The organism is Halorussus salinus (genome assembly GCF_004765815.2).
GTDB classification, from domain to species: Archaea; Halobacteriota; Halobacteria; order Halobacteriales; family Haladaptataceae; genus Halorussus; species Halorussus salinus.
In genome coordinates, this window is the sequence record NZ_ML974127.1 from 203,259 (window position 1) to 258,471 (window position 55,213).

Sequence of the window (55,213 nt, forward strand, 5' to 3'; positions counted from 1 at the left end):
CTGTTGTCCTGCGCCTTTGGCGGCGTGGTGCTTTTTTGCGCGACCCCCCCCTTAAACTCGACCGCGGAGGAGCGCGGAGACGGAGGTGGCGGAGGCGGCGGAGGCGGTGACGCCGCCCTCGGTCCCGACACCGACGCGGGCGGCGACTGGACCCCGGCGACCGACCCGCTCCGGTTCCTGCTGGACGCCCGCGAGTACGTCGGCATCGACCCGACGACCGCGGCCCACCTCGTCCGGGAGTACCGCAACACGCTGGTCGCCGACGCCCACATCCGGGCGCGGAAGGCCGAGCGGAGCGACGACGAGTCGATTCTCGACCTGCCCTACGCCGCAGTCGAGGGCGAGATGGAGGGCCACCCGTGGTTCACCTACAACAAGGGCCGGGTCGGGTTCGGCTACGACGACTACCTGCGACACGCCCCCGAGTCCAAGGAGCGCCGGTCGCTGTCGTGGGTCGCCGCGCGCCGGGACCGCGCGACGTTCTCGGCAATCGAGGGGCTGGACCGCGACGGACTCCTCGAATCGGAGTTGGGCGCGACGTTCGACGCCTTCCGGGCGACGCTGGCCGACGAGGGACTCGACCCCGCGAACTACCACTTCCTGCCGGTCCACGACTGGCAGTGGAACGACAGCGTCGTCCAGTTGTTCGCGGGCGACATCGCCGAGGACGCCATCGTCCCGCTCGGCGAGGGACCCGACGAGTACCTCCCACAGCAGTCGATTCGGACGTTCTCGAACGTCTCGGACCCGACGAAGCGCCACGTCAAGCTCCCGATTCGGGTGCTGAACACGAACGTCTATCGGGGCATCTTGGGCGAACAGGCCGAGGCCGCCCCGCGCGTGACCGAGTTCGTGAAGGGCGTGCGCGACGGCGACGCCTTCCTCCGGGACGACTGCGGCCTGCTCCTGCCGGGCGAGGTCGCCAGCGTCAACTACGAGCATCGCCACTTCTCGCGGTTCGACGACGCGCCCTACCAGTTCCACGAACTGCTCGGATGCGTCTGGCGCGAGAGCGTCGCCTCGATGGTCGGCGACGACGAGCGCCCGCTGACGCTCGCGGCGCTCGTCCACGAGGACTACGACGGCACGCCGTTGGTCTCGAAACTGGTCGAACGCTCGGGGATGGAGCTAGAGGAGTGGCTGGACGAACTCCTCGGGACCCTGCTGGACCCCCTGCTTCACTACCTCTACAAGTACGGCACGGTGTTCATGCCCCACGGGACGAACGTCGTGGTGATTCTCGACGGGGGCGTGCCGACCCGCGTCGCGGTCAAGGACTTCGTGGACGAGGTGGCTATCACCGACCGCGAGTTGCCGGAACTGGACGCCGCGCTCGCCGACGACCTGCGCGACGACGAGCGATACGACCACCACATTCTCCACCAGTTGCCGCCGGAACCGCTCTGCCAGCACGTCTTCGGCACGCTGTTCGTCGGCGTCTTCCGGTACGTCGCCGACCTGCTGGTCCGCCACCACGGCTACCCCGAGGAGGCCTTCTGGCGGCGGGTCCGGGCCGCCGTCGAGGCGTACCAGTCGCGGTTCCCGGAGTTCGGCGACCGCTTCGAGACGTTCGACCTGTTCGCTCCTCGGTTCACGAAGCACTGTCTCAATCGCAACCGCATCGTGGACTACGGCTACGAGGACTTCAGCACGCGGCCGAAGGTCCGCGGGCACGGCACGGTGGCCAACCCGCTGTACGAGGTGGCCAGCGACCGGTAGGCTGTTGGCCGATTGTCGGCGGACTCCTCGCCTCGCCACCAGCCGACCGACTTCCCGCGGCGCGCGCTCGCTGGTGAGCGCGCGCCGCCGGGTCAATGAAGAAGAATATTTCTAAAACAACGATAGGGATTGCCCGACCGACTGCGCGTCGCCGCGAAGTTCGGCGAATTTATGCGTACGCGCCAACAAAATCGAGCCGAGAGGTTTTTCGGCCAACCTAAATCGAAGCGGTTAATTACTTTTAGGTCGGCCTAAATCATATGCTCGACGGCTCCAGTAACGACGCGACGCGGCGGCGATTCCTGAAAGGCAGTACTGCGGTCGGCGTGACTGCGTTGGCGGGGTGTACCGGCGGCGAGTCCGGCGACGCCACGACGACCGAGGAGACGACGACCGAGGAGACCACCACGGAAGCGACGGAGACGACCACGACCGAAGCGACCGAGACCACCGAGGAGACGACCACCCAGTCGTCGTACTCGGTGACCATCGAACCGGTCGGCGAGGTCACCTTCGACGCGGTTCCCCGAGCGTGGGTCGCGGAGAACCCGAGTTGGGCCGACATGGGCGTCGCGCTCGGCTTGGAACCGCCGCTGGCGGTCGTCCTCACCAGCGAGTACCGCACCCACCACTACGACGACGTTCCGGGCCTGTCGGTCGATACCGACGAGATGACCTCGCTCTGGCAGGACGGCATCTCGAAGGAGTTGTTCTACAGCCTCGACGCCGACGTTCACTTCATCGACCCCAACTACATGACGAACCTCATCCCCAACTGGAAACAGAAGGACGTGGACGAGATCGTCTCGAACGTCGGGCCGTTCTGCGGCAACACCAGTTTCTCGACGTACCCGTGGCACGAGGAGTACCAGTACTACGACCTCTACGAGGCCTTCGAGAAGGTCGCGCAGGTGTTCCAGCGCACCGACCGCTACGAGGCGTTCTCGTCGCTCCACGACGAGTTCGTCGGCAACGTCACCGACCGACTGCCCGACGAGCGTCCGGCCATCGCGCTCCTCTCGCCCGCCTCGACCGAGCCGGAGAAGTTCTATCCGTACCGACTCGGCGACCGGACGGCGTACAAACACTGGCACGACCTCGGCGTGAACGACGCGCTCGACGGGTCGGACATCTCGACGTTCACCTCCGACCGCGGGACCATCGACTACGAACCGCTACTGGAGATAGACCCCGAGGTCATGCTGTTTTACACCGACCAGCACCGACCGCCCGAGGAGTTCCGCTCGACGTACCTCGACTTCCTGAAGAACCACGAGACCGCGAGTACGCTGACCGCGGTCCAGAACGGGGACGTGTACCCCGCGGGGAGCATGTATCAGGGTCCCATCATGAACCTCTCGAAGACCGAGCGCGCGGCCAAACAGCTGTTCCCCGACGAGTTCGACCGCGACGAGAAGCTCTACGACCGCCAACGCGTCGCCGACATCCGGAACGGGAGTGTCTGAGGTATGGAGTACACGACGCTGGGCGACACCGGACTCTCGGTCAGCCGCATCTGTCTGGGCTGTCTCGGATTCGGGAACGGCAAGGAGTGGATGCTCGACGCCGACGAGAGCCGCGAGATAATCGACCGCGCCATCGAGTTGGGCATCAACTTCTTCGACACCGCGAACGTCTACTCCGACGGCGGGAGCGAGGAGATACTCGGCGACGCCCTCGCCGACTACGACCGCGACCGGTTCGTCGTCGGGACGAAGGTGTTCGGCGACATGGACGAGTCGAACCCGAACGCCCGCGGACTCTCGCGAAAGGCCATCGAGCAGGAACTCGACAACTCGCTGGACCGCCTCGGGATGGACACCATCGACCTCTACCAGATTCACCGTTGGGACGACGAGGCTCCCATCGAGGAGACCCTTCGGACCCTCGACGACGCGGTGCGCCGGGGCGACGTTCGGTACGTCGGCGCGAGTACGACGCTGGCCTACCAACTCGCGGAGGCCCGACTCCTGAGCGAGTCGCGGGGCCTCCAGCCGTTCGTCTCGATGCAGAACCACTACAACCTCCTCTACCGCGAGGAGGAACGCGAGATGCTCCCCTACTGCCGGGAGAACGGCGTCGGCGTCCTGCCGTGGAGTCCGCTGGCGAAGGGGTACCTCGCGCGCCCCCACGCAGAACTCGACGCCACCGCGCGCGGCCGGACCAACGACTACACCGACCTCTACCCCTACCTCGACGGCGGCGGCCCCGAGATAAACGAGCGCGTCGAGGAACTCGCCGCAGAGAAGGGCGTCACGATGGCTCAGATAGCGTTAGCGTGGGTTCTCGACAAGGACGTGGTGGACGCGCCGGTCCTCGGGACGACCAGCATCGACCACCTCGAACAAGCCGTCGAAGCCCTCGAAATCGACCTGTCGGACTCCGACGTGGAGTACCTCGAAGAGCCGTACGAAGCGGTCAGACACACGCTCTGAGAGTCGCGCGGCGGACGCGGGCAATCAACCCGAGGTCTTCGACTCTGTACGCTTTCTATCGGGAATAAGTGGACGATTCCCGATATTTATCGATATCTCAAAACTATCCCGCCACTTATCGGAACACTTTTCAGTTTTTAGGTTAGCCTAAATCGTATGTCCCGAGAGACGGACGGCGAACACGTATCGACGCGGAGACGGTACCTGACGTACGGTGCTATCGTCGGGAGCGGGATGCTCGCTGGCTGTAGCGGCGCGATGGATTCGGACGGCGAGTCCACGACGACCGAGGAGACCGAGACGACCGCGGCGACGACCGAAGCGGAGGCGCGGACGACCGACGAGAAGACGACGACCGCAGAGTCCGGTTACACCGTGTCGATGGAGCCGATGGGGTCGGTGACGTTCGAGTCGGTTCCCGAGACGTGGGTTCCCTACGGCGGTGACTACGCCGACATGGGCGTTGCACTAGGGCAGGCAGACGGAATGACCGGCATCGGACAGTCCGGCGAGTATTACACCGACGTGTACGACGAGCTACCCGGTGTGAGCGTCGATAAAGAGCGGGTCGCGGCCAACGATTTGGTCGAGGCCGACATGTCCAAGGAACTGTTCTACGAGATGGACTGTGACGTTCACGTCATCGACACCGGGATGCTGAGAAACTGGTTCGACTGGAGCGAGTCGGACATCGAAGAAATCCGCGAGAACGTCGCGCCGTTCCTCGGGAACATGATATTCCGGCGGTCCGACGGCTGGCACGACTACCGGTTCTACACGCTCTATCAGGCGTTCGAGAAGATGGCGGCGCTGTTCGGCGAGCGGGAACGCTACGAGGCGTTCGAGCGACTCCACGACGAGTTCGTCGGGAAGATTCAGTCGGAGATGCCCCCGGCCGACGAGCGCCCGAGCGTCTTTCTCACCTACGAGGGAACCGACGAACCCGAGACGTTCTCGCCCTACCGACTCACCGACAAGGGGACGAGCAAGAAGCAGTGGCGCGACCTCGGCGTCGCCGACGCGCTCTCGGGCACCGGAATCGAGAATCTCAGCACGCAGAACCGGAGCGAACTCGACTACGAGAACTTGCTGGAAATCGACCCGGACGTGCTGTTGATTCGCGGGCACGAGGAGAAGTCCGCGGCGGAGTTCCGCGACACCGTCCTCGGGTACATGAAGGACCACCCCGTCGCCAGCGAGTTGACCGCGGTCCGGAACGGTCGGGTCTACCGCGGCGGATACCTCCGTCAGGGACCGATTCACAACCTCTTCCTGACCGAGCGCGCGGCCAAGCAACTGTACCCGGACGAGTTCGGCGAGGTGACGAGCGACGCCCGACTGTTCGACCGCCAGCGCGTCGCCGACATCGTCAACGGCGACTTTTGACCGAGGAGTCCAGCGTCGGTTTCGACCGGTCGGTACCTCGAACGGAACCCCCAACGCGATTTTGGCTGGTCTGAACCGAAGCCGTTAACCGTTTTTAGGCTGGCCTAAAAAATGTGCGAGAGAAATTCGACGACGAGAAGACGCGACGACGATTCCTCAAGGGCGGTACCGCGGTGGGTGCGACCCTCCTCGCGGGGTGTACCGGCGGCGAGTCGGGAGACGCGACCACCACGGCATCCGGGACGACGACCACGGAAGCGACGGAGACGACCACGACCGACGAGACCGAGACCACCGAGGAGACCGACGAGACGACGACCCCATCCTCGTACTCGATGACTATGGCCCCCGTCGGCGAGGTCACGTTCGAGCGGACGCCCGAGACGTTCGTCACCTACGAACCCGGTTACGCCGACATGGGCGTCGCCTTGGGGCGGGCCGACGGACTCGCGGCGGTCGGTTTCAAATCACGCTACCATACCCGGTACTACGGCGAACTCGACGGCGTCTCCGTGAGCAAGGAGGACCTGACACAGCTCTACCAGAGCGGCGTCGACGAGGAGCTGTTCTACAGCCTCGACGCCGACGTTCACCTCATCGACCCCAACTGGCTGACCCAGAACAGCGCGTTCGGACTGGACCAGAGCGACGTGGAGCGGGTGTCGGAGAACGTCGCGCCGTTCGTCGGCAACACCGTCTTCCGGCGGACCGACGGCTGGCACGACTACCGCTACTACTCGATGTACGAGGCCTTCGAGAAGGTCGCGGAGGTGTTCCGAGAGACCGAACGCTACGAGGCGTTCGAGCAGTTCCACGACTCCGTCATCGCGGACGTGCAGTCGAAGCTCCCGGCCTCGAAGGAGCGGCCCAGCGCGGCGCTGGTCTGGGCGGGCAAGAACGAACCCGAGGAGTTCACCCCCTACTACCTCAGCGGCAAGGGCACCAACAAGAAGCAGTTCCGCGACCTCGGCGTCCACGACACGCTGGCCAACACCGACATCGCGGCGCACTCCTCGTCGGACACGGGCAAGATCGACTACGAGTCCCTGCTCGAAATCGACCCCGAAGTCCTCCTGATTCGCGGCCACGAGAGCCAGTCGGCCGAGGAGTTCCGGAACACGGTCGTCCAGTACATGAAAGACCACGAAGTCGCGAGCGAACTCGCCGCGGTGAAAAACGACGAGGTGTTCCGCGGCGGTCCCATCTACGAGGGACCCATCCAGAACCTGTTCCTGACCGAGCGGTTCGCCCACGACCTCTACCCCGACATCTACTCGGGCGAACTGTTCGACCGCCGGGAGTTGGCGGCCATCGTCACCGGCGACTACTAGCGCGTCGAACGACCGGGCGGGTCGCCGACGCCGAGCTTTCCGTGGATTTATGCCTCCCTCGCCGGAAGAAGCGGTAGTTGCATTTTGGAAGCCCTAAACCGAAGCGATTAACTATTTTTAGGGCGGCCTAAATCATATGAGCGAGAAATTCGGCGACGACGAGACGCGACGACGATTCCTCAAGGGCGGTACCGCGGTGGGTGCGACCCTCCTCGCGGGGTGTACCGGCGGCGAGTCGGGAGACGCGACCACCACCACGACCGAGACGACGACCACGGAAGCGACCGAGACGACCGCGACGGAGACGGAGACGACGACCGAGGAGACCGACGAGACGACCGCCCAGTCGTCGTACTCGGTGTCCATCGAACCGGTCGGCGAGGTCACGTTCGACGGCGTGCCCGAGACGTGGGTCGCCAACAACGGCAGTTGGGCCGACATGGGCATCGCGCTCGGTCTCGACGCGCCGGAGGGCGTCTGGCTCCCGAGTCGCTACCACACGCAGTACTACGACGAGATTCCCGGCGTGAGCGTGGACGGCAGTTCCGTCCGGAAGCTGTGGGGCGACAGCGGCGTCGGCAAAGAGCAGTTCTACGAACTCGACGCGGACGTTCACGTCGCGGACCCCAACTTCCTGATGAACCGCGGCAAGTGGGAGGAGTCCGACGTAGAGGAAATTAGCACGCAGGTCGCGCCGTTCTTCGGCAACAGCATCTTCTCGCGGGGCTACCCGTGGCACGAGGACTACCGGTACTACAGCCTCTACGAGGGCTTCGAGAAGCTCTCGAAGGTGTTCCAGCGCGAGGCGCGCTTCGAGGAGTTCTCGTCGCTCCACGACGAGTTCCAGTCGAAGCTCTCGTCGGTCGTCCCCGCCGAGGGCGAGCGCCCCGCGGCCGCGACCGTCTGGGCCAGCGGCGACGAACCCGAGAAGTTCTATCCCTACATCGTCGGCGAGGGGACGAGTTTCAAGCACCTCCGGGACCTGAAGGTGACGGACGCGCTCGCGAACACCGACGTGAAGAACTTCTACGAGAGTCGGGGAGCTATCGACTTCGAGACCCTGCTGGAAGTGGACCCCGAGACGCTGATGATTCGCGGACAGGAGGGCAAGTCCGCCGAGGAGTTCCGGAACACGGTCGTCCAGTACATGGAAGACCACACCGTCGCCAGCGAACTGACCGCCGTGAAGAACGGCGACGTGTATCGCGCTGGCCCGCTGTATCAGGGTCCCATCACGAACCTCGTCGTCACCGACCGCCTCGCGCGGACGCTCTACGACGCCGACGAGCGCCTGTTCGACCCCCAGCGCGTCGCCGACATCGTGAACGGTGACTTCTGACGATGCCGGACAGTGGAACGGACGACCGGGTCGGTCCGCGAGACGACCGGACCGGTGAGACCGACGATTCGACCGGTGAGACTCCCGACTCGACCGGTGAACTGGTCACCCCGGCCGACGGCTCGACGGTCGAGGCCGACGACCGGACCGGCGGCACGACCGCCCCGACGGGGGAGAGTCGGTAACGATGGCGGGCCGAGCAACGAACGAGTCGTCCGCGGGGTCCCAGCGCGAGCGACTGACCGGCTGGGTGGACTCGTCGCTGGTCGTGCTGTGCGTCGCGAGCGTCGCGGTGACGGTCCTCGCCGGTCTCGTACAGGTAAGCTTCGGCGCGTTCTCGATGAGTCTCGTCGAGGCGTGGCAGGCCGTGTTCAATCCGCAGGTCGTCCTGAACCCCCAGACGTGGGAGGCGTTCCTGCTGGGCGGCGAGGTGCCCGAGATGAACAAGCGGAGCCTCATCGTCTGGAACATCCGGATGCCGCGGGTGTTCGTCGCCGTCGCGGCGGGGATGTGTCTCGCGGTGTCGGGTGCCATCTTCCAAGCGGTGACGCGCAACGAACTCGCCAGCCCGTTCGTCCTCGGCGTGAGTTCGGGTGCCGGGTTCACCGTCCTGCTGACGCTGGTCGTGTTCAGCAGTCTCACACCGTTCCTCCCGCTACTGGCGGCGCTCGGCGGCACCTTCGCGTTCCTGTTGGTGTACTTCATCGCGTGGAAGGACGGGACGAGTCCGGTCCGGCTGGTGCTGGCTGGCGTCATCGTCAACATGGTGTTCAGCTCGCTCCAGCGCGCGCTGTTCTTCTTCGCCGACGACTTGGGCACCGTCCAGTCGGCGATGGCGTGGATTACCGGCTCGCTGACGGGCGTCGGCTGGGAGCAGTTCCGCATCGCGGCGCTCCCGACGCTGTTCGCCGTCCTCTTCGCGCTGGCCGGGGCGCGACAGCTGAACCTCCTGTTGCTCGGCGAGCAGACCGCGAGCGCGCTCGGGATGCGCGTCGAGCGCGTCCGATTCCTGCTCTCGGGCGTCGCCATCTTGGCGGCCAGCGCCGCCATCTCGGTCGCGGGCATCATCGGGTTCTTCGGGCTCGTCGTCCCGCACATCGTCCGGCTGACGGTCGGGAGCGACTACCGGCGGTTGCTCGTCGGCTGTGTGTTCCTCGGTCCGGCGCTGATGGTCCTCGCGGATGTCGGCGCGCGCCTCGCGCTGAACCCCGTCCAGATACCCGTCGGCGTCGTCACCGGCGTCATCGGCGGGCCGTACTTCCTCTACCTGATGCGCAGGCAGGAACAGATGGGTGAGATATAATGAGCGAACAACGCCACCGAGGAGACGACGCGGCGACCGCCGATTCGAGCGCGAGCGAACTCGTCGGCGAGGAGCTAGCCATCGGCTACCCGACCACCGAGGAACCGGTCGTGGAGTGTCAGAACGTCGTCGTCCCGGCCGGAGAGGTGACGGCGCTCGTCGGCCCGAACGGGAGCGGCAAGAGTACGCTCCTGAAGTCGATGGCCGACCAACTCGCGCCCGAGCGGGGGCAGGTCCTACTGGACGGCGAGGAGGTCCAGTCGTTCGACGCGAAGGAACTCGCCACCCGGTTGGGCCTGCTCTCCCAAGAGAACGAGTCGCCGGGGTCGATTACGGTCGAGGACTTGGTGTACCACGGCCGGTACCCCCATCGAGGGTTCTTCGATTCGGTCACCGACGAGGACCGCGCCGCGGTCGAGCGAGCCATCGAGTTGGCTGGCGTCGAACACCTCCGGGACGACGAGGTGGGCAACCTCAGCGGCGGCCAGAAGCAACTGGCGTGGATAGCGATGGTCCTCGCGCAGGACACCGACGTACTCCTGCTGGACGAACCGACGACGTACCTCGACCTGCACCACCAACTCCGGGTCATGGAGGTCGTCCAGACGCTCAACCGCGAGGAGAACGTCACCGTCGGCGTCGTCCTGCACGACATCGGGCAGGCCGCGCGCTTCGCGGACAACCTCATCGCGATGAAGGACGGCGAACCGTACGACTGGGGGCCGCCCAAGGAGGTCGTGACCGAGGAACTCCTCGCGGACGTGTTCCGCGTCGATGCCGACGTGGACGGCGAGAGCGACACCGGCCCGCACATCTCGCCCCACCGCGCGCTCGACGAGTGAGGAGCCTCGTCCGAACGAGTCGGCGACTCCGCCGCGACGACCGGGCTTCGACGCCGCCGGGCGAGTCGTCCGTCGGCGCGACTCCGGGCAGGATGACTGTCTTCTGAAAAAATGGGTCTTGCGGTGACATTCAGGCGCTCTAACCCTATTTGAGGATAGAATTCGAAGCAACTATGTGTTTTTAGGTCGGCCTAAAACGTATGTCGGAAGACACTGACGACGGTACCGGACCGACGAGACGGAACTACCTGCGGTCCGGGAGCGCCGCCCTCGTCGGCGGACTCCTCGCGGGCTGTACCGGTCGGAGCGGACCCGAAGCGACGACGGGGACCGAGACTGAAGCGGCAACCCAGACGGAAACGGCAACCGAGACGGAAGCGGCAACCGAAACCGCGACGGCGACCGACGCCGCGCGCGAGGCGTGTCTGTTCCCGGTCGGCTGTCGGGAGTTCGAGACCGCCCCCGAGTCGGTCACGACGTACAACATGGGTTGGGCCGACATGGTCGTCGCCCTCGGGCAGGCCGAGAAGCTTCAGACGAACCGCTACAGCGCACCGTCGCTGTTCTACGACCGCTTCGACATCGAATACGACGCCGACCGGCCGCCGCTGTGGCAGGACGGCGGGTGGTCGAAAGAGGTGATGTACGAACTCGACCCGGACCTGTTCCTCATCGACCCGAACCTGCTGGGCGCGTGGGACAGCAACTGGTCCGACGAGGACACCCGAGAGGTAACCGAGAACGTCGCGCCCTTTTTCGGCTGTTACAACCGCCGAATCCGAGGAGAGTGGCAACAGAAACTCGACTACCCGAACGAAGCGCCCTCGATGCTGGAGGCGTTCGACGCGGTGGCAACTGCCCTCGGCGAACGCGAGCGGGCCGACGCGTGGCTCGAACTCCACGACGAGATGCAGTCGGAACTCCGGTCGCGGACCCCGTCCGCCGACCCGCCCTCCATCGCGCTCATCAACGGCGGCTCGGCCCCCGGAAAAGGGGAGTTCTACGTCCTGTACTTGGAGGACGACGGCTACGAGATGAAGCCCTACCGGGACCTGAATCTGGTCGAGGCCGACGCCTTCGCTGGCGTCGAGACCGGCCAGTACGGACTGACCGACTACGAGACGCTACTGGAGGTGGACCCCGATGTCATCCTCGTCCACTGGGGAATTACGACCGGGTCGGTGACGTTCGGCGGCGACGGCGCGTTCGACGCCGAGCAGTTCCGCGCGGACTTCGTCGAACCGATGGAGAACCACGATGTCGGGAGCAAACTCGCGGCCGTCCGCGAGGGGCGCGTCTACCCCGGACCCACGGCCGAGCAGGGACCGCTCGTCAACTTGTTCCAGACGGAGTTGACCGCGCGTCTGTTCTACCCTGACGAGTTCGGCGCGTTCGACCCGGCCGCGCCCTTCGAGGTGTCCGAAGCGAAACAGCTGTTCGACCGCCAGCGAGTTCGGGACATTCTCGCCGGAAACCTGTAGACGACGCGACTCCTCGCCAGCGACACCGACCGACTCGGGCGCTCCCCGCGTCCGGACATGTCGGTTCTCTACTAGCAATTTTAGGAGTATCGAGACCTCCATAGATATTATTCCAGTACTGAGTAAACCTCATGTAGGTGGGCGTCGTCTCCAACCCATGCTCGAACGGGTGGAGAACGAAATCGCCATACTGGAGCGTCACTGCCGCGTATTGGAGGCCGTCGCCGAACGCGAACCGGTCGGTCCCGTCACGCTGACGAATCGGCTGTCGTATCCACGCCACGAGATTCGGCGCTCGCTCCGCGTCCTCGAATCGCAAGCCCTCGCCGACTCGACCGCGAGCGGGTACGCCACGACCGACCGCGTGCCGGAGTTCCGCGACCGTCTCGACTGGCGACTCGACGAGTTCGCGCGCCGACTGGACTGTCACCACGTCGATGCGGGACTCCTCTCGGCGACGGCCGCCGACTCCGACTCCGTGGTCGCCGACTGACCGGACGCTCTTCCGTCGTCGCCCGGCGAGTCCAATCGGCGACTCGGCGTTTTTGTCTCCGGTTCGCCTTCCGACTTCTCGCTCGGTCGCGCTCGGAGACACCGCAGGAATCTACCCGTTCTCGGGATTATACGGTCGCTCCGCACCCACGATACCGTATGGCGTACGACACGTCACCCACCGAGACGCGCACAGACACGACGGTCGCTCCGCGCTACCGCCGATACCTCGCCGGGTATCTCGCGCTGACGGTCGTCGGCACCGGCGTCCTCCTCGTCCTCGCGAAACACTCCTCGAACCTGCTGGCGGCCGTCGAACTCGTCGGCGGCGGCAGTCTGCTGGTCGTCGCCAGCGTCGCGACGATACCCGCCTTCTACAAGGACGCGACCGGTCTCGACGCCGACCCGAGGAGTCCCGACTGGAAGCCCTACGTCGCGTTCGTCGTCGGGTCGCCGCTGGTCGTCTACCTCGCGGTCGCCTACGTCACGATGGCGAACGTCGCGGTCGTCGTCGCGGGCGTCGCGGTCGTCGTCGCCGCGTTCGAGGCCACCGCGGTCTACCTCTTCCGCCGCCGCAAGTACGTCGGGAGTGCGGCCGCGGAGTCGTAACGCGACAGCACAGCCCAGAAAAACCGAATTCGGAAGTCGAATCCAGAAATCGAACTCGGAAGTCAACCGAAACCCGAATCGGGACGCGAGTCTCGAAAACCGAGTCACGAAATCGGGTCGCGTGTATCGAAATCCCAACGTCGTCTAAAAGGCGGCTTACCGCTCCACGACGACGCCGCTCTCGCCGACCGCGACGGCGGCGTCGCCGACCGCGACGCCCCACAGGTCCTCCTCGACCGGCGTCGGCACGTCCCGCCACCCGGTCGTCGGCGTCCGGCGGTGGATTCGACCGCTCTCGCCGACCGCGACGACTTCGCCGCCCTCCTCGGCCAGCGCGTGGAGCGCCGACTCGCCGACCCGCGTCGGCGTCCAGTTCCCGCAGGCCCGGTCGTAGCGGTAGACCAGCCCGTCGTCGCCGGCGACCCGGACGGTCTCGTCGGTCGCGGTCACGTCGAAGAAATCGACCGCGGCGTTCCGCGCGCTGATGTCGATTCGGGCCGCCTCGGGACTGGAGGTCGTTTCGTCGGTTTCGGCCGTCTCGGGGCGACTGGCTGGCTCGTCGCCTTCGAGTGTTTCGGAACGACCGGCTATCCCGTCAGTCTCGGCTAACTGGGTTCGCCCGTCCTCCTCGAAGGTGCCGCCGTCGGTGTCCACGACGTAGAACCGGTCGCCGTCGGCGGCCAGCGCGGCGATCGACGACCCGCTCCCCGGTTCGCGGGGGTCGTCCCACGCCGGACAGCCGCGGTCGTCGGTCTCGACGCGGACGACCTCGCCGGAGCCGTTCGCCACGCGCACGCGCTCGTCGCCGCGGTCGCCAGCGACCGCGATGGCCTCCCACGTACTCGTCTTCTCCATCGGTGCGGAGTAGTCGTACTTCGTGTCCGTCTTTACGTCGTACGCCCCGAGCGCGCCCGAGGAGCCCGCGAACCAGACGCGCTCGCCGTCGGCGGTCACCCCCGCGTCGTTGAGGGCGTTGTGGTGTGCGCCCGGCCCGTCGGCCACGATGACTCGCCACTCGGTGTCGTCGGTCTCGGCGCGGGCGTCGTTTTCATCGCCGTCGTCGTTCTCGGCGTCGCCGTCCCCCCGACCGTCTCGCGCGAGAACGATACCGTCCTCGCCGACGGCGTACGGTCCGGCGACCGTCCCGACGACGGCGTACAGCGCCGCGTCGGTCGGCGTCTCCGCGACCGACCACGCCGGTTCGTCGGCGGGGTCGGCGAGGTCGGCGGTGGAACGGTCGCTGGAAGGGGGTCGGTCGTTCGCGGATTCGTCCGTACCGGTCATCGGTGGTCGGTCACGGGCCGAACTCCTCTTTGTGTTCCTTGTAGAGGATGCCGGTGAAGACGGCGAACGGGACGAGACCCGCCACGGTCGCGGCGAGCGCGACGTTCACGAGCGTCGGCACCGCGAAGTGGGTGTAGAAGTAGCCGAGGACCGCGATGCCCGAGCAGATGAAAAACACCACGCTCGAAATCGCCAGTCCGAAGCTCAACCGGCGGTACTGCCACCCCAAGTTCTCCGAGCGACGGAGCATCTTGATGAGAACTGCCACGGGTGGAATTGCCAATGCGACCAACTGCAACACTGCCAGTGCGATGTCTTGTGCGATTGCCATGTTCGGAGTAATCGTGTTCGGCTCGAGTCGGGTCGAAAGCGATGCTTTCGGGCGATTCGACTGAAACGGGACGACGCCTCGGGTCGGTTACGACAGCGCCTCGTGAGCGCCAGCGACCCGCGAGACCGCGACCGCGTAGGCGGCCTCGCGCCAGCGACTCCCCGCGGGAGACCGGTGGTCTGCCGTAGAGTCCCCGAGGTCGCGCTCGGCCACGTGGTCGCGGACCTCGTGCCACGCCGAGACGACCCGCGAGTCGAGGCGCTCGGCGAGTTGCTCGGCCGACCAGCGTCGGGTGGTCACGTCGCTCAGCCACTCGAAGTAGGAGGCGACGACGCCGCCCGAGTTGGCCAGCAGGTCGGGCACGACCGGAATCCCGCGCTCGGCCAGACGGGCGTCGGCCGCGGGCGTCGTCGGGCCGTTCGCGCCCTCGACCACCAGCGAGGCGTCCACCGCGTCGGCGTTGGCTTCGGTCAGGACCTCCTCGACCGCCGCGGGGACCAACAGGTCCACGTCCATCGCCAGCAGTTCCGCGTTCGAGACGAACGTCGCGTCGTGGTCTGTCACCGCGCCGGGGCGCTCGAACGCCGCGGGGACCGCGTGGGTGTCGAGTCCGTCGGGGTCGTAGACGCCGCCGTGGGCGTCGCTGACCGCGACGACGCTCGCGCCCCAGTCGTCCAGCAGGCGGGCCGCGTTCGCGCCGACGCTCCCGTAGCCCTGCACCGCGACCGTGGCGTCCTCGACAGAAGCGCCGTAGTGGCGCAGGGTCTCGCGGGCGACCAGCGCGACGCTCCTGCCCGGTGCCGCGCGGCGCTCTGCCAACCCGCCGACAGCGGTCGGTTTGCCCGTCACGACGCCGCGCTCGGCGCTCCGGTCGGCGTACTCGTCGGCGAACCACGCCATCTCTCGGGGACCGGTGCCGAGGTCGGGCGCGGGCACGTCCCTGCGCGGGCCGACGAACTCCCCGAGCGCGTCGGCGTAGTTGCGCGTCAGTCGCTCGCGCTCGTCGCGGCTCAGTTCTCGGGGGTCGACTCGCAGGCCGCCCTTCCCACCGCCGTAGGGCAAATCGACGAGCGCGCACTTCCACGTCATCGCGGCCGCGAGGGACGCGCACTCCTCGCGCGAGACCGACGAGCGGTAGCGCAGGCCGCCCTTGTACGGGCCGCGAACGCCGTCGTGCTGGACCCGAAAGCCGGTCACGGTCTCGACGGTGCCGTCGTCGCGCTCGAAGGGGACCGCGACGCGGTGGGTCCGGTCGGGGTGGGCCAGACGCTCGCGTATCGCCGGGTCGAGGCCGAGGCGGTCGGCGGTGCGCTCGAACTGCCGGTGGGTCGTTGCGAGCGCCGCGGCGTCGTCGTCGGCATCGCGTTCAGCGCCGTCGCCGTCCGCACCGCGTCCGGCGTCGCCGTCGCTACTCGTCATCGGCCAGACACTCCCGCTGCCAGTCGAGGTGCGCGGCTAGCTCCTCGCGGGTCCGGTCGGTGAGGCGGTAGACCTTGGTCCGACCGTCGAGCGGGAGCGTGTGAACGCGGTCGGCGTCCACCAGACCCCGGAGGTTCTGGTAGAGTCGCCCCTGATTTATCTCTTCGCCGTAGTGGGCCTCTAGCTCCTCGCGGACGGCGACGCCGTGGGGGTTCGACCCCTCCAGTCTGGCGACGGTGAACAGGAGGTCCCGCTCGAACCCGATGAGGCCCGCGAGCGGTTCGGGGTCGGGTCGGCTCCGGTCCTCCTCGATTCGGCTTCCGTCTCCACTTCGATTCCGACTGTCCGCGGCCTGCTCGTCGTCGCCGTGTCGATTCCGGTCGTCTTCGGCTCGATTCTCGTCGTGCCGTGCGCTGTCGCTCGGCTTGTTCTTCGTTGCCATAGATTCTCACGGCGGCCAATGGCCGCCACGCCGCACGCGGGTCTCGAACCCGCCGTCAGCCTGTCTGAGTGCGGTGATTCGATTCGCAAAATCCGGACAGGGTGGCCGGGTTACCGTCGCTTCGAACAGCAACAGCAGTGGCCCGACCGGGGGCCGGTGCCGCCGCCCCTCCTCGCCTCGGCCCACGTCCGGTAGGCCGGTTGGCCGAACGTCCAGACGGCCGACCCGCCCGAGACGGTGAGATACGCCAGTCGCATCTCGACGGGGACCGCCGCGAGGTCCAACAGTCCCATCCCGGCCCCGACGAAGACGCCGACGAACGAGGAGACCAGCAGGAACGCCAGCACGTCGTTTGTCAGCCAGAAGCGCGCCTCCGCGGAGTTGGTGTCGCCGTCACTCCCCTCGACGGGGTCGTCGGCTTCCCTCGGCGCGTCGCCTGCGCGCTGGCCCCTGCTCGCGTCGCGGGCGTCTCCTCGCGCGCCGCGGGTGGTTCGGTCGTCGGTCCGTGGTTCGTCGCTCGATGCGTTGCCGGTCGGTCGGTCGTCATTCGATGCGTCGTCGGTCGGTCGGTCGTCGTTCGATGCGTCGTCGGTCGGTCGGTCCCCGCTCGATGCGTCGCCGCTCGCCGTCGCTCGCTGTGTGGTGTCGTCGGTCATGAAGCGTCCTCCTGAAGTCGGTTATCTGCGCTTCTCGCTCGCCGGTCCGGCGGTCACGACCCGGCGAACGAACGCCGCGAAGTCGGCCAGTCGCCCTTCGTGGCGGACCAGTAGGGTCCCGAGGAGACTCGTCGCCAGTACGTAACCGACGCCGAACTCGGGAACGAGTTCGGCGGGTCCGCCCGCGAGGAGGCCGCCCGCGAGCGCGGCCAGCACCAAGGAGAACTCTCCTCGGGCGACCATGCCGACCCCGACCCGGAGCGACCGGCGCTCGTCGAGGCCGTAGAGTCGGCCGCCGACGAGGCCGCTGGCGAGTTTGCTCGCGGTCGTGGCGACGACCGCCACGGCCAGCAGACCCGCGAGGTCGAACAGCGCGAGAAGGTCCGTCGAGAGTCCGATGGCGAAGAAGAAGATGGCCGAGAAGAGGTCCCGGACCGGCGCGAGGACGCGCTCGACGCGGGCCTCCGCGTTGGTCCGGCCGACCGCCGCGCCGACGACGAAGGCGGTGACGCCGACGCTCAGACTCGTCGCGGTCGCGGCGCTGGCGACCAGCGTCGTCACCCCGAGGACCCGGAGCGCGAACAGTTCGTCCGAATCGACGCGCAGGAGTCGTTCGAGGAGGGCGGTGCCGTACCACCCCGCGAGCGCGACGACGCCGAGGAGGCCGAGGCTGGTGGCGACCCGGACCGCGGCGTCGGCGACGCCGCCGCCCGGCCCGAGCGCCGAGACGACCGCGAGGTACGCCGCGATGGCGAGGTCCTCGAAGACGAGGACGCCAAGAATCGGCTCGCTCTCGGCCCCGGCTATCCACCCGCGCTCGACCAGCGCCTTCGTCACGATGGCCGACGACGAGATGTAGACGATGCCCGCGACCAGCAGGGTCGCCACCGGGCCGAACCCGAACGCGAGACCGAGCGCGACGCCGACCGCGAAGTTGAGCGCGAAGTCCGCCAGTCCGGCCCCGACGAGTCGCCGGTAGTTGGCGACCAGTCGCTCGAAGCTGACGTGGACCCCGAGGAAGAAGAGGAGCGCCACGAGACCGAGGTCGGCGAAGACGTGGACGAACTCCGGGTCGCCGACCAGCGCCACCGGGACGCCCCAGAGGGCGGTCGGCGCGCTCGGCCCGACGACGATTCCCGCGAGGATGTACGCCGGGATGACCGACTGGCCGAAGCGAGCGGCCAGCGTGCCCGCGACCGCCAGCGCGGTCAGCAGGACGCCGAGTTTCGCAATCGCCGGGAGTGCGTTCGCGGGGAGTGTGTTCGCTGGGAGGGCGGTCGCGGGGAGAGCGGTCGCCGGAAGACCGGTCGTCGCGTCCGCGAGCGCAGACGAGAGCATCGCCCCAGTCACTCGCCCGTCACGAGTTCCTTCAACTCTTTCTGCTCGTCGCGGGCACCGAGCGCGACCACCCAGTCGCCCGCCAGCAACTCGAAGTCGGGGTCGGGACTCGGGTGGGTCTCGCCGTCGCGGCGAACCGCCAGCAGGGTCGCGCCCGTGGCTTCGCGGACGTTCGCGTCGCCGAGTCGCCCGCCCGCGAGCGGCGCGTCCGCCGGGAGTCGGTACCACTCGATGAGGGCGTCGCCGACCGGGACCTCGACCGAATCGAGCGCGACCGGTTGGAAGTAGGCCCCTTCGAGGACGGCCCCGAGTTTCCGGGCCTGCTCGTCGCGCAGACAGAACAGGTGAGTCGTCTCGCCCGCGGTCGAGGAGCGCCCGCCCGAGTTCGGGGGTCGCTCGCCCGCGTCGGGGGCGCGTCGATACACGTCGCGGTCGCCGTCGTGGTGGACCACGACGACGAGTCGGTCGTCGTCCAGTTCGAGTTCGTACTTCCGGCCGACACCGGGAAGTTCGGTTTCGTACACGGTCATGGGTCGAGTTGGTGAATTTAGTCTCGGAAAGCCGGGAATCGCGGTCGTCTCGCCGCGAGGTACGACATCGCGTCGCTCCTCGCGGGGGCGGTTCGGCATACCCTGCGTCCGTCGCGGGGTTCGGCACGCTTCGCTTCCGTCGGTTCGAGGTGGTTCGGTACTCGGTCCCGCCGGTTCGCGGGACGGGTCAGGCGAGGGACGGCGACAGGTGGACGACGAGACGCCGACCGACCGCCAGCGCGGCGTCCCACGCCCAGTCTATCGGGGTCCAGACGCCGAAGGCGTGGGAAATCGCGTCGTCGAGGGCGACGAGTCCGTACCACGCGACCAGCAGTCGCCAGCGGTCGCCGTAGCGAGTCGTCACCGCGCCCCCGACGACGACGCCGAGCGCACCGGCCAGACAGACGAGCGCGCCCGCGACGGGGTGGTAGCGCCAGACGTGAATCCAGCCGAACAGGCCCGCGAACGCGCTCCCGGTGACGACGACCGGTTCCTTCCGCGGGTAGATGTCCCACTTGCGCGCGCTGGTGAACAGCACGAGGTACAGCGCGTACAGGAAGTGGTGGGGAGCGTACAGTGCGCCGTCGGGAATCGACTGTGCGGGGAAGGTCATGGGTAATGTCTCTCGTCGGTCGGTCACGAATCGCAGTTCGGGTCGGTCGGGGCTTCGTCGGCAGGAGGGTCGGCGGCGGGGTCCGGGGCCTCGGACGCGCCCGTCGCGCCGGGCGGGTCGAACTGTCGCCACTCCGGGGTGAGCAGGCGCTCGTCCACGTTCCAGACGTTGGCCTCCTCGACCGGCGGTCGCCGCCGGAGCGACCGGACGACGTTCCAGAGCCAGACGACCTGCGCGAGGCCGAGGAGGTACGCACAGACCGTCGCGAACTGCTGGAGCGGGGCGAGCGCGGTCGGGTAGGTCGCCATCCGGCGCGGCAGGCCGTGGAACCCCAACAGGACCAGCGCGCCGAAGGTGCCCGCGGTCCCGACCGCGGTCAGCCAGAAATGGAGTTTGGCGAGCGAAGGGTCGTAGGTCCGCCCGGTGACGAGCGGGAACCAGTAGTAGACGCCCGCGAACAGCGCGAAGGCGCTGGTGCCGACCAGCATGAAGTGGAAGTGGCCGACGACGTAGTAGGTGTCGTGGAACAGCCGGTCCACCGGAATCGACGCGAGGAACACGCCCGTCACGCCGCCGACGACGAAGTTGGCGACCGCGCCGAGGCAGAACAGCATCGGCGCGGCCAGCCTGAGCGACCCGTTCCACAGCGTCGCTATCCAGTTGAACGCCTTGACCGCGCTCGGGAGCGCGATGGCCAGCGTCACCCCCATGAAACTCGCCTGAATCCGCGGGTCGAGTCCGGTGGTGAACATGTGGTGCGCCCAGACGCCGTACGCGAGGACGCCGATGGCCAGCGTCGAGTAGACGACGAACCGCTCGCCGAACAGCTTCCGCCCCGCGAATCTCGGCAGAATGAGACTCACGAGCCCCATCGGCGGCAACACGAGGATGTAGACTTCGGGGTGGCCGAAGAACCAGAACAGGTGTTGCCACAGCATCGGGCCGCCGCCCTCGACGGCGTAGAACGTCGTGCCGAAGTTCCGGTCCAGCAGGAGCATCAGGAGTGCGCTCCCCAGCAGGGGAAACGAGAACAACACCAGTCCGCCGGTCGTCAGCATCGTCCACGAGAAGATGTCGAGGTCGGCCCACGACACCTCTCGCTCGGCGAAGACGGTCACGATGAAGTTGATGCCGCCCATGATGGTGCTGACTCCCGACAGGTGGAGTCCGAGCAACAGCAGGTCCACCGACCGGTTGGTCACCTCGACGGACATCGGCGCGTAGAGGGTCCACCCGACCGCGGGCGGTGAGACGCCGGGGACGCCAGCGAGGTCCGCCAGCAGGCCCGACCGCAGCAGCACCGCGGCGGGCACCAACAGCCAGAACGCGACCGCGTTGACGCGGGGGAACGCCATCTCCTCGGCCCCGACCAGCGCCGGGAGGAGGTAGTTGCCCAGTCCGAACACGACCGGCGCGGCGAACAGGAACAGCATCGTCAGCCCGTGGGTGGTGAACAGCGCGTCGTAGGTCCCCGGTCCCCAGACCTCGGCGTTGGGCGTCAACAGGTCGGTCCGGAGCATCAGCGCGTCGCCCGCGCCGACGACGCCGCACGCGAACCCGAAGACGAGATAGAGGAGTCCCACGTCCTCGTTGTCCACGGTGGTCAGCCACCGTCGGAGACCGTCTGGTTTCGTGGGCATGGACTGGGTTCGGTGTCGTTCGGCTGGTCGATTACTGCTGTGAGAAATATTTTGACTGCTCTCGAAATTCTCTACAATTTCTATCCGTGTGTAGAGATTGCTTTCCGTCGGCGCGGGTTCGTTCTCGCCAACGAGCGTCGAGACTGCACTGCGACCGCCGATAGCACCGCAGGTCGCGCCGCGACCGCCGACAGCACAGCGAACCACTTCGATGCCGACGCACATCGAGACCGCACCGCGACCGCCGACGGCACAGCGAACCGCTCTATCGCCGATGCAGATCAAGACCGCACCGCGACCGCAAGCTGCACCGCGACCGCCGACGGCACAGCGAACCGCTCTATCGCCGATGCAGATCAAGACCGCACCGCGACCGCAAGCTGCACCGCGACCGCCGACGGCACAGCGAACCGCTCTATCGCCGATGCAAATCAAGACCGCACCGCGACCGCCGACGGCACCGCGACCGCCGACAGCCCCGCGACTGCACCGCGACGACTTGCGATTTCATCGCGCGTAGCGCAGGAGTTCCCGACACCCGAGGAGACCGACCGACGTGGCCAACCCGAACGCCAGCGTGGGACTGACGGCGTAGAGGACGCCCCCGACGAGCGCACTCGGCACGGTCACGCCTCGGACGACGAGGCGGAGCGAGTCGCGGGAGTCGCCCCGTCGGGCGAGTGTCACGAGCCACTGCTCGCGGGTCGGGCGCGCGGCGAGACCGACGCCGAACCCCGCGAACAGCGCGGCCGCGACGAGCGCGTTCGGCGGCGTCGCGGCCAGCGCGAGCGGGAACAGCGAGACGACCAGCGCACCCGCGCCAGCGACGACCTCCTCGCCCACGCGGTCGGTCAGTCGGGCCGCGGGGAGCGTCGCGAGGAGGGCGGCGAGCGTCTCGGCGGCCAGCAGGCCCGCGAAGACCGCGGCCGGTTCGACCGTCCCGCCGAACAGCGTCGCGGTCACGCCGAAGTCCGCGACCGCGAGGACGAGGAACGGGTACGAGAGGCCCCTCGCGGCCCGGACCAGCGACTCGCCGACGACGAACGCCCGCTCGTCGCCCGCGAGGTCCCGCAGGGCGGCCACCGCCTCGTCGAGCGACGGCGGGGTCCGATTCCGGACCGCGGCGTCGGGCGGGTCGAGGACGAGTCGGCCGACCGTGGCCGCGACGGCGAGACTGGCCGCTCCGGCGCTGGCCACCTGAAACGCGGGCGAGACGCCGCCGACGGCGACGAGGAGACCCGCGAGGACCGGCAGGCCCACGAGGAGACCGACCCGCCGGAACGTCAGCGCCGCGGCGGTTCGCTCGGCGAACTCCTCGGTCGGCAGGCGTCGCTCGACCACGCCGACGGTGACGCCGGGACCGTGGGAGTACCACGTCGCCAGACAGACCGCGCCCGCGAGCGTCCAGCGCCACGGGCCGAGTGCCCACCACAGCGCCCCGACCGAGCCGAGTTGCGGCGCGGCGACCCACAGCAGGTAGCCCGCCGCCGCGACGAGACCGAACGCGCCGACCAGAACGCGCGAGGACCGGCCGGGCGAGTCGGTCGCCGCGCCGTCGTCGGGCTCGCTTCCGGCGGAGTCGGCAGGGGTATCTCCGGCGAAATCGCCGGAACCGTCCGCGACGTACTCCTCGCGGAGCGCGGCGATTCGGCCGTCGAACGGGTGGTCGTTCGGGTCGAGGCGCTCCCAGTAGTCCCGGAGCGCGCCGCCGACGAGCGGCGTCCCGAGTCGCGCCAGCGACCACCCGGCCCAGACGACGCCGATGGCGGCCGGGCCGGTGCCGAGCGCGCGCAGGTACGCCGGGAGAACTCGGACCAGCACCCGCGTCGCGAGGCCGACGCCCAGCGTCAGCACCGCGACGGCGAACAGACCCGGTTCGCGCTCGTGGAGGTCGCGGAACGCCGCGAGGCCCCGCGGTCTCCCGGCGGTCGCGGCGCGGTCGCGCTCGGTCGGTTGCTCTTGCGATTCGCGCTCGGTCGGTTGCTCTCGTGACTCGCGCTCGGCCGGTCGCTCCCGCGATTCGCGCCCGGTCATTCACTCGCTCCGGAGGCGTCGGTACGCCTCCACGAATCGGTCGAACGCTTTCGCGGCCGCCGCGCCGACGACCCGGACTGCGCGCCCGAGCGCCCGGAGAAGGTCGGCGGCCCGCCGGGCGGCGGTCGCCATCGCTCGCCCGAACCGCTTCGCGCCGGTCGCCAGCGCCGACAGGCCCGCCTTCGTCGGTCCGGCCGCTCGCTCGGCGCGGTAGAGGTACGGCCCGACGATACCGGGGAGCGCGACGAGGAGGTTCCCGATGCGCTCGTGGCCGTAGGCCGCGCCGACCTGCGCGAGGAACAGCGGCGTGAACAGCAGATTGAGCGCGAGGGTGTAGCCCGCACCCGGTCCGGTCGCGCCGCCGGTCGCGCCCTGCGCGGGAATCAGCCCCGAGAAGTCGAACAGGTAGTGGACCGCGACGCCCGCGACGACCGCCGCGAGCGCCGTCGCGCCGAACATGACCGCCGCCATCCGCGAGCCGTAGTAGCGCCGGTAGGTTCTGACGAGTTGCGGAATCGCGAGGTCGGCGAAGACGAACGCCAGCACCGCGCCGAACGCGACGCCGTTGTTCCACAGCACGAGGGCGAACGGGACGTTCCCGACCGAGCAGAGGAACGTGAGGACGCCGATGGTGACCCCCAGCACGACGTGGACCGTCACCCACGTCAGCGACCCCTCGCCGCCGACGCCGAACAGCGAGGTCCACCACGCGTCGGGGACGAACGCCGCGATGAGACCCGCCAGCAGGAAGCCGAGCGCGATGTCCTCCCAGAGCATGTCCCACTCCCGAATCGCGTTGGTCGCGGCCGTCTTCCAGCCCGCGAGCGACCGGAGGTCGGCGGTCTCGGCCTCCACCACGTCGGCGTCGTTGCGGGCGCGGTACGCCCGGAGACAGCCGCCACAGCAGAAGTACTCGGTCGCGCCGTCCACGGTCGCCGCCACGGTGTCGTCGTCGCTCGGGTCGGCGGTCATCCCGCAGGCGGGGCAGGTCACCTCGTCGAGTTCAAGCGCGTGCTGGCGGGCCACTTCGAACCACTCGCTGGGCACCACGTCGCGGTAGAGGTACGCGAGGACCCCGACCGCTATCAGGCCGCCGACGAACTCCGCGGCGACGAACTGCCAACCCAACAGAATCCACATCACGAGACCCAACTCCGCGACTAAATCGGTCGCCGCGAACTGGAACGCCGCCAGCGACGAGACCCCCGACGCGCCCTTCTTGAACAGCGTCTTGGCGGTCGCCACCGCCGAGAACGAGCAACTGGACGACAGCGACCCGAACAGCGTCCCGTAGCCGACCTCGCGCAGGCCGTCGTCGCCGAGGTACTCGGCCATCCGGTCGTCGCCGACGAACTCCTCGACCGCGCCGGTGATGGTGAACCCCAACACGAGCGCCCACCACGTCTCCCACGCCATGCCGAGCGCGAGTCCGATACCCTCGAAGAACGACCAGACGAGTCCTAAAATCGACATTCTTCCTCCGTCGTTCGGCCGGTCGTTCTGTCGGTCGGTTTCGGAGCTATCCGTCCGTCAGCCTCGCGTTCGCTCGCCGTCATCGCGGCCGCTCCAACACGACGCCGCCGTCGCCGACGGCCACGTCCGGTTGCTCGACGGTTCCCAGCACCACGTCGTGGAGCGGCGTCTCGGTCGGCACCTCGCGGGGTCGCCACCCCTCGCGCGTGAACTCGAAGACGGCCCCGTCGGCGTCCACCGCGAGACCGACGTGGCGGTCGCGCGCGACGGCCCGAACGTCTGCCTCGCCGACTGACACCGGGTTCCACGAGAAGCCGTTGTACCGGAAGACGGTGCCGCCGCCAGCGGCGACCGCCACGTCGTCCGGGCCGCGAGGAGCTACGTCGTGGAAGTTCACGCCAGCGCCGTCGATGCCGATGCGCCGCCACTCGCGGCCCGCGTTCACGGTCTGGAAGACGTTGCCCGACGTGTCGCAGACGTAGCCGGTGCCCCGGTCGGCGAACGAGACGCCGAGCGCGCTCGACCCGCCGCCGGGTTCCACCACCTCGCCCCACGACACGCCGTCGCCGTCGTGGCGGCCCTGTAGGAGTTCGCCCGAGCCGTTCACGAGGTAGACCCACTCCTGTCCGGCCAACCCCGCGACGGCGACGTTCTCCCACGTGCTGGTCTTCTCCTCGGGCGCGGAGAAGTCGGTGACTCGTCCGGCGTCGAAGTCGTAGCGACCGACGACGCCGCTGTCGCCACAGAACCAGACGCGCCGCCCGTTCGCCGTGGAATCGACGCCGCTGAGTCCGTTCTGTGCGCCCTCGGGTCCGGCGTCGAGTTCGACCCGCCAGTCGCCGTCCGCGCGGACCACGAGTCGGCCCTCCTCGCCGACCGCGCAGGGGCCGGTCCGAGTGACGGCGGCGCTGTAGAGCGCGCCCTCTGTGGGCGACCGGACCGCGGTCCAGTCGCCGTCGTACTGGTCCCGGTCCCGGTCGTCGCTCGTGGCACACCCCGCGAGCGCGGCGGTCGCGCCCCCGGCGAGACCGAGAAATCCCCGGCGGGTCGTCCGCGGGGTTCGGGCTTCGTGTCCACCTGATGCTGTGGTCACGGACGGTCACACTCCGGCGACTCCGGCGGTGACGAGCGCCGCCCCGCCGAGGACGGCGACGGCACCGACCGTCGCGGCCACCTCGTCCCGGCGCGGCGCGAACCGTTCGAGCGTCACGACGGCGGTGACCGCCAGTAGCCAGACCGGGTTCAGCGACCCGGCGGCGACGAGGAGGGCGAACAGCGGCCACGTACAGCGAACGGAACTGCGAGCGCGCTCGACTCCCCGGCGCGCCGCCTCGGAGACCGACGGGTCGCGTCGCAACACCGCCCAACTGCACGGTTCGAGCGCCGCGCGCTTGGCGGGCGTGAGCTGGTAGAGTCCGGCGAGAATCGCGGTCGTGCCGACGACGAACGCGCCGTGCCGGTCGGCGAGCGCGCCGAGGTCCACCGTCGCGTCCACCGCGAGCGGGACGACTCCGGTCGCGGTCCAGACCAGACTGTACGCGCCGAGCAACGCGGCGGCGACTCGCCACTTCTGGACCGCCGGTCCCCGAACCGTTCCGAGGTAGCGCCCGAGGAACGGGACCAGCGCGGGGTATGTCGCCGTCGAGGTCACGAGGCCCCACACGAGGAGGTACCCGAGGAGGCCCGCGAGACCGCCGTGGGTCCCCATCGCTTCGAGGCCACCGGGGTCGCTCGCGGCCTCGACCGCAGGGGCGACTCCTCGGTAGAGGAGGGTCCACAGCAGGACGGCGACGGTCGCCACGGCGACCGGTACGTCCGGCGGGTCCGAGAGTCCGCGGAGGTGGCCGGAGAACTGTGCGCGCGCTTCGGTGACTGTCGTCGGGATGTCTCGTTTCATGTGTCGAGAAGTGAACTGTCGTCGGCCGTCTACGGTCGTCGGCCGACGGAGGTGGCCGTCGGCAGTGGCCGATTGGAATCGGTCGTCGGGTCGATGCTCCGGGGTCGCGCGTTCGTCAGCGAGCGTGGGACGGTCGCTCTCCCTTCGGCGTGAACGCGCCCGGCGCGGACGTTCGCTTGACGACCGTGGCGACGCGCACGACGAACGCGAACAGGATGGCTAGCGGACTGAACGCGACCGCGAGCGAGACCGTCACGAGCAACAGCAGGGCGGTCTCGCTGATGGCTGGCGGGTAGCCGCTCGCGTATATCATGACCACCAGCGTCGAGGTGAGGAACGCCGCGGTGCCGCTGTAGGCGAGCAACCGCGAGAGGTGGGCCAACTCCTGCTGGAGGTAGATTATCTTGAAGTACTGGCGGGTCACGTCCAGCGAGACCAGCGCCGACTGAAGCTCCTCCAGCAGGTCGTCGGCCGCGTCGGGGAGCGTCCCGTCGAACCGCGCGCGGAGCCGCCGAATCCGGTTGAACTGCCCGGAGTAGTCGTCGTTCATCACCGGCGACAGCACGGCGAAGACGGGCAGGTCCGGCGTCCGGACCTCCTCGGCGATGCGGTCCGATTGGGCGGCGACTCGCTCGGCGAAGGCGTCGAGTTCCGCGCTCGTCCGGTCGTCGCCCGCCTCGTCGGCGACCGACTGGAGCGCTACCGCCCGGTCGCCCATCTCGTTGGCGACGAGTCGCAAGAAAGCGGCCGGGTCGGTCGGACCTACTCTCACGTCGGTCGCTAGCTCCTCGACGCGAAGGCGGAACTCGTGGACGCTGTCGATGCGGTCCCGGAGGGACTCGGGCGTCCCGAACAGCCGCGAGACGGTGAGTTGGTTCACCGCGATGACCAGCGGGATGAACGAGAACAGGCCCGCGATGATGGTGCTGAACATCGTCGTGACGAAACTGCTCTCGCGGACGCCGATGACGTTCGTCAGTCCGAGGGTGAGCGACCCGACGAAGATGCCGAGGACCATCACCGCGACGATGGTCCAGCGGTCGCCGTCGAGGAGCAACCATCGACGCGCCCGACGCTGATTGCCGTCGTCGCGGGCGTAGGCGACCCCGATGCGGAGTCCGGCGAGCGCGACGCTCCCCGCGATGGCGAGAAAGCGCGCGAGGACTCGGAGCGCGGTCGCCAGCACGCCGACGAGCGTGTCGAAGTTCGTGTTCTCGGCGTCCGACTCCGGTGGCCTCTCGTCCGCGCCCGACTCCGGCGGTCTCTCGTCCGCGCCTGACTCCGGCGGTCGGTCGTCGGGGGTGATGTCGTCGGGGGTGTCGTTGTCGGGAGGAGATTCGTCGGGAGCGTCGTCGTCGCGGGTCATCGAATCACTCCCGTCAACAGCGGCAGGGTGGTACCGTCCAACTCGGTGAGGAACGTCGCCAGTCCGACCGTCAGCGCGACCAGCAACAGCACGCGCTTGAGCATCCGGCTCCGGGTCTCGCGGAGCGCCCGCCAGTCGGTCGGGTGGTAGCCCAAGTACCACAGGCAGACGATGGCCGCGGCGTTTATCGAGAAGATGTTGACCAGCACGACCGCGCTCGACCCGAGGACGACCGTCGGGTGCGCCCACGCGATGGCGACGCCGACGACGCCGATTGGCGGCATGATGGCCGCGGCTATCATCACCCCGACCAGCGACGTGAGGCCGCTAGTCGAGAGACTGACCGCGCCCGCCATGCCCGCACAGAGCGCGACCGCGACCAGCAGGAACGTCGGCGACGTGTGGTTGCTGGTCGCCAGACTCGACTGGATGTTCACCGCGGAACTCGGGACCGCGAACGCCTTGACGACCAGCGCGAACGCGACCGAACTGGCGAGCGCGACGACGAGACCGGTCATCTGGTACTTCGTACTCTCGACGAAGAGGCCCTCGTCGTAGATGACCGTCGCGGCGCTGGTCGCCATCGACGGCCCGAGGAGGGGCGCGATGACCATCGCGCCGACCATTACCGGCAGGGAGTCCAGCAGGACGCCCGCGGTGGCGACGGTGGCGCTGATGGCGGTCATCAGGACGTATATCAGGAACTGCGGGAGGAGGTCGGCGGCCTTCGAGTGGAGTTCGTCGCGCGCGACGCGCTGGCGACTCACGGACTCGATTTCCGCGTCAGAAATCCACGCCTCCTCGAAGCCGCCGGAGACTATCGTCTTGGTGTTGACGACGACGGTGTAGCGGTCGTCGCTCAGGTCGAGGTCGGCCAACCGGCGCTGGACCGTCTCGACCGCGCGAACCGGCAACAGGAGTTTGATGATGGCCGACGACTCGGTGTCGCTGGCGTCGTCGGTGACCACGTAGTCGAGGTCGCGCTCCTCGAACAGGCCGACGATTCGTTCGCGGGCGTCCGCGGACAGTGCGAGTATCTCGACGAGTCGCATATCTTTCCTGACCATGCTACGGTTCGCGCCTCGGAGTCGGCGGTGGAAGCGAACGCCCGAAGTCGCCGCGACGGCCCGCTCCGCGGCCGCGGTCACAGGAGTCGCAACTCATCGGATTCGATTCGGTCGGCGTCCTCGAACGCGCGTCGGTACAGTTCGGCGACTCGGTGTCGTATCTCCTCCAGTCGGTCGGCGTTCGTCTCGGTGCAGCCGACGGCGCAGTACGCCGCCACGCCATCGCCGACTTCCGACTCGTATCGCAGGTCGCCAGCGCAGTCGGGACACCGCGGTTCGACGTGGCTGTTCATCCACTCCACGTCGTATCCGACGCGAGCGAGGCGTTCGCCGACCGCGTACCAGAGGTAGAGGTCCCAGCCGGTCCGACTGCTCGCGGTCCGTTTGAGCCGGACGAAACTGAGCGCGACTTTCGAGTACAACTCCTCGTCGGCGTCGTGATGCCGCCGGTGACAGTTACGGAAGTGGTTGAACAGCGCGACGCGCGACGAGCGCATCGCGCCGGTGGTCAGTTCGCCGTCGGGCCGGGTCGCTCCTTCGTGGCGGTCACGCGTCGGATGGTGCGTGACCCGACCGTATTCGTCGTAGTGCCGTTCGTCTGAGAGCGGTGCGCCACTCTTCGGACAGAATGCGTACGTTCCTTTCATAATTATCTACACAAATCACGCTGTTCGGTCGGGGGTCATCTCCGTTCGCGCCGAACGGTCGCCCGGACCGAGCGTCCGGCGAATGATACCGGCCGAAATCCTAAAAAACGTGATTATTGTGCAGATAAAATCTTTATTTCAGTTGTAAATTCTATATATTAAATTTATAGTTTACAATGGTTAACGTTCAAGTGGTTACTCCAACGACTTTTGAATAGCGCGCCGACTACGGTTTCGGACCGGGACCGTTCGACCGGTCGAACGGACTCGACTGTCGAAGCTCTCGGCGCGATGGAATTTTAACTTCTATACGCTAAAATTACGCACGCTCTCCCGTTATTAACTCGGTCCGAGTTTATCTTCGAGATGCGATGCAAAGCCACGAACTCAGCGTCACCGGTATGTCGTGCAAGAGCTGTGAACGAATCGTCGAGCAGGAACTGACCGCGCTTTCGGGCGTCGCGTCCGTCTCCGCCGACAGTAGCTCCGGAACCGTCACCGTCGAAGGTGACGAGGAGTCCCTCGACGCGGCGACGGAAGCCGTCGCCGACATCGGCTACAGCGTCGAACAGTAGACCGACCGGCGTCTCTTTTTTCCGCGACGCGTCCCGGTCGCTCGTCGGGAGTCGGACGCTCGCCGGTCGCGACGCGACTCGCTGTCGAGCGGTCGAGCGAGACCCACCGCCGGGCGACGAGACAGTACAAAAAGGAGGAGCGGCCGCAGTCACGTCAGCGGGACTGCAACGACGGACGACGGTGGGTTACGAAGGATCGCAGGCGTCGGGACGCCGGTCGGCGACCGGCGATTCGGCGGGCGACCTACGTCGTCGTCTCACCGCCCGTCGAGGAGTCGCCGGTCGTCGCGCCGTCGGTCGTCCCGTCCCCGTCGGTCCCGTCGCCGGTCTCGCCGGGGTCGTTGTCGTCGCCGTCCCAGTACTCGCCGCGGGCGTCGAACTGGTCTGCGTCGGGGCTGAGTCCCTCGTGTTCGGTCCGGCCGCGGGGTCGCTGGAGGATGGTGCCGGACTTGCCCACCGCCACGTCGGGTTCGCCCAGCGTCAGGTCCAACAGGTCGTTGCTCGTGCCCGAGTGGACCTCCTGCCAGCGCTCCTCGTCGTCGCGCTGGTAGATGCTCCCGTCGTTGCCGAGGACGACCATCTGGTCGCCGTGGATGTCGAACGCGCGGAGCGCGCCGCCGTCGGTCACGCCGATGGGGGTCCAGTCGTGGTACGAGTCGTCGTAGCGGTAGATGCGGCCGTCGCCCGCGGCGACGTAGACGCGGTTGTCGGGACCGGCGAAGATGTCGTAGAACTTCACCTGCGCGTTGACGATACCGATTTTCTCCCAGCCGTCGTCTCTGGTCGTCTTGAAGGCGTTGCCGCTCGTGTCCACCGCGTAGCCGTAGCCGTCGGGACCGGCCGCGAGCGCGGCGACCTTCGAGCCTTTCTTCGCGGGCTTGTGGACGACGCCCCAGTTCTCGTCGAAGCCGTCGATGGTGAAGGGCAGAATCTCGCCCGAGCCGTTGGCCACGAGGACCTTCTCGGAGCCGCGCTTCCCGGCGACCGCGAGACCTTCCCACGTACTCGTCATCTCCTTCGGGCTGGAGTAGTCGAACTTCCGGCGCTCGACCACGTCGTAACACCCCAGCGCGCCCGACGACCCGGCGAACCAGATGCGCTTGCCGTCGTCGGTCACGTCGAGGCCGCGCAGTTGGTTGTCGCGGGTCTTCGGGCCGTCGTCCAGAATCACCTCCCAGTCGGGTTCCTGCGTACCGTCGTGTCGGTTGGCGACCAGCGTGCCGCCGGAGCCGATGGCGTACGGCCCTTCGGCCGTACTCACGACCTCGTAGAGGGTCTTCTCGAAGGGACTTTCGACACTGTGCCACTCGGGTTCGTCTGCATCGGGGCCAAGTTCCCACATTGCGTACCACCGTACCAGCGATAAATACAAGAAACGCACACAGCGTGTAGAATCCGGGACTGTGTGTACTTCTACGCGAAATTCCGGTTTTATTCGGTCGGGCCGCGATTACCGTCGCATGTGGAGGTTCGACCCCGAGATGAAACCCGGCACGTGGAAGGCGGTCGGTTCGCCCGCGTCCGCGACCCTGTACGACGTGGTTCGGACGGCTTACGGCCCGTGCGCGGTCGGCAAGCGCGGTCGCGTCCTCGGTCGCTCGTCGGACGGCGAGTGGGGCGTCGTCGTGGAGGACGGACCGAGCGCGCGAGGAGCGACCCTCTACTGCGCCGCCGCCACCGACGACGGCGAGCGCGTCTGGTTCGGCGGCGCGAACGGCGCGCTCGGCTACTACGACCTCGAAACGCGGACTCGTGCCGACTTTTCGGAACCCGTGGGCGTCGGCAACGCGTTCCACGCCATCGCGGTCGCGGGCGAGCGCGGCACCGAGAAACTGCTTCTCGCCGACGGGAGCGGCCACTCGCTCCCCGGCGAAATCGAGTCCGGGACGCCCGACTGGGACGACCGGCGCAAGCCCGCGGGCGGCACGGCGCTCACCGGGGTCGGCTCCGACAGCGAGGGCATCGGCTACGCCGTGGACAGCAACGCGAACGTCTGGCGGACGACTGCGGAGGGCTGGCAACGGACCGGCGTCGCGGGCGCACAGAACAGCCTCTACGCCGTCAGCACCTCGACCGACCGCGTGGTCGTCGGCGGCGGCAACGGTCGCGTCTACGAACGTCGCCGGTCGGGAGAGTCGAAGCGCGACCGACGAGACCCGCGCCCGTGGACGCCCTACACGCTCGGAAGTTTCACGGTCGAGGCGCTGGCCCAGCGCGACGGGCGTCTCCTCGCGGCGGGGTCGAACGGGAGCATCTACGTCCGGCGGGTCGGCCGCGACTGGACGCCCGTCGGGTGGTCGGGGTCCAAGACGCTCCTCGGGGTCGCTCTCGGCGGTTCCGGCGACGCCGATTCCAATGTTGGCAGTTCTGGCGTCGGCAGTTCCGGCGTCGCTGGTCCCAGCGTGGCCGTCGGCAAGAACGGGACCATCGTGGAGCGCGTCTCGGACGCCGAGTAATCCGGGACTGTCGGAGCAGTAGGATTATCACGATTCCGGACTTCGGGAGTCTCACGCCATGAACGAGAGCGACCTCGACGAGCTGATTTCGTCACTGACCCCGTACGAATCGGCAGACAGCGTGAAGACCTACCGCAACACCGTCAGCATCTCGTGCCCGGCTTGCGAGGAGCCCTTCGACGATTTGGTGGTCTGTTCGGGTGAGTACGACAGCCTCGAACTGAGCAAGGTCCTCGACCTCTGCGTGACGACCGTGGACGACGACGTACTCCTCTTTACGCATCAGCACTGACTCGGTGGACTCCGAGGACGCGGGCCGAAGTTCGGTGGTCCCGACCACGGAGAGAGGAGGTTTCGTCTGTTCTCGTCGGCGGCCGGACTCCGGGAGTCGGCGGTCCAGAACGGTGAGAGAGGAGGTTTCGTCTGTTCTGGCCGAGAAGTCACTGGGTCGGTTCGCGTATCGGAGAGAGTACGTTTCGTCTGTTCTTGGGACTCGTTAGCGTAGTCGTGGCGCGCGTTCCCGCGGTCCCGACGCATGTTCCCGCGGTCCCGACGCATGTTCCCGCGGTCCCGACGCATGTTCCCGCGGTCGGGGCGAGGAGGGAGAGTAGCTTTCGCCTGTTCCCGCGAGCGAGTCGGTCCCCGAATGGCGTCGATATCGAAACGGCGTTGGTCTCGGAATGGCGTTGGTCCCGAAACGGCGTCGGTGCCAAAACGGCGTCGGTGAGGAGATTTCGTCTGTTTTATCTGGCGGCTAGCGAATGCCCGAGTGTCGATGCACGCGTCGGCGTGGCCGAACGAGTCGTGGGAGTCGTCGGTGGGAGAGTCGTGGGAGTCGTCGGTGGGAGAATCGCGGACACCGTCGGTGTCGGCAGCGAGAGAGTCGCCTGCGCCGACGGGTCTGCCGGAGTCGTCAACATCGTCGTCCGGAAAACCGAACTGCTTCTTCGGGACACACGGAGAGTACGTTTCGTCTGTTTTCCCGCGAGAAGGTCGCCTCCTCGGTTCAAATCCGAAATACCTGAGTATTTTATATCTTGGCGTAGCGGCAAATCACTTCTCGGACTCCCTACCTCCACTTCTGAAACGTATTTCTCACGAAATCTACTCTCTCACTACTACTTAAAGAACTGAAAACACGCGAAACACGAGAACAGTGGTTTTATATATTGTTCCTTCGAGGTTCGACCGAGAACAATGGGCGGGCTGTTCAGCGACGTGACGGACACCATCTTCCTCGACAAGGAAGTCCTCGAAGAGGAGTACCAGCCGGACGAAATCCTCGAACGCGAAGAGGAGATAGACGAGTACAAATCCGCGTTCAAAGACGTGCTGTTCGGTCGCAACCCCTCGAACGTGATGCTCTACGGGAAGGCGGGCGTGGGCAAGACCGCGGTGACGCGCTACGTCTTGGACGAGTTACAGACCGAGACCGACCAGCGCGAGGCGGCCGACGACCTCTACGTCCACCGCCACAACTGCAACGGCGACACGATGTTCAGCGCGGTCCGGACCTTGGTGAACGGACTCCTCCCCGACGAGAGCGCGTCGTTCCCGAAGAAGGGCCTCTCGACGGCCGACGCCTTGGAGGAGTTCTACAGCCAACTCGACCGCCTCGGCGGCACTCACCTCGTGGTGTTGGACGAAATCGACCACCTCCAAGACGCCAACGAACTGCTGTACGAACTCCCCCGCGCTCGCGCGAACGACCACATCGCCGAGGCTCGCATCGGCGTCATCGGCATCAGCAACAACTACACCTTCCGCCAGCGCCTCTCGGCGAAGGTCCAAGACGCGCTCAAGGAGGAGGAAATCTCGTTTTCGACCTACGACGCCAACGAACTCAGAGCAATTCTCCACGACCGCGCCGAGAAAGCCCTCTCGGACGACAGCTACTCGAACAGCGCCATCGCCAAGGCCGCCGCGGTCGCGGGCCGCGACACCGGGAGCGCCCGACAGGCCATCGACCTCCTCCGGAAGGGCGCGGAAATCGCGGAGGGCAACGACGAACCGATGGTCGAGGACGACCACATCGGCCTCGCCCGCGAGGCGGTCAAGCGCGGCCGCCTACAGGACAAAATCGAGGACCAGTCGCTGCACGCCCGCCTCGTCCTCGAAGCGGTCGCCCAACTCGACCACGTCGGCGAGACGCCCGCCCGCTCGAAGGAGATCATGCAGATGTACCGGCGCGTCGCCGCCAAGCGCGCCGAGGAGCCACTGACCACGCTCAAGAGCATCCAGAACCACCTCAGCGACCTCTACATGCTCGGGTTCCTCCTCCGGCGCGAGGAGAACGAGGGCCGGAAGGGCGGGTCGTACCACGAGTACGACCTCGACATGGACCCCGACGTAGTGTTCGAGGTCTGCGACGAACTGGACGAAGAAGAGGCGGTGTAGCGGCTCTGTTTTCGGGACGGCGAGCGGAACGTCCGGCGAATCGGGAACGCCGGAACTCGGAAATTCGGGGGACGCGGGAGATGGCCGAAGCGGGTCAGAGCCGCAGAGCCGACGCAGGTCGGGGAGTCGGAGGGCCGAAGCAGGAGGGGGCTGGAGGGCCGAAGCAGGAGGGGGCTGGAGGGCCGAAGCAGGAGGGGGCTAAAGAGTCGAAGACCGTCAGCGGGTTGGAGGGCCGAAGCCTGTCAACGCGCCCCACGAACTACGTCGTCAGTCGATGTCGGCGCGGGCGAACGACAGGTAGCCGAGTGCAGGCGGGACGACCATCCACGCGAGAAGTACGGCGACCACGGTGACGCCACTGACCGACCCGCTCGTCTCGAACGCGCTGCCGGGGAGGAGTTGGAGCGACCGGAAGTACGACTCCGTGGGACTCAGCGCGGTGAAGACCCGCCAGAGTCCGCCCGAGAACTGGACGCCGAGTAGTAAGTCCGCCCCACCGGCGATAACCTGCGGGACGGTGACGGGCGAGATGCGCGACCAGAGGAGGGTGAACACGAAGTACATCGCGACCGTGTTCGTCATCGCTCGGCTTCGACTGTCGCTCACGGCGGAGACGGCGACGCCGACGCCCACGTACGACCCCGCGAACAGGAGCGTCAGCCCACCGAAGGTCGCGACCGTGTCGAGTCGCGGCCGGTCGAACAACTGCATCGACGCGGCCCCGGCGACGAGGAAGGCGAGACCCACCGCCACTGCGACGAGACCGAATCGGGAGACGTACTTACCGAGTAGCACGTCGCTCCGTTCAAGCGGGTAACCCAGCAGGAACCGAATCGTCCCGGAGTCGCGTTCGCCCGCGATGGCGAGGTAGCTCGCGAGCAGCGACACCAGCGGCACGAACAGGAACCCGACGACCACCGTCAGTTGAATCGCTGTGTGGACCGTCTGGCCCTCGGTGAGCGCGACGCCGACGAAGATGACGCCGACGAAGAGGACGTAGAGTCCGAGGACCGCTTGCATCAGTCGCGCTCGCCGAACGTCCAGCAGGTCCTGTCTGACGACGCCGACCACCGACCCGAGGTCGGTCACGCCGACACCTCCGGGTCGTCGCTTCGCGTCGCCGCGGCCCCCTCGCCCGCGTCCGCACCGCCCGTGAGCGCCGTGAACGTGTCTTCGAGGCTTCCCTCCTCGACCTCGAAGTCGGCGACGCCGCCGGTCCGTTCGAGCGCCGCGACCGTCCGTCCCTTCGCCCGAGGAGTCCGGCAGGAGACGGTCACCCGGTCGCCATCGACCTGCACCTCCTCGACGCCATCGAGGTCCGTCACCGTTTCGGGGCGAATCGGTGGATCGGCGACCGTCGCTCGGACGACCGTCTCGTCCGTCCACTGCCTTCGGAGGGTGTCGATATCGTCCACTGCTGCCATCTCTCCGGCCCGCATCACCCCCACGCGGTCGCTGACGGCCTCGACTTCCGGGAGGATGTGCGACGAGAAGAAGACGGTCGTCCCGTCGGCGGCCTCCTCGAGAACGATGTCCCGAATCTCCTGCATCCCGTTGGGGTCGAGACCGGACTGGGGTTCGTCCAAGACGAGGAGGTCCGGGTCACCGGCGAGGGCGGTCGCCAGCGCCGTCCGTTGGGCCATCCCGGTCGAGTAGCCGCCCGCCCGACGGTCCCACGCCTCGGGGTCGAGACCGACCCGCGAGAGGAGTCGTTCGGGGTCGTCGGCGGCGTCCTTGATGCGAATCGCGGACGCGACGTGTTCTCGCCCCGTCAGTCGGTCGTAGACCTCGACGTTCTCCGGGAGAACGCCGGTCCGTGCCCGAAGGGCGCGCGATTCGGTCTCCGCGTCGTGACCGAGGATAGTGGCGCTCCCGGCGGTGGGCGACATGTACCCGAGCAGGACGTTGATGGCGGTCGATTTCCCCGCGCCGTTCGGACCGAGGAAGCCGAACACCTCGCCCTCCTCGACCTCGAAGGTCAGTCCATCGACGGCAGTTACGTCGCCGAAGCGTTTCGTCAGGTCGCTCGTCTCTATTACCGACATGCGATTCGTGGTCGCCGAGTGACGACGATAAAGGGGTAACTTCGTTTTTGCGGCTGTATCCGACGAAGAGGTCCATACACCCGATATTTCGGCGTTCGAGTTCCTCTCCCGTCCGGGGTCGCTCTCCGACCGATACACCCCGTAGCGACGAGATATTCGCGTACAACGATTTCTCAATACCCGCGTTTTCGGTGGATATAACAACCTAACGAGATGATATGGGGGTAATGAGTCGGAAATCGGCGTCGCTCCTCACCAAGACCCAACGGCGACGCCTCAGGAACGACTTCGAGGAGTTGAACGAGAACAAGAAACGGCGCGACCAACAGCGCATCCGCGACCGATTGCAGGCCGGGACGTTCGACTTTCGACTCCTCGCCGACCTTTCGGACAGACAGCTCGAACTGGCGTTCGACGACGCCTCGGACGAGGAGCTTCGGGCGGCGCTCTCCGACGCGTATCTCACCGTCGAGCGCATCCGCGAACTCCGGGAGTACGACCGCGACGACCTGATAGAAACCGCCCGCGTTCGCCGCGACGAGTACGCGGCCGACGGCGACGACGCGGGTTCGCTCGCTACCCTCGAACTCCGGACCGAGGCCGAGGTGCGAGACGCCACCGAAACCGAGACCGAAGCGCGGTTGACGGGGAGTCGCTGGACGAAGTACGCGAACGCCGTCATGGCCCTCGGTGCCGCGGGATTCGCACTCAGTGCCGTCCTGTGGTCGCTTGACCAACTGTTCGGGACGAGCCTCTGGGCGGGAAACAACGCTCTCGTCGTGACTGTCTTCGTTCTCATCTTCTTGGGTCTGTCGGGGTGGACGCTCATCATGGGCGCGAACGTCCTGAAACACGACGTTAGCCCCTACGTCAGACGGCTGTTGGACGAGCAACTGTCTTCGTAACCGACTGCGAGAAACTGCTCCGTAACCGACCGCGAGAAACTGCTCGCGTAGCCGATTGCGAATCAGTTGGCGGCGGGCTACAGCCAGCGTAACCCCGAATTTCGCGTCGCCAGATACTCCTCGCCCAGTCGAGCGCCCTCGGGCACCGACACCACCTCACCCTGCCGCTCGACGACGGTCTCCCGGAGGAACGGGTGGCCGGGGTCGAACGACGGACTGGCCCGAATCCGGCGCTCCGCATCGAGCGTGAACAGGTCGGCGTCGAAGGCTCGGTGATGGAGCGGATTCAACACGAGCGCGTTCTCCGGGTCCTCGGCCGACTCCGGACACTCGCTCCGGGGTACGACGTGCGCGAGGTCGAGCAGGGGTGGCTCGTCGATTCCCGTCACGACGCACTCGTTCCCGTACCTGTCCAGTACCGCGCGCCGGAACCGGTCGCTGACCGCGACCTCCTCGCGCTCGTACCGCCCGACGGTCCCTCCTCGTCGGCGAGTTCCGTCCCGTTCCCGACTCTCGTCCCGCGGTCGAGTCCAACCCCGCCGGTGTGTCCCGCTCGCGTCGCTCACGACTTCGCCGGTCGGCCACTGCTTCGCCTCGCCGGTTCGGACCCACTCGCGCCAGACCTCGGGCGCTCGCTCGTCGCTGTTCGACCGGACGCGGTCGTGGAGCCACGTCGGCGAGACGGTGGCGGTGTTCAGGACCGTGAAGTGAAACCGGTAGTTCGGAATCCGGTTCTCCTCGTCGTCCGTGTACCGTTTCACCTCGAAGTAGTCCGGGACACAGAGTCCACAGAACGCCACGACTCCCGGCTCGGGCTTGCGGAACACGAGGACGGGCGGGACCTCCTCGCGGTTCCCCTTCGCGGCGGCGTCGAACGCGCGCTTGACCTTCCGGTTCTGGGCCGACTCGTCGTAGGGGGTCCCGCGCTTGGCGTCGCCCCAGTAGTCGATGCGACCGAGCGAAGTCGCGAGGAGGTCCTGCCACGGGTCGGCGTGTTGGGACACGCCGTCGTCGTTCGAGACGAGGACGAGCGCCGCGGGGTGGTCGGCCACGTTCGAACTCAACTCCCGAATCCCGCCCGTGTTCTTGATTCCGGCGTCCAGCGACCCGCGAATCGGGCGCAGGAACTCGTCGGCGGGGACGTTCGGACTCCCCTTGTCCCGGTACCGGTCGCCGATTCGGAACACGTCGTTCATGTCATCGCGGACTTATTCGAGAGATATAGTCTCCTCGAGTCGGTCCGGAGGGAAGTCGTCGTGACCAACGTACTCGATTCTGGCCACCTTGCTCGACTCGTCTGATTCGCTCGAAATACTCGACTCACTCGAACTATCCAACTTGCTCCAACTGCCCAACTCACTCGAAACGACCGGTCTCAAATCGCGTCCGCGTTCGACGCCCACTCCACGAGTGCGAACAGTTCCACGACAACGAACAGTGCAACGGCGACCTTTGCTACCGACGACAGTTTTCCACTCATCGCGCAAGACTACGGTCGAGACGTAGTTACCCTTGTCGGAGTCGGTCGGTTCGACCAGTCTGCGAGCCGTCGAAGCCGTGAGCCATCAAACCTATACTATCATACCCGTAAGCCCACGGCGATGGACTGGCACGTCAGCCCTCGGGTGGGTCTCTACGAGGTGGTTCGGTGAGTCGGCGAGCGGTGGTCGCGGTCGTCGTGCTGGTCGGCGTCCTCGGCGCTGGCGTCCTGTTCGCTGGCGGGGCGGACCTCGGCGGCGACACCGACGCTGGCGCGGGCGACTCGACGGCGACCTCGTCGCCGACGACCGCGCGACCTGCGACCGATACTGCGACACCTGCGACCGACGCCGGGGACGAATCGAGCGACAGGCACGACGCGACAGCGACGACGAGTATGAGTTCGGAGTACGCATTCACCATCGAGACCATCGAGGAGTGTGGAAGCACCTGCCGAGACGTGACGGCGCGACTGACCAACTCCGGCGACGAGACCCGCGAGGAGGTCCGGGTCGCCACGGCGATGCTCGCCGACGGCGAGGTGCTGTGGTCGGGCAACGAGTCGGTCGGCACACTGGACCCCGGCGAGTCGCACGTCTCCACGAGGCGCGTGGACGTAGGCTTCACCGGCGGGATGCAGATCAGCGCCAACGACGGCTACGTGACCATCGTCACCGTGGTCCACTCCGAGAGCGGCAAGACGCGCTTCGCCGAGCGCCGGAAGGTCGCCTAGGTCTCTTCGATTTCGGTTCCGCAGTCGGGGCACTCCTCGTCGGCGATAGTCACCTGCGCGTCGCACTCGGGGCAGAAGTCGAGGTAGCAGGCCGGGTCTCCCATGTCTGTATGCTTCGATAGTGAGGAACTAAGCGTTTGTCCCGCCGCTGTCGTGGTGTTTCGAAACGCTTTTCTTTTTCATGCGCCTCGTACCGAATGCGCCGCCTTAGCTCAGACTGGGAGAGCACTCGACTGAAGATCGAGCTGTCCCCGGTTCAAATCCGGGAGGCGGCACTTCTTGGATTTCGACACCACCAGCGAGGCGTTTTATCGCCGAGCGGAGTGCGTCGAAATCCGGAATGCACCCCGACAGGATTTGAACCCTGCAAGTCACAGCCCGGAAGCGCAACGAAGTGAGCATCCCGGACTGTCTTGCTCCGGTTCAAATCCGGGAAACAGCATTCTCTCGCACTTCGTTCTGCATCCCGTACAGCGGCAGAGTCCGGAAATACAGGTCCGACCGACGACACAGCATTAATGCCATGTGAATATCTATCAGTCTCGCATGTGTTCTCAAAACGAAGCAATCCCCGACGACCTTCCACCCCATCCGTGCCGAGAGGAGCAGATTGGCGACAGCATCACGATTGAACAACTGGTTGAGGGCGACGAAATCGACCTCTCGGTAGTGATGCGGTGGAGTGAGTACGTGAACGAGTACGCGAGCGAAATAACGCCTCCTCCGGAACTTCCGACTCGATTCGAAGAATCAACCGTCGAACAGGTCGAACACACGCGCCTTTCGGACTGTTCGACCGACGAGATTGTTGCCTTACTCGGCTGGCACTTTTGGCACGAATCCGGTGAGAAGAAGCTGTTTCACGACGACGAACCAGAGAAAAAAGGAGGGAGGAACTAATCTGCTTTCCCGGACGGCGGTCAGTGCTTCGACTAACTCCCGGAACCGCGCGAAGCGTCAGACGTTCTGACTATCCCAGTGACGCTCAGATTCGCGAGGAGACACGTCTTCTATCGACGCCCGTCCGACCACTTAGCCAAGGTTTATACTTGGGATTTCGCTAGCTCAACGTGATGGAGTCCCCGTTCGACGTGTTACTCGTCGATGAAGACGCCGACGACGAGGAGGTAGAGCAGGCGTACAGGCGGCGGGTGAAAGAAGCCCATCCGGACCAAGGCGGGTCGGTCGAGGAGTTCCAAGCGGTCCGGCGGGCCTACGAGCGGATTCAGGCGGGCTACGAGCCAAACGGGACTGAGGCCGAGACGACTGCGAGCGCGGGCGAGACCGACACCGGGGAGACAAATTTCGGGACGGGCGGCGAGCGCACCGCGTCCCAACCGGAACCAGAGCCGGAACCGAAACCGGGACAGGTCTCCTCGGATGTCGAGTATCTCAACTACGAGGTGCTGAGCGACTTCGGGTGGGAGACGGACGACGACGACCTCTTCGGGAAGGCGGCCGCGGCGGGCTTGGACGACGAGGACTACGGCGCGTTCGAGGTCCACCCCGGCGAGTCGCTACTGGAGGCCGCTGAGGACCGCGGATTCGCGTGGCCCTTCGCCTGCCGCGGCGGGGCGTGTGCGAACTGTGCCATCTTACTCCTCGACGGCGAGTTGTCGATGCCAGCCAGCCACGTCCTCCCCGACGAGTTGATGGATGAGGGTTTTCGGCTCTCGTGCAACGGGATGCCGATTACGGACGAACTGAAGGTCGTCTACAACGTCAAGCACATGCCCGAACTCGACGACCTGCTGTTGCCGCCCCAGCCGTTCGAGAACGCGTATCCGAATCGGTGAGCGCGGTCCGGGTGGGCAAACGTCCGCTCGTCACTCCGTCTTTCGCGTCCGTGACACTATCTCTCTCGGAAGCCTTATACGTCGGACGGGTCTCTCTACGGTTGCAATGGCGAAAGGTACGGTTGATTTCTTCAACGACACGGGCGGTTACGGCTTTATCGACACTGAGGACGAGGACGAGGACGTTTTCTTCCACATGGAAGACGTTGGCGGCCCGGACCTCGAAGAGGGACAGGAAATCGAGTTCGACATCGAGCAGGCAGACAAGGGTCCGCGCGCGACCAACGTCCAGCGACTGTAATTCGGTCGGACTTTCAGATACAACTACTTCATTTTTCGAGCGCCGAGCGACCGAGTAGCGGTCGCAGTGCAGAATCGTGACGGGGTTCCGGAGACGTTACTCGTCGAGTCGCGCCATCTCGTCGTCCGACAGTTCGAGCGCGGAGGCCGCGACGTTCTGCTCCAAGTGGTCCACGCTGGAGGTCCCCGGAATCGGAATCGTCACCGGCGAGTGCTGGAGGAGCCACGCCAGCGCGACCTGCCGGGGCGTCGCGTCGCGGTCGTCGGCCACATCTTCCAGTACGGACTCCTTGTCGCCCAACTCGCCGCCGCCGATGGGGAAGTAGGAGACGAAGCCGATACCGGCCTCCTCGCAGGCTTCCAGTACGTCCTCGTGGTCGCGGTTGCCGACGTTGTACTCGTTCTGGACCGTCGCGATTTCGACCATCTCGCGGGCCTCGTCCAACTGCTCGACCGAGACGTTGCTCAGGCCGACGTGGTCCACGAGTCCGTCGTCTTTCAACTCGGCGAAGGTGTTGACCGCGTCCTCGAACGAGCAGTCCACGTCCGGGGTGTGCAAATGGTAGAGGTCGATGCTCTCGACGCCGAGGCGGTCGCGGCTACAGAGGACCTGATTCCGGAAGTAGTCGGGGTCGCCGTGGGGAATCCAGTCGCCAGACCGATTGCGCAGGAGTCCGGCCTTGGTCCCGACGACGACCTCCTCGGGGTCGATGGCTTCCCGGACGATTCGCTCGCTGACTCCCGGTCCGTAGGAGTCGGCGGTGTCCACGAAATCGACGTTCATCTCGACCGCGCGCTGGAGGACCTCGCGGGCTTGCTCCTCGTCGTCCGGCGGGCCGATTATCTCCTCGCCCGTGAGTCGCATCGCGCCGTACGCGAGGCGATGGACCGTCAACTCGCCGCCGATGTCGAACGTGTCGCTCCGGTTCTCGCTGACTTCGACCATACCGATTCGTCTCGCCGACGGCCAATAGGGGTTCTGGCGGCGGTCTCCTCGGCGGCGTCGGCTTCGGTGCGGTTCGGTGTGGTTCGGTGGGCTCGTGGCGGTCCTGCGGTCTCCTGTCGAACTCGGAACTCGACCATCGAATCGAAATCCACGCCTGAGTTTCGGGCCAGATACTTTTGAGGGTCCCCGTCGAAGGAGTAGGACATGTCCGACGCGCGCGTCGCCACGGACCCACCCACCACCTTCGGCTACCCGCGGTCGGCGGTCGCGGCCGACCTCGGGGCCATCGCGGTTGTCGCACTCGTCCTCGTCGGGGTCGAGGTCCTGCTCCCCGCGGCCGTCCACGCGAACCTCGCGTTCGACCACGCCGCGCTCGCGCCCCACACCCTCCTCACCGCGGCGTACGTCCACGCCGATTCGACCCACCTGCTGAGCAACCTCGGCGGGTACGTCTCGCTGGCGGTCGTGACCTACCTCGTCTGCCTGCACGCCGACCGCCGGGCGTGGTTCCGCCGGACGCTCCCCGTGTTCCTGCTCGTCCTTCCGGTCGCGGTCAACCTCACGAGCTACGCCATCCTCGAAACGCGGTTCCCCGGCGCATCGCCCGTCTCGCGGGGCTTCTCGGGCGTCGTCGCTGGCTTCGGCGGATTCCTGCTAGCGGCGGTCGGGGTCAACCTCCGGCGGACCTACTCGCGCGAGACGGTCTTCTTCGTGGGCCAGTTCGCGCTCCTGCTTCTGCTCGGGGAACTGCTCTGGATCTACGCCGGACGGGTGGGTCTCCTCGAAGGCGCGGCGGTCGGAACCGGACTCGCGCTGGCGGTCTCGGGCATCGTCTCGCGGACGCGCGGCCGGACCTACGGCGACGACCACTACCAGCAGGTCGGCTTCGACCTGCTGTACGTCGGGTTGGTGTTCGCGCTGTTGGTCTGGCTCGTCTACGGACTCTTTCCGGCCGACCCGACCGCGAACGGGACGTTCACCAACATCTTCGCGCACGGCGCGGGGTTCGTCGAAGGCGGACTGCTGGCGGCGCTGACGCTCGTCTCGGTCCGACCGTGAGGAATCCCGCCGTGAGAAGTCCCGAGACCTAACGAATATCGTCCTTTTGCGAGCAACAGATTTGAATACGCGTGCCACCTACCTCGCGGTACGATGATGGCGACTACCCACGCCCTGTTCGGGATGGCGCTCGGAGCGGTCGCGCTGTTCGTCGCGCCCGAGTACGCCACCGTGGCCATCGCGGCGGGGGGCGTCGGCGGACTGTTCCCCGACCTCGACCTCGCGGGCGACCACCGGAAGGACCTCCACTTCCCGGTGTACTACTCGCTCGCGGCGGTTCCGGCGCTTGCGCTCGCCGCGCTCGCGCCGTCCGCGGTCACGATTGCGGTCGGGGCCTTCCTCTCCTCGGCGGCGCTTCACTCCGCCAGCGACGCGTTCGGCGGCGGTCTCGAACTCCGGCCGTGGGAGGCGACCTCCGACGAAGCGGTGTACGACCACTTCAACGGGCGATGGATTCGACCCCGACGTTGGATTCGCTACGACGGCGCGCCAGAGGACCTACTCGCGGCGGCGGTGTTCGCGGTGCCGGGCGTGCTGTACACCGACCAGTTGCAGGCGGTCGTCCTCGCGCTGTTGGGCGTCTCGGCAGGCTACACGCTCGTTCGGAAGCGTCTCGTGGACCTCGGTGAGAACGTTGCGGACCGACTGCCTTCGGCCGTCGCCGCGCAACTGCTGGAGGACTGATTTTCGGACCGACGGGAACCCACGAGAAGGCTTCGCACGCCCTCTAACCGCACTACTACGCATCGAAGGGTTTATCCGCCGCGTGACCCTCAGACTCCAGTAATAACCATGTCGGACAAACCCGCCTCGATGTACCGGGAAATTAGCAAGCCGCCGTACACCCGACGCGAGTACATCACCGGCATCCCCGGTTCGAAGATTGCACAGCACCAGATGGGCGACCTCGAAGCCGACCAAGACGACTACTCCGTCCAGATCAGCCTTCTCACCGAGGAGGAGTGCCAAATTCGCCACGGCGCGCTCGAAGCCTCGCGCCTGTCGGCTAACCGCCACCTCATCAAGGAACTCGGCGAGAAGAACTACAAGATGATGCTCCGCAAGTTCCCCCACCACGTCATCCGGGAGAACAAGCAGGCGACCGGCGCGGGTGCGGACCGCGTCTCCGACGGGATGCGACAGGCGTTCGGGAAGGTCGTCGGCACCGCCGCCCGCATCCAGCGCAACGACCGCATCTTCACCGCGTGGTGTACCCCCGAGCAGGCACCCGTCGTGAAGGACGCGCTCCGCCGCGCGTACAACAAGATTTCGCCGCCGTGCCGCGTCAAGGTCGAGAAGGGCGAAGAACTGCTCGTTTCGTAGACCTCGCCCGCCCGCTTTTTGCGTCTTCGTTACGACCGCCGATAGCCGATTCTCCGGCGAGCGTCACTCGCGGAACCGCTGGTCGAACGCTCGCGGTATCCAGCGGAACACCGCGCCGTAGTCGTCCCACAGGCCCCGTTCCCGGAGGACGTACTCGGCGAACGGCGGGTTCCTGACGAGTTCGAGTTCGGCGACGTGCTGGCGGAGCGGCCGCGGGACCTCCTCGAACGACGCGTTTCCCCGGCCCGTCCGGGTGGTGTCCGGCGTCGGCTCGAACGCCACCTCGTCGCTCTCGGTCGGCTCGACGGTCCCGAGCTGGTACCGGTGCCACGCCACGTACGACCCGAACGGCGTCGTCTCCGTCGGCGGTCCGGGTCGGCGGAGTTGGAACTTGAACCGCCGCCCGTCGGATGCCCCGTCGTCCGCCGCCCAGAGGTACCCCCGCGCGAGGAGCTTTATCCGACGGTCGCTCTGGACGACCCCGTTGATGGTGACCTGCGCCGAGGTGTACCGGACGCCGTCCAGTTCGGTGTCCGGGAGCGTTCCCCGGTACCGGGCGGTCTCCGAGTACTGGAACGGGAGCGTCGTCGCGGTGGCACGGGCCACGGTCCCCGCCATCGGTTTCGGCTTCTCCGAGGAGGATTTCCGGCCGCCCCACACGGTAGCCGCGCCTTCTTTCGGGTCTATCCACGCGCTCATAAGTACACGTTACCAATTAACATACATATGCGTTTGCATCGTTCTCCTCTCCCGACGCGGACGCTTACGGTCCGGGGCGTCCCGCGAGTCCGCCCTCGCCGCGGTCGAAAGCGACCCGTCCTCCGAAACTGTTTTCCCGAACTGTGATATGTACGCCCGTATGGAACTGCGCGAGGTCGCCATCTTCACCGACGACGTGCGGACGACTGCGAAGTTCTACGAGCGCGTCGTCGGCGAACCCGAAGTCGCCGAGGAGTCGATGGCGCTCTTCGACGTGGAGGGCGTGGACGTTCTCGTCCACGAGACCTACGACCCCGCGCCGGGCGACCTCCCGTGCGAGGACCACTACACGTTCGCCGTCGCCGACGTGGACGAGAAGTTCGCCCGCCTCTCGGAGACGAATCTCGCGGTCCACCGCGAACCGGCCGACTACGACTGGGGTCGGTCGGCGTACCTGCGCCACCCCGACGGGCGCATCGTGGAGATTACCTCGGCGTAGTCGCGCTCCGCGAAAGCGACTCTGACTCCCGAGACGACGCTGACTGCCCGGAACGAGACTCCTCGTCTTCACTAAGATTCCTCGCCCTCAATCTTACTTGGAGGAGTCTTTCTACGGCTTAGTTAAATTCGGGACGGTGAAATTTTCTTACTGCGCATAGATTCGAGTCTCCGTTACACTCGCGAGTCGCTATGAAGCGTTTCGCGGAAATCCACAGACGCACCTTTTTAGCCTCTCGCTCCTACCACCCGCGTATGCTGGACCTCGCGGTCGCCTACCGAGAGGAGACGTTCGAGCGCATGCGCGACCCCCTCGCCGAGCGGGGTATCGCCGTCCACCACGTCCCGTCGGACAGTCGGACCATCGCGCTGTCGGACCCGCCGTGGGACCCCGACGAGTTCGACGCCGGGTTCGTCTACCCCTCGCGGGCGATGGAGGGCGGCGTCGTGGACGCCCTGCTGGACGTGCCGTGGGTCAACGGCCGCGAGGAGGTCCTCACGTCGCGCAACAAGGCTGGCGTGATTGCGCAACTGGAACGCGCTGGCGTGCCCGTCCCCGAGAGCGTCCTCGTCTCGAACCCCGCCGACGAGTCCGACCTGCTCGACGCCTTCGAGCGGTTCGACCCGCCGGTGGTCGTCAAGCCAAACTCCACGACGCGGGGCGTCGGCGTGGCGAAGGTCGGCGACGCCGACTCCTATCTCGGCGTGACCGACTACCTCGATTTGGTTCACGACTACCGGGCGACCGGCGACAAGTCGTTTCTCGTGCAGGAGTACCTGCCCGACGCGACCGACTACCGCGCGATGGTCGTGGACGGCGAGTGCGTCGGCGGCGTCGAGCGCCGGATTCCGGACGACGCCGACAGCGACCGCTGGAAGCACAACGTCCACCGCGGCGCGGTCGCGACCGGCGTGGACCTGCCCCGCGACCTCCGGGCGCTCGCCGAGGAGACCGCCGCCGCGCTCGGCATCGACTACCTCGGCGTGGACCTCCTCGTGACCGACGAGCGGGCGGTGGTCAACGAGACCAACGCCCGGCCGACCATCGACGCCGCGACGAAGTACGACGACGGGTTCTACGACCTCCTCGGCGACCTGATTCGACGGACGGCCGAGCGAAGAAAAGACTGACTCCTCGTCATCTTAGAAACGTATAGATTTCTAAAAGAAGCATAAAAATTGTCAAAGCACTCATTCCGAATGCTCCACCCCGGCGCGTTCGGGCGCGGCCTCCGGGCCGCGCCCAGCGCGCGAGGGACGGCGGCCGCGGATGCGGCCGCCGAGGTTGGGGAGGAGTGAGGCCTGCGGTCGCGGTGCGGGGCGGTTGCGGGGCGGCAGACTCCTTGGAGTCGGCAGTAGCCAGCTTCTTCTCGGCAAATTTCGTGTCGTGTCGCTCCGACTCACTTTTCGCTCTACCGCGTCTCGCCGCCACGCCACCACCGACCGGCACGTCCTCGTCTACTCCTCGAACTCGAAATACAGGTCGTAGTGGTCCCCACAGCCCGGATTGAACGCCGCGCCGCAGTCCGGACACCGATGCTCGCCGTCCACGAATTCGCGGGGCGTCAACCCCGAACCGCAGACGCCGCACAGCACCGCCGCCTCTCCACTCTCGACCGACAGGCGCTCGGCCTCGTGGTCCGCCACGGCGTCGTGACACCGGAAACAGGGGAAATACGCCTCACAGCAGGCGAATCGCAGGGCGACCACGTCACGCTCCGAATCGTAGTGAGCGCATCGCGTCTCCGGGCCGACCTCGACGCCGCGGATCGACTGCCCGTGAATGTTCCGTTCCATCGGTTCTGAAACCGCGACTCAGGGCTGTGGTAGGTTGATTTCTTCCCCGTCCGCGTAGACGGTCGGCTCGCGCAGGATGCCGTCGAAGTGAATCGGGGCCTCGGTGTCGCCGCCGATGCCCGCGTCGTCGCCGATGGCAATGTGGACCGTCCCGCCCGCCTTCTCGTCCAGCAGGACCGAGCCGACCAGTTCCGTCACCGCGACGTTGGTCCCGATGCCGAGTTCTGCCAAGTTGTACGCCGCGTCGCCGACTTCTTCCGCGGCCTCCTCGACCTGCGCGCGAATCTCGTCGTCGGAGATGCGCGTGACCTGTCCGTCCTCCACGTCGAATTCGAGGGTCTGGTCCGACTCCAGCAGGCCGTGGGGCATCATCGTCCCGTCCACGACGTAGGTGCCGTTGGCGTCCTCCGGACTCACGAACACCTCGCCCGCGGGGAGATTCGAGAACTCGCCCGCGTCGTGAACGATGCCGGTGTCGTCGTGCCACTCGCGGCTCCCCGGCTCGAAGGTGATGTCGGTGCCCTGCGGTGACGTGACCCGAATCTCGTCGGCCTCCTCTACCTGCGCCAGCACGTCGTCGCAGTGCTGGGCGATGGTCTCGTAGTCGGCCTGTAGCCCCGTGGTGAAGACTTCTTCCGTGATGCCGGGGAGCGTGGCACCGCGTGCGCCCGCTTCGTTGGCGTCGCCCCGAGCGCGCGTGTGGCTCAGGCTCTTGGTAGTCGGCGCGAGGAACACGTCGCTTCCGGCCATCGCGGCCGAGACGGGTTCGGGCGGCTCCGCGCCGTGGGAGGCCCCCGGCGGGAACCGGACGATGGTCGCGTCGTCGGTGACCTCGCTGGCCACGTCGTAGAGCGCCTCGCCGATGGGTTCGCGCTTGTCGTCGGTGACGATGCAACAGGACTCGGTCGCTTCGAGAGCGAGACACTGCGTGATGGCGGTCTCGGCCGCGTCTCGGAGGCTCATGCTCGCCAGATAGGGCGGCTGGTGGTGTTAGGTCTTGTCTTCGTGAGCGAAGCGAACGAAGGCTCCAACGATTTCCGGACGACGGACGGACTCCCGAACGACCGAAACCCTCCGAGAGACACTTACTCGGCCTGTAGTTGTATTCTGTCCGCTCCGCCTCGAAACCATTATGCGCGTCGGCGTTGGAACTGCGAGTACATGCTACGGGTCGGAGTCAACGGATACGGGACCATCGGCAAGCGAGTCGCGGACGCAGTCCGCGCACAACCGGACATGGAAGTCGTCGGCGTCGCCAAGACGCGCCCCAACTTCGAGGCCGAGCGGGCCGTCGAGGAGGGCTTTCCCCTCTACGCCGCCGTCGAGGAGCGCGTCGAACTGTTCGACGAGGCCGACATCGAACTCGCCGGGATGGTCGAGGAGTTAGTCGAAGACAGCGACGTAATCGTGGACGCCTGTCCCTCCGGCATCGGCGAACAGAATTCGGAACTCTACGCCGAGTACGACACGCCCGCGCTGTATCAGGGCGGCGAGTCCGCCGACTTCGTGGACACCAGTTTCAACGCCCGGTCGAACTTCTCGGACGCCACCGGTGCCGACCACGTTCGCGTCGTCTCGTGTAACACGACGGGCCTCTCCCGACTCGTCGCGCCGCTCCGCGAGGAGTACGGCGTCGAGAAGGTCCGCACCACGCTGGTCCGGCGCGGCGGCGACCCCGCCCAGACCGACCGCGGTCCCATCAACGACATCACGCCGAACCCGGTCACGCTCCCCTCCCACCACGGCCCGGACGTGAACACCATCTTCCCGGACCTCGACATCGACACCCTCGGCCTGAAGGTGCCCGCGACGCTGATGCACATGCACAGCGTCAACGTCACGCTCGAATCCGAACCCGACGCCGAGGAGGTCCGCGACCTGCTGGAGGGCGAATCGCGCCTGTTCGTCATCCCGGACCACTTCGACATCGACGGCGCGGGCAAGTTGAAGGAGTATGCCCAAGACGTGGGTCGCCCGCGCGGCGACATCTGGGAGAACTGCGTCTGGGGCGAATCGGTCACGATGGAAGGCGACGACCTCTACCTCTTCCAAGCCATCCACCAAGAGAGCGACGTGGTGCCCGAGAACGTGGACGCCATCCGCGCGGTCACCGGTTCGGCCGACGCCGACGAGAGCATCCGGAAGACCAACGAGTCACTCGGGATGGGTATCTGAGGCCACGCCGCGACTGGCCGCGCTCCGGGCTCGTCGGCGTCTAAAAACGGAGAGGAGTAGTTAGCGGGGACGATACGACGGCCGAATCGTTCACTGCGTGATCGGCATCGTGTTGCCTCCAGCCAATCGTTTCTACGGTCTAACATATATGCTTTCTCCACGCCTCGGCGAACGAAAGCCAGCGAGGAGCCCCGAGTGCCAAAGGCTTTTGCTTGCATGCGCCCTACTCCCGAACATGCGAAGAGACGACCGTGACGACCCCTTCGACGACCTTTTCCGCGAAATAGAGCGCATGATGAACGAGATGATGGGCGAGGACTTCGACATGCACGTCGAACGCGAGGGTACTCCCGGCGGCGAGACCGGCTTCGGCACCGAGACCCACGTCGATGTCCACGAGACCGACGAGACCGTGCGCGTCATCGCCGACCTGCCCGGCGTCGAGAAAGACGACATCGACCTCAAGTGCGACGGCGAGGTCCTGACCATCAGCGCCGGGAGCGACCACCGCGAGTACGACGAGCGGGTCCGCCTGCCCACGCAGGTAGACGAACACTCCGCGACTGCGACCTACAACAACGGCGTCCTCGAAGTCCAACTCGACAAGGGCGAGGACTCCGCCGACATCGACGTGCAGTAAGGCGTCGTCGCCGGGTCGCTTTCGAATCTACGCTCGCCGTCTCTATTTTTTGTTCTCTCGTCGGTTCCGTCGCTGCCTCGTCGCCGCCGACCCAACGGCCGCGAAACTCCACGCGCTTTTACGCGCGGACGACGTAGCCCACGATAGTATGAGCGAAACTGCGGAGCGCGTCGCGGTGACGTGCCCCTCCTGTTCGCCCGACGTGGAGACGGTCCACGAGGTCCTGAAACAGGGGAGCGGCCGAGTCACCGTGCGCTGTACGGAGTGCAGTCACGTCCACAAGACGACGGTAGACGAAGACGAGGAGGTCGAGCGAGACGTGGTGGTCTCCCAAGACGGCGAGTCGTTCACGGCGACCGTGGACGCCCCGCCGAGCGAGACCGTCGCGGTCGGCGAGGAGTTCGTCCTCGAAACGCCCGAGGCCATCATGGTCGTGCGCATCACCGACCTCCAGTTGGGCGACGAGGTGCGCCGCGACGAGGCCACCGTCGAGGAGGTCGAGACCTTCTGGACCCGCGCGGTGGACAACGTTCGGGTCAACGTCACCGTCAACCCCAACGACGGCCGCCGAGACGACTCCCGGAGCCTGAAAATCGACGTGCCGGGCGACCACGAGTTCACCGTCGGCGAGGTCGAGGAGTTCGGCGACGAGGAGTTCGAGGTCAAGTCCATCGCGGTCCGCGACGACGCGTCGGGCTACGACTTCAACCCGCTCGGCGAGGAGGGCGACACCGCGGTCGCGAAGGACATCAAGCGCGTCTACGGCGACGACCGGACCTCGTCGGCGTGGTCGGCGTGGTGACGCCGTAACCCAATACACCGACCGAAACTATGTTCGGGGGGAACGACGGTAGCGACACGGAGGAGGATTTCGGGGGCGACGGCGAGGGAACGAGCGACAGCGCCGACTACGCACAGGCCCGCGAGCGCATGGTCGAGCGACTCGCCGCCCGCGAGGGGTTCGCCGACGCGACGCTCGACGCGATGGGTTCGGTCCCGCGCCACGAGTTCGTGCCGAGTTCCAACCGGGACCGCGCCTACGAGGACCGACCGCTCCCCATCGGGAGCGACCAGACCATCAGCGCGCCCCACATGGTCGCGGCGATGGCCGACCTCCTCGATTTGGACTCGGGCGAGTCGGTCCTCGAAATCGGCACCGGCTGTGGTTACCACGCCGCGGTCACGGCCGAACTAGTCGGTCCGGCGAACGTCTACAGCGTCGAGTACCACGAGTCGCTGGCCGAGCGGACCCGCCAACGACTCGACCGCCTCGGCTACGGCGAGATTTCGGTCCGGGTCGGCGACGGTCACGACGGCTGGCCCGAGTTCGCACCCTACGACGCGGCGTACCTGACCTGTGCTGCGCCCGAGTTCCCGACCGCCGTGGTCGAGCAGGTCCGACCGGAGGGACGGCTCCTCGGGCCGCTGGAGTCCGGGACCGGGAGAATCGCGGATGGTCAGGCGGGCAGTGGGCGGTCCCCGCGGCGCGCTGGCGGCCAACGTCTCGTCTTCGCGCGCCGACGCGCCGACGGGAGTCTCGACTACGAGACCCACGGCGGAGTGCGATTCGTCCCGATGCAGGACAACTAAGCCGACGCCCGCCACAGCCTTCTGCATGGACTACCGCGAAGCCCTGCTTCTGTGGGCCGCCCGCGAGACGGGCGTCCTCCGAACGATTACGACCAGTTGCGAGACGCCCGCCGAGGTCGCGGCCGAGACCGGCGTCACCGAGCGCGCCGCCCGCATCGTCGTCGAGGCAATGGCCGAGTTGGGCTATCTGGAGGCCGTCGGCGTCGCCGATGACCGGGAAGCCGACGACGGCTCGGACCCGACCGACGACCGCCTCCACACGCGATACGAAATCACGAATCGTGCGCTCGGCTTCGTCGCCAAGGCCGACGTGCGCTCTATCGGCTCGGTTCCCCACCTCCTCGACTGCGTGGACCGCTGGATTCGGCTCCCCGAGACGATGGAGTCCGGCGAGCCACCCGCCTCGGAGACGGCCTCCGACGAGTGGACCGCGAACTTCGTCGGCGCGATGGCGAACGTGGACGACGCCGCAGTCCGGGCGAGCGTCACCGCCGCGGTCCACCGCAACCCCGACGCCGAGCGCGTGCTGGACGCCGGAGGAGGGCCGGGCGTGTTCGCCAAGGAGTTCGTCCGCCGGGGGTTCGACGTGACGCTGGTGGACAGGCCCGAGGTCGTGGAAATCGACCGGCGGTTTCTCGAACACGAACCCATCGAGTTGGTCGAAGGCGACATTACCGAGGAGCTTCCGGGTGGCGACGACGACGGGTTCGACCTCGTGTTCTGCTCGCGGGTCGCCCACGGTCTCTCGCCCGACGAGAACCGGCGGTTTCTGGCCAACGCGTTCGACGCGCTCTCGCCCGGCGGCGCGGTCGTGCTGACCGACCGCGTTCGCGGGCGGTCCGACGACGCGGCTCTCTTCGGCGCGCACATGCTCGCCCAGACCGAGGAGGGCGACACCTACACCGAAGCCCAGTTCTCGTCGTGGCTCCGCGAGGCCGGATTCGAGGCGGTAGAAGTCCGGGACGTGCCGGGGTTCGACCGGCAGGTCGTCGCCGGACTGCGGCCGCGCGATTGAAGTTCTCTCGCCTCCGAGGTGGCGTATGGAACTCGCGGTACTGCGCGACGACATGGTTGACAGCCTCGAACACGACTCGAAGGGAGTCGTCTCCAGCGAGCGCCTCAGCGCCGCCATGCGCGCGGTCCCGCGCCACGAGTTCGTCGAGGACGACCGACTCGCCTACGCCGACCGGTCGTTCGAGCATCGGGGGACCCGCGTCCTCGCGCCGAGTACCGCGGCCCGCCTGTTGGAGGCGCTCGACGCCGACGAGGGCGATTCGGTTCTCGTCGTCGGCGCTGGCGTGGGCTACACCGCGGCGGTCCTCGCGGAAATCGTCGGCGAGCGCAACGTCCACGCCGTGGACATCACCCGCAACGTGGTGTGGGAGGCCCGGAGCAACCTCGCGTCGGCGGGCTACGAGGGCGTCTTCGTGGACTGCCGGAACGGCGGCGACGGCCTGCCGGAGTACGCGCCCTTCGACCGCATCCTCGTGGAGGCCGCCGCGGCCGAACCGCCCCGCCCGCTGGTCGAACAGCTCGCACCCGACGGCCGACTCGTCCTCCCGGTCGGCATCGGCCAGCAGTCGCTGACGATAGTTCGTAGCGCGGAACGGAGTTCCGCGGACAGTCGAGCGGTGGAACCGCGGGACGACGAGGACCCCGCCGACCCCGAGACCCAACCGCTCGGCACCGTGGCCTTCCAACCGCTCCTCGTGGAAGGCGAGCAGGCCGGGTCCATCGAGCGCAACCGGACCGTCCGCGAGGACCGCGAGCGCGCCGAGCGGTCGCGCGAACGCCGGACCGGGTGGGAACAGGACTGGATAGACTGGGACGGCGACGGGGGTCGCCCGGAGTGACGACGACGGGGAGTAGTCGCCCGGAGTGACGACGACGGGGGTCGCCCGGAGTGACGACGACGAGGAGTAGTCGCCCGGAGTGAGGCTTTTTCCCGCCCCGCGATGATTGGTATCGTATGGCAACCGACCGACGGGAGACCGCGGACCCGCCCGAGCGCGACGGGAGTCGTCGAGGGAGCTACCTCCTCGCGGGGTTGCTCGCGGCCGTCTTCCTGTTGGGTCTCCTGCGAGTCGTCTCGCCGACCGCCGCGGCGCTCGCGGTCGGGTCGCTGT

At 67.0% G+C, this 55,213-nt stretch carries 58 protein-coding genes and 1 tRNA gene (1 of these 59 running past the window's edge); 34 read left to right on the top strand and 25 right to left on the bottom strand.

Going from position 1 to position 55,213, the window contains the following annotated elements; genetic code table 11:
- The 12 genes from EPL00_RS01005 to EPL00_RS01060 all read left to right on the top strand — a co-directional run.
- Positions 1-1,719 (top strand): IucA/IucC family protein (locus EPL00_RS01005; RefSeq protein ID WP_162224180.1); only part of this gene is annotated, 1,719 nt, incomplete at its 5' end.
- Positions 1,720-1,979: 260 nt separating this feature from the next.
- On the top strand, positions 1,980-3,185 hold the full coding sequence (locus tag EPL00_RS01010) for an ABC transporter substrate-binding protein (RefSeq protein WP_135852256.1): 1,206 nt from the start codon (positions 1,980-1,982) through the stop codon (positions 3,183-3,185).
- Between the two features lie 3 nt (positions 3,186-3,188).
- Positions 3,189-4,154, top strand: a complete 966-nt coding sequence (locus tag EPL00_RS01015) for an aldo/keto reductase (RefSeq protein ID WP_135852255.1) — start codon at positions 3,189-3,191, stop codon at positions 4,152-4,154.
- A 156-nt stretch (positions 4,155-4,310) separates the two neighbouring features.
- On the top strand, positions 4,311-5,540 hold the full coding sequence (locus EPL00_RS01020) for an ABC transporter substrate-binding protein (RefSeq protein WP_135852254.1): 1,230 nt from the start codon (positions 4,311-4,313) through the stop codon (positions 5,538-5,540).
- 113 nt (positions 5,541-5,653) lie between these two features.
- Positions 5,654-6,871, top strand: coding sequence for an ABC transporter substrate-binding protein (locus EPL00_RS01025; RefSeq protein WP_135852253.1), 1,218 nt, complete (start codon positions 5,654-5,656; stop codon positions 6,869-6,871).
- Positions 6,872-7,007: 136 nt separating this feature from the next.
- Positions 7,008-8,210: an ABC transporter substrate-binding protein gene (locus EPL00_RS01030; protein WP_135852252.1), complete on the top strand. Its 1,203-nt coding sequence runs from the start codon at positions 7,008-7,010 to the stop codon at positions 8,208-8,210.
- Between the two features lie 2 nt (positions 8,211-8,212).
- On the top strand, positions 8,213-8,395 hold the full coding sequence (locus tag EPL00_RS01035; RefSeq protein WP_135852251.1) for a hypothetical protein: 183 nt from the start codon (positions 8,213-8,215) through the stop codon (positions 8,393-8,395).
- Between the two features lie 2 nt (positions 8,396-8,397).
- Complete coding sequence (locus tag EPL00_RS01040; RefSeq protein WP_135852250.1) at positions 8,398-9,513, top strand: FecCD family ABC transporter permease; 1,116 nt, start codon at positions 8,398-8,400, stop codon at positions 9,511-9,513.
- Positions 9,513-10,355, top strand: coding sequence for an ABC transporter ATP-binding protein (locus EPL00_RS01045; RefSeq protein ID WP_135852249.1), 843 nt, complete (start codon positions 9,513-9,515; stop codon positions 10,353-10,355). Before EPL00_RS01040 ends, EPL00_RS01045 begins: the two co-directional genes overlap by 1 nt.
- A gap of 200 nt (positions 10,356-10,555) precedes the next feature.
- Positions 10,556-11,836 carry an ABC transporter substrate-binding protein gene (locus tag EPL00_RS01050; protein WP_135852248.1) on the top strand — a complete coding sequence of 427 codons (1,281 nt, stop codon included), beginning with the start codon at positions 10,556-10,558 and terminating at the stop codon, positions 11,834-11,836.
- Positions 11,837-11,993: 157 nt separating this feature from the next.
- On the top strand, positions 11,994-12,329 hold the full coding sequence (locus EPL00_RS01055) for a hypothetical protein (protein ID WP_135852247.1): 336 nt from the start codon (positions 11,994-11,996) through the stop codon (positions 12,327-12,329).
- Between the two features lie 158 nt (positions 12,330-12,487).
- A complete protein-coding gene (locus EPL00_RS01060; RefSeq protein WP_135852246.1) occupies positions 12,488-12,937 on the top strand; it encodes a hypothetical protein in 450 nt (149 codons plus the stop codon).
- 156 nt (positions 12,938-13,093) lie between these two features.
- On the opposite strand, the gene EPL00_RS01065 is transcribed toward EPL00_RS01060, so the two are convergent.
- From EPL00_RS01065 to EPL00_RS01140, 16 genes are all read right to left on the bottom strand, one after another.
- Positions 13,094-14,221: a hypothetical protein gene (locus EPL00_RS01065; RefSeq protein WP_135852245.1), complete on the bottom strand. Its 1,128-nt coding sequence runs from the start codon at positions 14,219-14,221 to the stop codon at positions 13,094-13,096.
- A 10-nt stretch (positions 14,222-14,231) separates the two neighbouring features.
- Positions 14,232-14,552, bottom strand: coding sequence for a hypothetical protein (locus EPL00_RS01070; protein ID WP_238398099.1), 321 nt, complete (start codon positions 14,550-14,552; stop codon positions 14,232-14,234).
- A gap of 87 nt (positions 14,553-14,639) precedes the next feature.
- Positions 14,640-15,971, bottom strand: coding sequence for a Glu/Leu/Phe/Val family dehydrogenase (locus EPL00_RS01075; protein ID WP_135852244.1), 1,332 nt, complete (start codon positions 15,969-15,971; stop codon positions 14,640-14,642).
- Positions 15,961-16,413, bottom strand: a complete 453-nt coding sequence (locus EPL00_RS01080; protein ID WP_135852243.1) for a helix-turn-helix transcriptional regulator — start codon at positions 16,411-16,413, stop codon at positions 15,961-15,963. Before EPL00_RS01080 ends, EPL00_RS01075 begins: the two co-directional genes overlap by 11 nt.
- Positions 16,414-16,523: 110 nt before the next feature.
- Positions 16,524-17,069: a hypothetical protein gene (locus EPL00_RS01085; protein WP_135852242.1), complete on the bottom strand. Its 546-nt coding sequence runs from the start codon at positions 17,067-17,069 to the stop codon at positions 16,524-16,526.
- 21 nt (positions 17,070-17,090) lie between these two features.
- Entirely contained in the window at positions 17,091-18,407 is a 1,317-nt protein-coding gene (locus EPL00_RS01090; protein WP_135852241.1) for a cation:proton antiporter, read from the bottom strand.
- A gap of 8 nt (positions 18,408-18,415) precedes the next feature.
- Positions 18,416-18,937, bottom strand: a complete 522-nt coding sequence (locus EPL00_RS01095) for a cation:proton antiporter regulatory subunit (protein WP_135852240.1) — start codon at positions 18,935-18,937, stop codon at positions 18,416-18,418.
- A gap of 187 nt (positions 18,938-19,124) precedes the next feature.
- The gene (locus EPL00_RS01100; RefSeq protein ID WP_135852239.1) at positions 19,125-19,550 is read right to left on the bottom strand and encodes a hypothetical protein; all 426 of its coding nucleotides are present in this window, start codon (positions 19,548-19,550) and stop codon (positions 19,125-19,127) included.
- 23 nt (positions 19,551-19,573) lie between these two features.
- Positions 19,574-21,190, bottom strand: a complete 1,617-nt coding sequence (locus EPL00_RS01105; RefSeq protein ID WP_135852238.1) for a cbb3-type cytochrome c oxidase subunit I — start codon at positions 21,188-21,190, stop codon at positions 19,574-19,576.
- A gap of 507 nt (positions 21,191-21,697) precedes the next feature.
- On the bottom strand, positions 21,698-23,224 hold the full coding sequence (locus EPL00_RS01110) for an MFS transporter (RefSeq protein ID WP_135852237.1): 1,527 nt from the start codon (positions 23,222-23,224) through the stop codon (positions 21,698-21,700).
- A complete protein-coding gene (locus EPL00_RS01115) occupies positions 23,225-24,697 on the bottom strand; it encodes a permease (protein ID WP_135852236.1) in 1,473 nt (490 codons plus the stop codon).
- A gap of 79 nt (positions 24,698-24,776) precedes the next feature.
- On the bottom strand, positions 24,777-25,790 hold the full coding sequence (locus tag EPL00_RS01120; RefSeq protein WP_135852235.1) for a WD40/YVTN/BNR-like repeat-containing protein: 1,014 nt from the start codon (positions 25,788-25,790) through the stop codon (positions 24,777-24,779).
- A 6-nt stretch (positions 25,791-25,796) separates the two neighbouring features.
- Complete coding sequence (locus EPL00_RS01125; protein ID WP_135852234.1) at positions 25,797-26,594, bottom strand: copper chaperone; 798 nt, start codon at positions 26,592-26,594, stop codon at positions 25,797-25,799.
- A 115-nt stretch (positions 26,595-26,709) separates the two neighbouring features.
- Entirely contained in the window at positions 26,710-27,960 is a 1,251-nt protein-coding gene (locus EPL00_RS01130) for a hypothetical protein (protein WP_135852233.1), read from the bottom strand.
- Positions 27,957-29,027 carry a TIGR00341 family protein gene (locus EPL00_RS01135; RefSeq protein WP_202932518.1) on the bottom strand — a complete coding sequence of 357 codons (1,071 nt, stop codon included), beginning with the start codon at positions 29,025-29,027 and terminating at the stop codon, positions 27,957-27,959. Before EPL00_RS01135 ends, EPL00_RS01130 begins: the two co-directional genes overlap by 4 nt.
- Positions 29,028-29,104: 77 nt before the next feature.
- A complete protein-coding gene (locus EPL00_RS01140; protein WP_135852232.1) occupies positions 29,105-29,674 on the bottom strand; it encodes a hypothetical protein in 570 nt (189 codons plus the stop codon).
- Between the two features lie 371 nt (positions 29,675-30,045).
- On the opposite strand from EPL00_RS01140, the gene EPL00_RS01145 reads away from it, so the two are divergent.
- Positions 30,046-30,249 (top strand): heavy-metal-associated domain-containing protein, encoded by a 204-nt coding sequence (locus EPL00_RS01145; RefSeq protein WP_135852231.1) that lies wholly within the window; start codon positions 30,046-30,048, stop codon positions 30,247-30,249.
- A gap of 244 nt (positions 30,250-30,493) precedes the next feature.
- Here the strand turns inward: EPL00_RS01145 and EPL00_RS01150 are convergent, their stop codons facing one another.
- On the bottom strand, positions 30,494-31,591 hold the full coding sequence (locus EPL00_RS01150; RefSeq protein WP_135852230.1) for a WD40/YVTN/BNR-like repeat-containing protein: 1,098 nt from the start codon (positions 31,589-31,591) through the stop codon (positions 30,494-30,496).
- A 118-nt stretch (positions 31,592-31,709) separates the two neighbouring features.
- Here EPL00_RS01150 and EPL00_RS01155 point away from each other — a divergent pair, with 118 nt between their 5' ends.
- The 3 genes from EPL00_RS01155 (at position 31,710) to EPL00_RS01165 (ending at position 35,102) form a co-directional block, all read left to right on the top strand.
- On the top strand, positions 31,710-32,705 hold the full coding sequence (locus tag EPL00_RS01155) for a hypothetical protein (protein ID WP_135852229.1): 996 nt from the start codon (positions 31,710-31,712) through the stop codon (positions 32,703-32,705).
- 58 nt (positions 32,706-32,763) lie between these two features.
- The gene (locus EPL00_RS01160) at positions 32,764-32,997 is read left to right on the top strand and encodes a DUF7385 family protein (protein ID WP_135852228.1); all 234 of its coding nucleotides are present in this window, start codon (positions 32,764-32,766) and stop codon (positions 32,995-32,997) included.
- Positions 32,998-33,902: 905 nt separating this feature from the next.
- Positions 33,903-35,102: a Cdc6/Cdc18 family protein gene (locus EPL00_RS01165; RefSeq protein ID WP_135852227.1), complete on the top strand. Its 1,200-nt coding sequence runs from the start codon at positions 33,903-33,905 to the stop codon at positions 35,100-35,102.
- A gap of 267 nt (positions 35,103-35,369) precedes the next feature.
- Here the strand turns inward: EPL00_RS01165 and EPL00_RS01170 are convergent, their stop codons facing one another.
- Complete coding sequence (locus EPL00_RS01170; protein WP_135852226.1) at positions 35,370-36,191, bottom strand: ABC transporter permease subunit; 822 nt, start codon at positions 36,189-36,191, stop codon at positions 35,370-35,372.
- Positions 36,188-37,147 carry an ABC transporter ATP-binding protein gene (locus tag EPL00_RS01175; RefSeq protein ID WP_135852225.1) on the bottom strand — a complete coding sequence of 320 codons (960 nt, stop codon included), beginning with the start codon at positions 37,145-37,147 and terminating at the stop codon, positions 36,188-36,190. Before EPL00_RS01175 ends, EPL00_RS01170 begins: the two co-directional genes overlap by 4 nt.
- A 227-nt stretch (positions 37,148-37,374) precedes the next feature.
- Between EPL00_RS01175 and EPL00_RS01180 the strand changes: the two genes are divergently transcribed.
- Complete coding sequence (locus EPL00_RS01180; protein ID WP_135852224.1) at positions 37,375-38,052, top strand: ABC transporter permease; 678 nt, start codon at positions 37,375-37,377, stop codon at positions 38,050-38,052.
- A gap of 77 nt (positions 38,053-38,129) precedes the next feature.
- On the opposite strand, the gene EPL00_RS01185 is transcribed toward EPL00_RS01180, so the two are convergent.
- The gene (locus EPL00_RS01185) at positions 38,130-39,248 is read right to left on the bottom strand and encodes an HNH endonuclease (RefSeq protein ID WP_135852223.1); all 1,119 of its coding nucleotides are present in this window, start codon (positions 39,246-39,248) and stop codon (positions 38,130-38,132) included.
- 452 nt (positions 39,249-39,700) lie between these two features.
- On the opposite strand from EPL00_RS01185, the gene EPL00_RS01190 reads away from it, so the two are divergent.
- Complete coding sequence (locus EPL00_RS01190) at positions 39,701-40,264, top strand: hypothetical protein (RefSeq protein ID WP_135852222.1); 564 nt, start codon at positions 39,701-39,703, stop codon at positions 40,262-40,264.
- Here EPL00_RS01190 and EPL00_RS23975 read toward each other — a convergent pair.
- Positions 40,261-40,368: a zinc ribbon domain-containing protein gene (locus tag EPL00_RS23975; protein WP_135852221.1), complete on the bottom strand. Its 108-nt coding sequence runs from the start codon at positions 40,366-40,368 to the stop codon at positions 40,261-40,263. The genes EPL00_RS01190 and EPL00_RS23975 overlap by 4 nt on opposite strands.
- Positions 40,369-40,465: 97 nt before the next feature.
- On the opposite strand from EPL00_RS23975, the gene EPL00_RS01200 reads away from it, so the two are divergent.
- The 4 genes from EPL00_RS01200 (at position 40,466) to EPL00_RS01215 (ending at position 42,361) form a co-directional block, all read left to right on the top strand.
- Positions 40,466-40,539: transfer RNA gene (locus tag EPL00_RS01200), tRNA-Phe, on the top strand.
- 271 nt (positions 40,540-40,810) lie between these two features.
- The gene (locus EPL00_RS01205; protein WP_135852220.1) at positions 40,811-41,164 is read left to right on the top strand and encodes a hypothetical protein; all 354 of its coding nucleotides are present in this window, start codon (positions 40,811-40,813) and stop codon (positions 41,162-41,164) included.
- Positions 41,165-41,337: 173 nt separating this feature from the next.
- Positions 41,338-42,060 (top strand): ferredoxin Fer, encoded by a 723-nt coding sequence (gene fer, locus EPL00_RS23980; protein ID WP_135852219.1) that lies wholly within the window; start codon positions 41,338-41,340, stop codon positions 42,058-42,060.
- Positions 42,061-42,166: 106 nt separating this feature from the next.
- Complete coding sequence (locus EPL00_RS01215) at positions 42,167-42,361, top strand: cold-shock protein (RefSeq protein WP_135823231.1); 195 nt, start codon at positions 42,167-42,169, stop codon at positions 42,359-42,361.
- A 96-nt stretch (positions 42,362-42,457) separates the two neighbouring features.
- Here EPL00_RS01215 and EPL00_RS01220 read toward each other — a convergent pair whose 3' ends face one another.
- Complete coding sequence (locus tag EPL00_RS01220; RefSeq protein WP_135852218.1) at positions 42,458-43,306, bottom strand: aldo/keto reductase; 849 nt, start codon at positions 43,304-43,306, stop codon at positions 42,458-42,460.
- 204 nt (positions 43,307-43,510) lie between these two features.
- Here EPL00_RS01220 and EPL00_RS01225 point away from each other — a divergent pair, with 204 nt between their 5' ends.
- The 3 genes from EPL00_RS01225 to EPL00_RS01235 all read left to right on the top strand — a co-directional run bounded on the left by EPL00_RS01225 (position 43,511) and on the right by EPL00_RS01235 (position 45,688).
- A complete protein-coding gene (locus EPL00_RS01225) occupies positions 43,511-44,365 on the top strand; it encodes a hypothetical protein (protein ID WP_135852217.1) in 855 nt (284 codons plus the stop codon).
- Between the two features lie 93 nt (positions 44,366-44,458).
- Complete coding sequence (locus EPL00_RS01230) at positions 44,459-45,049, top strand: metal-dependent hydrolase (RefSeq protein ID WP_368407928.1); 591 nt, start codon at positions 44,459-44,461, stop codon at positions 45,047-45,049.
- A 108-nt stretch (positions 45,050-45,157) separates the two neighbouring features.
- Positions 45,158-45,688, top strand: coding sequence for a 50S ribosomal protein L16 (locus EPL00_RS01235; protein ID WP_135852216.1), 531 nt, complete (start codon positions 45,158-45,160; stop codon positions 45,686-45,688).
- 63 nt (positions 45,689-45,751) lie between these two features.
- Here EPL00_RS01235 and EPL00_RS01240 read toward each other — a convergent pair whose 3' ends face one another.
- Positions 45,752-46,387, bottom strand: a complete 636-nt coding sequence (locus EPL00_RS01240) for a hypothetical protein (RefSeq protein ID WP_135852215.1) — start codon at positions 46,385-46,387, stop codon at positions 45,752-45,754.
- Between the two features lie 160 nt (positions 46,388-46,547).
- On the opposite strand from EPL00_RS01240, the gene EPL00_RS01245 reads away from it, so the two are divergent.
- Together EPL00_RS01245 and EPL00_RS01250 are read left to right on the top strand one after the other, a co-directional pair.
- A complete protein-coding gene (locus EPL00_RS01245) occupies positions 46,548-46,886 on the top strand; it encodes a VOC family protein (RefSeq protein WP_162224123.1) in 339 nt (112 codons plus the stop codon).
- 254 nt (positions 46,887-47,140) lie between these two features.
- Positions 47,141-48,016 (top strand): ATP-grasp domain-containing protein, encoded by an 876-nt coding sequence (locus EPL00_RS01250; protein WP_135852213.1) that lies wholly within the window; start codon positions 47,141-47,143, stop codon positions 48,014-48,016.
- Positions 48,017-48,343: 327 nt separating this feature from the next.
- On the opposite strand, the gene EPL00_RS01255 is transcribed toward EPL00_RS01250, so the two are convergent.
- Positions 48,344-48,682, bottom strand: coding sequence for a CHY zinc finger protein (locus tag EPL00_RS01255; RefSeq protein WP_135852212.1), 339 nt, complete (start codon positions 48,680-48,682; stop codon positions 48,344-48,346).
- A gap of 18 nt (positions 48,683-48,700) precedes the next feature.
- Positions 48,701-49,645 (bottom strand): aminopeptidase, encoded by a 945-nt coding sequence (locus EPL00_RS01260; RefSeq protein WP_135852211.1) that lies wholly within the window; start codon positions 49,643-49,645, stop codon positions 48,701-48,703.
- A gap of 198 nt (positions 49,646-49,843) precedes the next feature.
- Between EPL00_RS01260 and EPL00_RS01265 the strand changes: the two genes are divergently transcribed.
- The 7 genes from EPL00_RS01265 to EPL00_RS01295 form a co-directional block, all read left to right on the top strand.
- Positions 49,844-50,857 (top strand): type II glyceraldehyde-3-phosphate dehydrogenase, encoded by a 1,014-nt coding sequence (locus EPL00_RS01265; RefSeq protein ID WP_135852210.1) that lies wholly within the window; start codon positions 49,844-49,846, stop codon positions 50,855-50,857.
- A gap of 235 nt (positions 50,858-51,092) precedes the next feature.
- On the top strand, positions 51,093-51,497 hold the full coding sequence (locus EPL00_RS01270; RefSeq protein WP_135852209.1) for an Hsp20/alpha crystallin family protein: 405 nt from the start codon (positions 51,093-51,095) through the stop codon (positions 51,495-51,497).
- Positions 51,498-51,645: 148 nt separating this feature from the next.
- Positions 51,646-52,299, top strand: coding sequence for an HVO_0476 family zinc finger protein (locus EPL00_RS01275; RefSeq protein ID WP_135852208.1), 654 nt, complete (start codon positions 51,646-51,648; stop codon positions 52,297-52,299).
- Positions 52,300-52,328: 29 nt separating this feature from the next.
- A complete protein-coding gene (locus EPL00_RS01280; RefSeq protein WP_135852207.1) occupies positions 52,329-53,087 on the top strand; it encodes a protein-L-isoaspartate(D-aspartate) O-methyltransferase in 759 nt (252 codons plus the stop codon).
- 25 nt (positions 53,088-53,112) lie between these two features.
- Positions 53,113-54,102 carry a class I SAM-dependent methyltransferase gene (locus EPL00_RS01285; protein WP_135852206.1) on the top strand — a complete coding sequence of 330 codons (990 nt, stop codon included), beginning with the start codon at positions 53,113-53,115 and terminating at the stop codon, positions 54,100-54,102.
- Positions 54,103-54,127: 25 nt separating this feature from the next.
- Positions 54,128-54,940 carry a protein-L-isoaspartate O-methyltransferase family protein gene (locus tag EPL00_RS01290; protein WP_135852205.1) on the top strand — a complete coding sequence of 271 codons (813 nt, stop codon included), beginning with the start codon at positions 54,128-54,130 and terminating at the stop codon, positions 54,938-54,940.
- A 116-nt stretch (positions 54,941-55,056) separates the two neighbouring features.
- Positions 55,057-55,213: the 5' portion of a hypothetical protein gene (locus EPL00_RS01295; RefSeq protein WP_135852204.1), read on the top strand. 56 nt of this gene lie beyond the right edge of the window; the window shows 157 of its 213 coding nt (coding positions 1-157); the start codon lies at positions 55,057-55,059; the stop codon falls past the right edge of the window.

Bases quoted from the DNA above. Each gene is read 5' to 3' on its own strand.
- EPL00_RS01010 (WP_135852256.1), top strand. From the start codon at position 1,980: ATGCTCGACGGCTCCAGTAACGACGCGACGCGGCGGCGATTCCTGAAA.
- EPL00_RS01015 (WP_135852255.1), top strand. From the start codon at position 3,189: ATGGAGTACACGACGCTGGGCGACACCGGACTCTCGGTCAGCCGCATC.
- EPL00_RS01020 (WP_135852254.1), top strand. From the start codon at position 4,311: ATGTCCCGAGAGACGGACGGCGAACACGTATCGACGCGGAGACGGTAC.
- EPL00_RS01030 (WP_135852252.1), top strand. From the start codon at position 7,008: ATGAGCGAGAAATTCGGCGACGACGAGACGCGACGACGATTCCTCAAG.
- EPL00_RS01035 (WP_135852251.1), top strand. From the start codon at position 8,213: ATGCCGGACAGTGGAACGGACGACCGGGTCGGTCCGCGAGACGACCGG.
- EPL00_RS01040 (WP_135852250.1), top strand. From the start codon at position 8,398: ATGGCGGGCCGAGCAACGAACGAGTCGTCCGCGGGGTCCCAGCGCGAG.
- EPL00_RS01045 (WP_135852249.1), top strand. From the start codon at position 9,513: ATGAGCGAACAACGCCACCGAGGAGACGACGCGGCGACCGCCGATTCG.
- EPL00_RS01050 (WP_135852248.1), top strand. From the start codon at position 10,556: ATGTCGGAAGACACTGACGACGGTACCGGACCGACGAGACGGAACTAC.
- EPL00_RS01055 (WP_135852247.1), top strand. From the start codon at position 11,994: ATGCTCGAACGGGTGGAGAACGAAATCGCCATACTGGAGCGTCACTGC.
- EPL00_RS01060 (WP_135852246.1), top strand. From the start codon at position 12,488: ATGGCGTACGACACGTCACCCACCGAGACGCGCACAGACACGACGGTC.
- EPL00_RS01065 (WP_135852245.1), bottom strand. From the start codon at position 14,221: ATGACCGGTACGGACGAATCCGCGAACGACCGACCCCCTTCCAGCGAC.
- EPL00_RS01070 (WP_238398099.1), bottom strand. From the start codon at position 14,552: ATGGCAATCGCACAAGACATCGCACTGGCAGTGTTGCAGTTGGTCGCA.
- EPL00_RS01075 (WP_135852244.1), bottom strand. From the start codon at position 15,971: ATGACGAGTAGCGACGGCGACGCCGGACGCGGTGCGGACGGCGACGGC.
- EPL00_RS01080 (WP_135852243.1), bottom strand. From the start codon at position 16,413: ATGGCAACGAAGAACAAGCCGAGCGACAGCGCACGGCACGACGAGAAT.
- EPL00_RS01085 (WP_135852242.1), bottom strand. From the start codon at position 17,069: ATGACCGACGACACCACACAGCGAGCGACGGCGAGCGGCGACGCATCG.
- EPL00_RS01090 (WP_135852241.1), bottom strand. From the start codon at position 18,407: ATGCTCTCGTCTGCGCTCGCGGACGCGACGACCGGTCTTCCGGCGACC.
- EPL00_RS01095 (WP_135852240.1), bottom strand. From the start codon at position 18,937: ATGACCGTGTACGAAACCGAACTTCCCGGTGTCGGCCGGAAGTACGAA.
- EPL00_RS01100 (WP_135852239.1), bottom strand. From the start codon at position 19,550: ATGACCTTCCCCGCACAGTCGATTCCCGACGGCGCACTGTACGCTCCC.
- EPL00_RS01105 (WP_135852238.1), bottom strand. From the start codon at position 21,190: ATGCCCACGAAACCAGACGGTCTCCGACGGTGGCTGACCACCGTGGAC.
- EPL00_RS01110 (WP_135852237.1), bottom strand. From the start codon at position 23,224: ATGACCGGGCGCGAATCGCGGGAGCGACCGGCCGAGCGCGAGTCACGA.
- EPL00_RS01115 (WP_135852236.1), bottom strand. From the start codon at position 24,697: ATGTCGATTTTAGGACTCGTCTGGTCGTTCTTCGAGGGTATCGGACTC.
- EPL00_RS01125 (WP_135852234.1), bottom strand. From the start codon at position 26,594: ATGAAACGAGACATCCCGACGACAGTCACCGAAGCGCGCGCACAGTTC.
- EPL00_RS01130 (WP_135852233.1), bottom strand. From the start codon at position 27,960: ATGACCCGCGACGACGACGCTCCCGACGAATCTCCTCCCGACAACGAC.
- EPL00_RS01135 (WP_202932518.1), bottom strand. From the start codon at position 29,027: ATGGTCAGGAAAGATATGCGACTCGTCGAGATACTCGCACTGTCCGCG.
- EPL00_RS01140 (WP_135852232.1), bottom strand. From the start codon at position 29,674: ATGAAAGGAACGTACGCATTCTGTCCGAAGAGTGGCGCACCGCTCTCA.
- EPL00_RS01145 (WP_135852231.1), top strand. From the start codon at position 30,046: ATGCAAAGCCACGAACTCAGCGTCACCGGTATGTCGTGCAAGAGCTGT.
- EPL00_RS01150 (WP_135852230.1), bottom strand. From the start codon at position 31,591: ATGTGGGAACTTGGCCCCGATGCAGACGAACCCGAGTGGCACAGTGTC.
- EPL00_RS01155 (WP_135852229.1), top strand. From the start codon at position 31,710: ATGTGGAGGTTCGACCCCGAGATGAAACCCGGCACGTGGAAGGCGGTC.
- EPL00_RS01160 (WP_135852228.1), top strand. From the start codon at position 32,764: ATGAACGAGAGCGACCTCGACGAGCTGATTTCGTCACTGACCCCGTAC.
- EPL00_RS01165 (WP_135852227.1), top strand. From the start codon at position 33,903: ATGGGCGGGCTGTTCAGCGACGTGACGGACACCATCTTCCTCGACAAG.
- EPL00_RS01175 (WP_135852225.1), bottom strand. From the start codon at position 37,147: ATGTCGGTAATAGAGACGAGCGACCTGACGAAACGCTTCGGCGACGTA.
- EPL00_RS01180 (WP_135852224.1), top strand. From the start codon at position 37,375: ATGAGTCGGAAATCGGCGTCGCTCCTCACCAAGACCCAACGGCGACGC.
- EPL00_RS01185 (WP_135852223.1), bottom strand. From the start codon at position 39,248: ATGAACGACGTGTTCCGAATCGGCGACCGGTACCGGGACAAGGGGAGT.
- EPL00_RS23975 (WP_135852221.1), bottom strand. From the start codon at position 40,368: ATGGGAGACCCGGCCTGCTACCTCGACTTCTGCCCCGAGTGCGACGCG.
- EPL00_RS01205 (WP_135852220.1), top strand. From the start codon at position 40,811: ATGTGTTCTCAAAACGAAGCAATCCCCGACGACCTTCCACCCCATCCG.
- fer (WP_135852219.1), top strand. From the start codon at position 41,338: ATGGAGTCCCCGTTCGACGTGTTACTCGTCGATGAAGACGCCGACGAC.
- EPL00_RS01215 (WP_135823231.1), top strand. From the start codon at position 42,167: ATGGCGAAAGGTACGGTTGATTTCTTCAACGACACGGGCGGTTACGGC.
- EPL00_RS01220 (WP_135852218.1), bottom strand. From the start codon at position 43,306: ATGGTCGAAGTCAGCGAGAACCGGAGCGACACGTTCGACATCGGCGGC.
- EPL00_RS01225 (WP_135852217.1), top strand. From the start codon at position 43,511: ATGTCCGACGCGCGCGTCGCCACGGACCCACCCACCACCTTCGGCTAC.
- EPL00_RS01230 (WP_368407928.1), top strand. From the start codon at position 44,459: ATGATGGCGACTACCCACGCCCTGTTCGGGATGGCGCTCGGAGCGGTC.
- EPL00_RS01235 (WP_135852216.1), top strand. From the start codon at position 45,158: ATGTCGGACAAACCCGCCTCGATGTACCGGGAAATTAGCAAGCCGCCG.
- EPL00_RS01240 (WP_135852215.1), bottom strand. From the start codon at position 46,387: ATGAGCGCGTGGATAGACCCGAAAGAAGGCGCGGCTACCGTGTGGGGC.
- EPL00_RS01245 (WP_162224123.1), top strand. From the start codon at position 46,548: ATGGAACTGCGCGAGGTCGCCATCTTCACCGACGACGTGCGGACGACT.
- EPL00_RS01250 (WP_135852213.1), top strand. From the start codon at position 47,141: ATGCTGGACCTCGCGGTCGCCTACCGAGAGGAGACGTTCGAGCGCATG.
- EPL00_RS01255 (WP_135852212.1), bottom strand. From the start codon at position 48,682: ATGGAACGGAACATTCACGGGCAGTCGATCCGCGGCGTCGAGGTCGGC.
- EPL00_RS01260 (WP_135852211.1), bottom strand. From the start codon at position 49,645: ATGAGCCTCCGAGACGCGGCCGAGACCGCCATCACGCAGTGTCTCGCT.
- EPL00_RS01265 (WP_135852210.1), top strand. From the start codon at position 49,844: ATGCTACGGGTCGGAGTCAACGGATACGGGACCATCGGCAAGCGAGTC.
- EPL00_RS01270 (WP_135852209.1), top strand. From the start codon at position 51,093: ATGCGAAGAGACGACCGTGACGACCCCTTCGACGACCTTTTCCGCGAA.
- EPL00_RS01275 (WP_135852208.1), top strand. From the start codon at position 51,646: ATGAGCGAAACTGCGGAGCGCGTCGCGGTGACGTGCCCCTCCTGTTCG.
- EPL00_RS01280 (WP_135852207.1), top strand. From the start codon at position 52,329: ATGTTCGGGGGGAACGACGGTAGCGACACGGAGGAGGATTTCGGGGGC.
- EPL00_RS01285 (WP_135852206.1), top strand. From the start codon at position 53,113: ATGGACTACCGCGAAGCCCTGCTTCTGTGGGCCGCCCGCGAGACGGGC.
- EPL00_RS01290 (WP_135852205.1), top strand. From the start codon at position 54,128: ATGGAACTCGCGGTACTGCGCGACGACATGGTTGACAGCCTCGAACAC.